The following is a 54,050-nucleotide window of genomic DNA, read 5'->3' on the forward strand; positions in this document are numbered from 1 at the left end:
GCAGCGACCGCGTGCCGAGAACCTCGGAGGAGCCGGCCGCGCAGCGGCTTGCGTGGACGCCGGAGGCCCGTACGCTGCCGAAGGCTTCCAGGCAAAAATGCGCGCAGCGCAAAGCACCGCGCCGGCCGGAGGTCGGCGTCCGCTCGAGTCCGTGAACCGCGACGCTCGTCGCGGCGGCTCTCAGTGGTCTTCGGTGAGGTGGCGGTAGATGGTGCCGCGGGAGACGCCGAAGGTCTCGGCGATCTGCTGGACCGTGTAGGTCTTCTCGTCGTACATCGCGCGCGCCTGCTTCGCCTTCGTGGGCGTCATCTTGAAGCGCCCGCCGCCCTTGCGTCCGCGAGCTCGCGCGGCGGCGAGACCGTCGTGGGTGCGCTCCACGATGAGGTCGTGTTCGAACTCGGCGATCGCGGCGAGCATGTGGAAGAACAGCCGGCCGCCCGGGGTGGTGGTGTCGATGCCCTGGGAGAGAGCCTTCAGTCCGATGCCGCGCTGCTGGAGGCCGTCGGCTACCTCTTTCAGGTTCCGCACGGACCGGCCGAGGCGGTCGAGCTTGGTCACGACGAGGGAGTCGCCCTCGCGGAGGTAGTCGAGAGCGTCCTCGAGCGCGGGACGCTTCGCGAGTACTCCGGAGGCGTGCTCCACGAACACCTTCTCGCAGCCGGCGGCGGTGAGCGCGTCGGTCTGAGCGTCAGGGTTCTGGTCTCTGGTCGAGACGCGCGCGTATCCGATTGAGGCCATGGCCCGACTGTACTAGGAACGCGCCTGACAGGTCATAGCTCTCGGACACGGGTCGTAGAACACGGCGCGCCGATTGAGACGCCGCGCTGCTCGACCGTCTCGTGAACGATCGTTCGCGAACACCTCGGCAGTGGTCGCTCAAATCGATTTCTGTCGATAACATCGGTGCATGCCGATTGATCACGTGCGGGGCTCCTCTGCCGCCGTCTCCCTCTTTCACTCTTTGGCCGACCCGAAGCGTCTCCAGATCGTGCGGCGACTTCAGCATGGTGAGGCTCGGGTCAGTGATCTAGTGGCGGAGCTGGGCGTGGCGCAGTCGACGGCTTCTGAGCACATGAGCTGCCTGCGCGAGTGCGGCCTGGTCGTGGGGCGTGCAGAGGGACGGCAGGTGTTCTACTCGTTGGCCCGTCCGGAGCTGATCGATCTTCTCGAGTCCGCTGAGGCACTTTTGGAGGCGACGGGGTTCCAAGCGGATCTGTGCGGCACGTTCGGGGCGGAAGCACGGAGCGCACGTGACGTGGACGCTGCCGCATCGGAGGTCCGTCGGGGCGTGGAAGTGGCGCCGTGATCGGCACTATCGCGGCGGCAATCGGACTGTTCGCTGCGACGAACATCGATGACATCGTGGTTCTGACGGTGCTGTTCCTCGCGTCCGCCCGTGGCTCGCTGCCGGGCTGGAAGGTTGTGGCGGGGCAGTACCTCGGCTTCGCGACTCTCGTCGCGATCAGCGTCGTTGCCGCCGCCGGGTTGACGATCATCCCGGATGAGTGGGTGGGGCTTTTGGGCCTGATCCCGCTGGCGATCGGTCTGTACGGGCTCATCCGCACCCTGCGCAGCAGGGGCGATGATGACGACGACGATGACGAGAGTTCGATCAGTGCGGTCGGGCTGCTGGGCGTTGCGGGGATCACGATCGCGAACGGCGCGGACAACATCTCCCTCTACACGCCCGTATTCCGCACGAGCCCGATCGCGGACACGGTGGTCACGATCATCGTGTTCTTCCTCCTCGTCGCGGTGTGGTGCCTGATCGCTCGCGTCGTCGGCACGAACAAGACGGTGACCGAGCTGTTGGAGAGGGTCGAGCACTGGCTCGTGCCTGCCGTATTCATCGGCCTGGGTCTGTTCATCCTGATCGAGTCGGGTGTTCTGCCTCGACTCCTCGAGCTGTTCTGATGCCCGCCACGCGCAGGCTCGTCCTCCGAGTGGCTTTCATCGCTGCGCTGATTGCGGCCGCGTTCGGTCTTGATCAGCTCACGAAGAGCTGGGCCCTGACAGCGCTGGAAGACGGACGCACGATCGAGCTCGCTCTCGGAGCGCGGTTCGAGTTGATCTTCAACCCCGGCGTCGCCTTCGGGATGGGCTCCGAGCTGGGACCTGCACTGGCGGTCGGACTGATCGTCATTCTTGTGACCCTCACGGTGTGGGTGTTCGTGCGGACCATCCGCGGGGCTCCGCTGGGTGGACCGGCACTTCTCGCTCTCGCCGCCGGCGGTGGCGCAGGGAACATCTGGGACCGCATCAGCCGAGCCGCGGACACGCCGCTGGGCGGAGAGGTCGTCGACTTCATCGCGGTCGACTGGTTCGCGATCTTCAACGTCGCCGACATCTTCACCACCTGCGGCATCGCCGGCTGGGCCCTCCTGCAGGTCTTCGGCAGAGCGGACGCGCCCCAACCACAGACGAGCGAAACCTGATCGAGGCGCAGCCCTGAGCCTCACCGTTCGCCGGATCACGGCGCCGTCCCCTTGTTTCTGCCGACCACCGGCCTGACAGAAAGCACCACCCGTGAAAACCAGCACCAAGGTCAACCTGATCGCCATCGCCGCGGCTGTCTTCGTCGTCGCGGTCATCGCCGCGATCGCGATCTTCCGGCCCTTCTCCGCCTCCCGCGAAGAGGTCGCCGCCGCGACGCCCGTCCTCGAGCAGAACACCCACATGCTCGATCAGGCGGAGGACGGGAAGGTGACGCTGGTCGAGTTCCTCGACTTCGAGTGCGAGGTCTGCGCGGCCGTCTACCCGACCATCGAGCAGCTGCGTGAGGAGTACGCAGGCCGGGTCACCTTCGCGACCCGCTACTTCCCGATTCCCTCGCATCGCAACTCCGAGAATGCCGCTCTCGCCGTCGAGGCAGCAGCGCGGCAGGACCGGTTCGAGGAGATGTACGACCGGATGTTCCAGACGCAGGCGAGCTGGGGCGAGAGCCAAGACTCCAAGGCCGACGTGTTCCGCGGCTTCGCGGAGGAGATCGGCCTCGACCTGGAGCAGTACGACGCGGATGTGGCCGACCCGTCGACGCTCGAGCGGGTGCGCTTTGATTTCGAGGCGGGCAAGGACCTGGGGGTGCAGGGCACGCCGACGATCTTCGTCAACGACGAGGCGATCCAGCTCGAACGCCTCGAAGACATCCAGGCCGCTCTCGACGCCGCTCTCGCCTCGTGAGCGCCCTCAGCCGCCGCGCCCTGCTGGCCCTTCCCCCGCTCGCGATGATCGGCATCGGGACCAGCGGATGCGCGCGGGACGACCTCGCGGAGCAGTACCGCGGCGGGTCGAACAAGAACTACGTCGCCGGTGACGGCACCGTCATCGAATGGCCTGTCGGCAGTCGCGGCGAGCCGGTCGACTTCGCCGGAACGAGCGAAACGGGCGACGCGATCAGCTCCGAGGATTACCGCGGGCAGGTGCTCGTCGTGAACTTCTGGTACGCCGCCTGCGCCCCCTGCCGCGCCGAAGCACCCGACCTGCAAGCGCTGCACGAGCAGTACGACGGGAACGGAGCGGCGTTTCTCGGTGTCAACGTTCGCGACCAAGCCGACACCGCCACCTCGTTCGCGAACACCTACGGCATCACCTACCCCTCGATCATCGATACCGACGCCGCCGTGGCCCTCGCGTTCTCTGGGAAGTTCGCCGCGAACGCCGTCCCTACCACCCTCGTGCTCGACGTCGACGGCCGACCCGCCGCGCGGATCCTCGGCCGGGTCACCGCCCGCTCCATCCTCGACACCCTCATCGCGGACACCATCGCGGAGGCGGCCTCGTGAACTGGGGAGAGGCTGTGTTCAGCGGCCAACTCCTGCTCGCCGCGCCCATCGCGGTCCTCGCCGGCCTCGTCTCGTTCGCGTCCCCGTGCGTGCTCCCCCTCGTCCCCGGCTACCTCGCCTACATCGGCGGAAACCCCGACCTCGCCACAGGCAGCCGGCGCCGCCTCGTCGCCGGAGTGGGCCTGTTCATCGCCGGTTTCGCCGTCGTCTTCATCGCCTACGGCGCCGCGTTCGGCGCCCTCGGGACATGGCTGCTCGAATGGCAGGACACCGTCACCCGCATCCTCGGAGTGCTCGTGATCCTCATGGGCGTCGTGTTCATCGGGCAGGTCCGGTTCCTGCAACGCACCATCCGCCCCCGCTGGAAACCCGCGACCGGACTCGCCGGAGCACCCCTGCTCGGTGTGGTGTTCGGGCTCGGCTGGACACCCTGCTTCGGGCCCACCCTCGCCGCGATCTCCGCGCTGAGCCTGGACGGCGCCTCCGCCGGCCGCGGCGCGTTCCTCGGCCTGCTGTACTGCCTGGGCCTGGGACTGCCGTTCCTGCTGATCGCCCTCGGATTCTCCTGGGCCGCCACCGCGACCAGCTTCCTCAAACGCCACATCCGCACCATCAACCTCCTCGGCGGAGGGCTACTCATCCTCATCGGCACCGCCATGGTCAGCGGCCTGTGGACCCAGTTGATCTACCGCCTCCAGAACCTGATCAACGGATTCGTCCTCCCCATCTGACCCGTCACCCCCGCCCCGAGAGGACCACCGAATGAGCGCACTCACCCCCGCCGAGACCGAACAGCTGACCCGACGCGGGCTGCGCCTGGCGCAGTTCACCGTCGCCTACAACGTCATCGAGGGCATCGTCGCGATCGCGGCCGGTATCGCCGCGGGACTCGTGTCCGTGATCGGGTTCGGCATCGACTCCGGCATCGAGTCGATCGCCGCCGTGCTGGTAGGGCTGCGCCTGGCGGCGCGGCTGCGGCATGGTGAGGCGGACGAAGCGAAGGAGCGGCGCACGTTGAAGTTCGTCGCCGTGACGTTCTTCCTCCTCGCCGCCTACGTGAGCATCGAGGGCATCCGCAGCCTGATCGCGGGTGACGCTCCCGAGTCCTCCCCGGTCAGCATCGTGCTCCTGATCCTCTCGATCATCGTCATGCCGGTCCTTGCGGCGGTGAAAACGCGTGTCGGGAAGAGGCTCGGAGACCCCCTGATCCTCGCGGACGCAGCGGAGACTCGGATCTGCGTGCTGTTGAGCGTCTCCACCCTCGTCGGGCTCGTCCTCTACGCCCTCACTGGAGCCGCGTGGCTTGACCCGGTTGCAGGGTTCGTCATCGCTCTCTTCGCCATTCACGAGGGACGCGAGGCCTGGGAAGGCGAGCTCGTAGAAGACGACGATGACGATGACTAGAGCGGGCGCCGACAGGCGAGCCACGAGCGGGCTGACGATCGATGTTCCGGGGCAGACACCCTCAACCTCAGAAGTGCTCTCCTCGGGTGCGACGCGCACGGCGGGAGGATGATCGGAGAATGATGATCGAGGTTCTTCACATCGACGACTGCCCGAACTGGAAGGACGTCGGCCCTCGCCTGGACCAGGCGCTGAAGTCCACCGGCCACTCCGACATCCCCGTCACCTACCGGCTTCTGGCGACACCGGAGGACGCCGCCGGCGTCGCTTTCGCGGGTTCCCCGACGATCACCCTCGACGGGGAAGACCTGTTCCCGTCGGGCGGGCGGACCACGGATCTTGCCTGTCGGATCTACTTCACGCCGAGCGGGCTGGCGGGTCTTCCGACGACGGAGCAGCTCGTGGAAGCGATCGCTGCCCGTGAACCCTGATTCCTCCGTCACCTGTTCCTGCTGCGGACGGGCCCGCCGTCGACGTCAGGTTCACGCACTCAACGATGGCGCCGCGTACGTGTGCCGGCGGTGCGGGCTCTGGATAGCGCTGCGCCCGGGCAGCGATCACCCCCGCGCCTCCTCATTGTCTCGGCGCTGACACGCCGGAACTCAACGCCGGTCAGGTCGTTCGGGTTGCTCTCAGCCCGAGCCGGGTGCGGCCGCGAGGCTTGAGGACGGACAGGGCGGTGATAACCACGAGAACGACGGCGCCGCCGGCGGTCGCGACGACCAGTTGCGTGCGGGTTCCCTCGAGCGTGGAGGGGATGAGCCCGTGGCGGGCGGCGAGGGACATCGTCTCGATGAGGCGCGTGTGCAGCAGGAGGACTGCGGTTGCGAAGACACTCAGCCACAGCTTGATCGCCACCCAGTAGTGGCGCACCAGTCCCCAGTGCGTTCCGAGGCCTTGCAGGATTCCGGTGGCGAGGGAGGCGAGGGCGAACGGGATGATGACGAACGTCCCCAGCGGGTCCAACGCCAAGTAGGCGCTTCGGACCGTGAAGGGGTCGCTGCTGGTCGCTCCGACGAGCGCGATCGCGAGGAACGCGCCCACCGCGCCGAACCAGCCCACGGACACCAGGACGTGGACGGTGAGGGCGACTCGGCGAGCTCGCGGGCCGAGCATCATCAGTGATTCATCATCTGCGCCCCGCCGCCGGTGAGCAGGTGCACGACGATGAAGCCGATCGCGAGGACGACGACGACGACCATGAACACCTTCACCCAGCGGGGGCGCTCCGGGACGGGCGACGGCGTGCCAGACGGGTTGGAGTCACTCATGCGCTCAGCCTAGGCACCCGCCCAACCCATCCCGTATCGATGTGGTGCGTTGCCCCTGCCCCGACATCTTCGGTCAAGTCGGGAATCTTCCGCCCGATCACCCCGTTGTCTGATACCCCCGGGGGGTATACCATCGGATCAGGCCGGAAGCGGCCGGAAGGAGTCATGATGGCGCAGCACCACCTGCACGATGACGAGCACGAGAGTGCTCACCGCACCGTCGAAGCACGCGACGTCGACGCGGGAAGGACAGGTCATCACGTGAGTACGGCCCCTGACGGGCACGCCGGGCACCAGATGCGCGGAGCGCCTGATCCTCACGCAGGCCACAACATGACGGCGGGCGCTGCCGGCCACGGCGGCCACGGCGGCCACGGCGGCCACGGCGGCCACGGCGATCATGTCGGCCAGTTCCGGCGGTTGTTCTGGATCATGCTGGTGTTCGCGGTGCCGGTGGTCGTGTTCAGCGGCATGTTCTCGATGATCCTGGGCTACTCCCTCCCCGACGTTGCGGGGGTCGGCTGGATCTCGCCGGTGCTCGGGACGGTGATGTACGTCTGGGGCGGCCGGCCCTTCCTGCAGGGGGCGGTGTCGGAGCTGCGCTCGAGGACGCCGGGGATGATGCTGCTGATCGCTCTGGCGATCACGGTCGCGTTCCTCGCGTCGTGGGGTGCGAGCGCGGGGCTGCTGGATCACGAGCTGGACTTCTGGTGGGAGCTGGCGCTGCTGATCGTGATCATGCTGCTCGGGCACTGGATCGAGATGCGCTCTCTCGCGCAGACGTCCTCGGCGCTGGACTCTCTCGCGGCGCTGCTGCCGGATGAGGCGGAGCGGGTGCGCGAGGGTGAGGTGGAGAAGGTGTCTCCCGCGGACCTGGTGCAGGGGGATGTCGTGGTCGTGCGTCCCGGCGGCCGGGTGCCGGCGGACGGCCGGGTGCTGGAGGGCACCGCGGACGTGGATGAGTCGATGATCACCGGGGAGTCCCGCCCGGTCAGTCGCGGCCCGGGATCGATGGTCGTGGCCGGCACGGTCGCCACGGACACGGCGTTGCGGGTGGAGGTGACGGCCGTCGGCGACGACACCGCTCTCGCCGGCATCCAGCGCCTGGTCACGGAGGCGCAGAACTCGTCCTCCCGGGCGCAGCGCATCGCTGATGTTGCCGCCGGGTGGTTGTTCTGGTTCGCGTTGGGCGCGGGAGTGATCACCGCGATCGTGTGGTCGCTGCTGGGCAGTCCCGACGAGGCGGTGATCCGCACCATCACGGTTCTGGTCATCGCGTGCCCGCACGCGCTGGGACTCGCGATCCCGCTGGTGGTGTCCATCGCGACCGAGCGGGCCGCGAAGGGCGGCGTCCTCGTCAAGGACCGTCTCGCGTTGGAGAGCATGCGCACGGTGACCACGGTCCTGTTCGACAAGACGGGCACCCTGACCAAGGGCGAGCCGACGCTCGCCGCCGTGCACACTGTCGACGGGGTGAACGAGGAGCAGCTGCTCGCGGTCGCTGCGGCGGTCGAGGCGGACAGTGAGCACCCTCTCGCTCGGGCGATCGTGGCAGCCGCGAACAGCCGCGGCGTGCGGGTGCCGGCAGCGACCGGTTTCCAGGCGTCGACCGCTGTCGGCGTCACGGCGCAGGTCGAGGGGCGTGCGGTGAGCGTGGGCGGTCCGTCGATGCTGCGCGCGCACGACGCTGCCGCGCTCGAGCAGACGCGCGCGTGGGAGGCGGAGGGGATGATCATCCTCCACGTCCTCGCCGGCGGTCGGGTCATCGGGGCTCTCGGGCTCGCGGATGAGGTGCGGGAGGAGTCCCGGCAGGCTGTCGACGCGCTGCACGCGATCGGCGTGCAGGTGGTCATGATCACCGGCGACGCGGAAGCGGTCGCCCGCACCGTGGGCGAGGAGCTCGGCATCGACCGGGTGTTCGCCGGCGTGAAGCCGGAGGACAAGGCCGCGAAGGTCATCGAGTTGCAGCGCGAGGGCCGACGGGTCGCGATGGTCGGTGACGGCGTCAACGACGCTCCCGCTCTCGCGCAGGCCGACGTGGGAATCGCGATCGGCGCAGGCACCGATGTCGCGATCGCATCCGCCGGGGTGATCCTGGCCTCCGATGACCCCCGGTCGGTGCTGTCCGTGATCGAGCTGTCCCGGGCCAGCTACCGGAAGATGAAGCAGAACCTGTGGTGGGCGGCCGGCTACAACCTCCTCTCCGTCCCCCTGGCCGCGGGAGTGCTCGCGCCGATCGGGTTCGTGCTGCCGATGTCGGTCGGGGCTCTGCTGATGTCCGCGTCCACGGTCGTCGTCGCCGTGAACGCGCAGCTGCTGCGCCGCCTGGAGCTGTCCCCGCAGGCCAGCACCCGCGCCGCGCGCGAACGCGACACCAGCCCAGTCCGTCACGAGGAGGGCCGCAGTACCGTCCAGGTGCGCCCGTAGTCGCCGGAGGCGACCACTCCGCGCTCGTCGGCGGCAAGGACCCACTGTTCTTCGCCGTCGACGAGCGCGAACGCCTCCGGCTGCCCCTCGAGGGTTCCGTGGCTCTGCCAGGAGCCCTCGAGAGTTCCCGTCCACAACGTCCCGTCGACGTCGACACCGACCAGCTGCCCGCCGGCACTGCCGTCCACGAGGAACAGGGCGGGCGCGCCGGAGACGGGCCGGAACGTGACCGCGGCGTCCTCGCTGACCTGTAAGCCCGTCTCGGTCGTCGCGAACACCCGGTCGGGACGCTCGGGGTCCACGGTCAGATCGCGCAGCGGCAGTTGCGCAGACGGGGTCCATGCGGCGCCGGAGTCGTCGCTGCGGAGGATGACGCCGCGGCTCGCGTCGTACCCGTACACGCGGGTCGCCGCATCGGTGAGAGCGACGGTCGCGAGGTCGTGGAAATCCGTCTCCCCACTCAGGGACACCGGCTCCCAGGTCGCGGCCGCATCGATGCTGCGGATCAGACCCAGGTTGGGTCCTGGCGCGGACCTGTCGGCGGGGTCGGGATGCCCGGAGGCGTAGAACACTCCCTCCGGGGTGATCGTGAACCCCATCGTGTCCTGCGCCCGGCCGGCGACCGGCCCTCCGCCCGCTTCGTCGTCGGTCGGGGTGGGGCTGGCCGGGTAGGTGTCCGGGAGGGTGTCGGTGGGGATCACCCACACTCCCGAGTGCGCAGCCGCGTAGGTGAGCCCGGTCACCGGATCCCAGCCCAGCCCGTGCACGTGCTCCAACCCTGCCGGCGCGGCCACGAGCGCGCCCGTCTCCACGCGGCCTGACGAAACGCAGCCGGTGAGCAGCGCCACCGTCACGGCGGCGCCGACGATGACGGCGAGACGCCGCGTGCGGCGCGAGCGGTGCCCGCAATGCTCAGCCAAGGCCGACACCCAGATCGCTCATGAAGCCTTCCGGGTCCACGGGGCTCCCGTCCACGCGCGTTTCAAAGTGCAGGTGACAGCCGGAGGAGGCGCCGGTGGAGCCCACGAGAGCGATCAGGTCGCCGGCGGCGACCGTGTCACCCACGTCCACGAGCAGGTCGCTGTTGTGCGCGTAGCCCGTCTCGATGCCGTCGCTGCTCGCCAGCAGGATCCAGTTGCCGTAGCTGCCGGCGTAGTCGGCTTCCTCGACGGTCCCACCGGTTGCGGCGACCACGGGTGTTCCGCAGGGGGCGGCGAGGTCGGTGCCCTTGTGGAACGGGCTCACTCCCGAGACCGGAGCATTCGGGCGCGGACCGAAGGTGCTCGAGATGCGGCCCGCGACCGGCACCCGCCAGGCGGCACCCGCGATGCCGCTGTCCTCGAGGGACGCGGCGGAGTCTTCTGATGCGTCGTCCACGAGGGCCGTGGCGACGGCGGCGGTCACCAGCACCTCGGGTTTGGCTTCCGCGCCGAACGCGTCACGGGTGACGGTGAGCTGCACGGCGCCGGCGGCGACGAACGTCTGCGGCTGCACCTCGCTGACGGCCAGGGTCGCGGTCGTGGTCGGGGTGCCTTCCACGGCGAACGCGGGCATGGAGGAGGTCACCGCGATCATCGTGACGAGAGTCATCGCGGACATCCCGGCCAGGCGCGGCCGCATCGTGGCCGTGCCCGGCGGGGTCGGTCGCGGGCGGGCCGCGGCGCGGGCGGCCTGCTGCAACGCGTGAGCGTCTGCGCGCGAGGGCGCCGTGTACGTCACCCGGCGTCCGAGCGTGAGCGCAGCCTGCCGCGGGGAGGCATCGCGGGTGCGGGTTCGGGTGCGGTGCACGTCGCGGCGGCGCGGGTCGCTCGTCGGCGTCGACGCGGCGCTCACCGGGCGACTCCCGAGCGAAGCGGACGGGGGTGAAGAGGAAGGCGGTGCATAGGGGGACGTTTCTGGTTCGAGCGCCCTCAGAGGGCGCGAAGAAGTAGAGGGTGGGGATCGCCAGGTACGGCGACCCCCACCGGGGCGCGGCGGTAGCGCGCACGGGCGCGACGCAGCAGCGCTCCGCCTGCCCAGGAGGGGGAAGGGGCGTCAGAAAGACGGGTCAGCGGGACGCGAGGAGATCCTGCATGGTTGCGATCTCCTCGGTCTGGGTCTGCACGATCGTGTTCGCCATGTCGATGGCGTCCGCGTTCTGGCCCTCGTCGACCTCGGTCTGCGCCATCTCCACGGCGCCCTCGTGGTGCATCATCATCTGCTCGAGGAACAGCGTCTCCGCCTCGGCGCCGGTCGCGCTCTCCAGCGAGGACATGTCCTCGTCGGACATCATCCCGTCCATGCTGTGATCCATGCCCGACATCGAGTCCTCAGCGCCCCACGCGCTGATCCACTCCTCGAGCTGCGCGATCTCCGGACCCTGCGCTTCCTTGATCTGGGTCGCGAGGTCGGTGACGTCGGTGCTGATGCCGTCCTTCGCGAGGATCATGTCGGCCATCTCCACCGCCTGCTCGTGGTGGGGCTTCATCATCTGCGCGAACATCACGTCCTGATCGTTGAAGTCCGCCTCCGCCGCAGCAGTCGAAGACGGCGACGCGGACGCGGACGAGGAGGAGCTGCTGTGGTCCATCCCCTCCATGCCGCCCGTGCCGGAGCTGTCCGAGCAGGCGGCCAGAGTAATTGCGGTCGCCAGAGCGAGAGTCGAGGCGAGAAGAGTGCGCTTGGTGTTCATGAGTGTCGTATCCGTTCAGTCGGTAGCAGGAATCGCCGGAACCGCGCCCTGCGGGCGGGGTGATGAGGTCGCAGCGGACGCTGCGACGACAGGCGAATCAGGTGCGACTGATCGACAACACCGTCAACGACGGCAGATACACATGGAACTTCGCGCGCGGAACGAGCAGCAGAAGACGCGGACCCGCGTCGAGCACGCGCGCGAACAGCGCCGGCACCCGGGCCAGGAGGATCAGGGACGCGAGGAAGAAGACGATGACGCACGTCGCCGCCATCAGAGCGCACCCCATCGCGCAACTGTCATCACACGGCACCATCGGCACGACCGCGCCCTGATCGGCGCCAGCCACGAGAGCCATCCCGCCTGTCGACGCAGCTACCGGGTCGGCGTGAGCATCGGTCTGCGCATGCGTGTGTCCTGCGGACACAGACGCGTCGGAATGGCTGCCCATCATCGAGTGCATCGCGAACACGCCCAGCAGCAGAGCCGCCAACGTCAGCACCACGACCACCGCGCGCATCAGCGGCGCGGACAGCTTAGAAACGACGCTGTCGCTCATGATCCACACCTCCGACACTGCTCGTCACTCGTCCGAGGGCATCAGAAGGGACGCCCATGCATACCCCCCTAGAGTATGCAGAAAGCAGCCGGAGCGGCTGAAAACCCCCTCCGTACCCGTCCGCCCCGCGCAGCAGCGGACGAGCTGCACCAGCACCCGGGGGATGAGGACACCGTGACCGAGCAGACGAGCGAGCAGACCGACATCACCGGCGCCCACGGCTACATCTCCGACAAGGACCAGTACCTCCGCCGCCTTCGCCGCATCGAGGGGCAGGCTCGCGGCCTGCAGAACATGGTTGAAGACGAGCAGTACTGCATCAAGATCCTCACCCAGATCTCCGCGATGACCAGCGCCCTCGAGTCCGTCGCGCTCGGTCTCCTGAACGACCACCTGAACCACTGCGTCCTCGAGGCCGCCGCAGCCGGCGGCGACGAAGCGAAGATCAAGCTGCAAGAAGCCTCCGACGCCATCGCGCGGCTCGTCCGCTCCTGACGTTCAAGTGCGCAACCCGCCCTGAATGACGCCGGCGGTCCTCGACGCAGCGGGATACCGGCGCCCTGGCTAAGCGTTCCCGCTTGTCCTTCGACGGCTTCACGGCAGTTCGATCCGCTGCGATCCGTGGGATGAGGCGAACGAACACGACCGCAGTAGCGCCGCAGCCTGGCGCAGGCGTGCCGAGGTGAGCGATGACATCGGCTATCGGGGCAGCAGTTCGGTTCGTAGGGTCGGACTTATGGAACCGTCTCGACAGCTACCCGCCATCGGCGCCCCGGCCTCCCGCGCGCTCGAGGAAGCGGGCGTGCACGATGCGGACGACCTGCGGCGGGTGGGCCTGGACCACCTCGCGACCCTCCATGGGGTAGGACCTAAGGCTCTCCGACTTCTCCAGCAGACCCTCGACGCCGACGCGCGCAAGCGGTGACAGCCGATCGATCGGGTGCTCTCCATGCACCCCGAGCATGTGTGTTCCTGCGACATGCTCGCGCCTTTGAGCTGTCCGGAGCGGCCCGTCCGGGCTGTTCTGCCGCCAGTGGTGGCGGGGGTCGCTGACATGATGACGGAGTGCTGATCGCGTACCTGGACGAGTCCTACACACAGGACTTCTACTTCATCGGCGCTGCCGTGACGACACAGGAGAAGTGGGAGCAGCTCGAGCACGGCTACGCCGCTCTCCGGGAGCAGATCGCCGCGGATCACGGGGTGCCGGCGGATGTCGAGTTTCACGGGCACGAGCTGATGGGCGGCGCCGGCGAGTGGGCTCCTCTGCGCGGGAAGCATCGTGAGGCGGCGGGCATCTACGCGGCCGCGCTGCGCATCGCGCAGGAGGCAGAAGTCCGCTACCTGTTCCGGGGCGTGGACGTGAAGCGCCTGAACGCCCGGTACCGGTACCCGGAGCAGCCGCACAAGATCGTGCTGCAGCACCTGCTCGAGCGGGTGAACGAGTACCGCCGTGACGTCTTCTCCTTCGATACCGAGGAGGTGATCGTCGTCGCCGACGAGATCGCGACGCAGGAGGAGCACCGGCGGCAGTTCGAGAGCTACCGGTCACTGGGCACGCCGGGCTACCTGACGAGCCGCCTTAACCTGATTTCCTCCCCGATCCAGTTCGCGTCCTCGAGGAACGCCGCCGGGGTGCAGGCGGCCGACCTCGCGATCTACCTGCACCGGCGTCGGCAGACGGTGACGGAGACGCACCCGAAGTCCGCGGCGACGATGACGCGCCTGGGCGCTCTGATCGACGCGTCGACGTCGCACGACCGGATCTGGACGCCTTAAAAACGAAGACCCCGCTAGGCGGGGTCTTCGGCTGGCAACGTTCCGGGAACCGGCCCGTTGTGACGATCACGATACACGCGGATCCTGGACGAGTCACGGCGTCACGGGCGCCGCCGCTCGATGAGGATCGTGTCGCGCCAGCGGCCAGCCTCCGGCCCGTACGTCATCTGCGCGATGCGCTCCCGGATGCCCACACGCCGGAATCCAGCGCGGTCGTGGAGGGCGAGACTGGCGGTGTTCTCGGGGAAGATGCTCGACTGGATCGTCCACAGGTCCGCGTCGTCCGCCGCGGCGATGAGCGCGGCCAGCAGCCTCGATCCGACGCCGCGGCCACGTGCAGCGGCGGCGATGTAGACGGAGTGCTCGACCACGCCCCGGTAGACGGGGCGGGCCGAGACCTTCGACAACGCGGCCCAGCCGAGGATCTGTTCTCCGTCGACGGCGACCAGGCGCCCGACGTCGAGCTTCCCCGCGTCGAACGCCTCCCGCGTGGGCGGTTCGGCCTCGAAGGTGGCGTGCCCGGTCGCGATCCCCTCGCGGTAGATCGTCTCGACCGCCGCCCAGTCTCCGGGGGTCATCGGCCGGATCGCGGTCATGAGCAGCAGCTCCCTCCGGCGGATCCGATGTCGGTGGAGCAGACGCCGGTTTCGGGGAGCACGAGCTGGACGCGCCGGGCGGCGGCGTGATCGCCGGCGAGTTCGTCCGCGATGGAGCGGACCTGCTCGTAGCCGGTGGCGAGCAGGAAGGTCGGCGCACGGCCGTACGACTTCATCCCGGCGATGAAGAAGTTCGGCTCGGGGTGGGCGAGTTCCGCGACGCCGTGGGGGTCGACGGTGCCGCAGGAGTGCAGGTTCGGGTCGATGAGCGAGGCGAGGGCGCGGGGTGCTTCCACGATCTCGTCCAGGGAGACGCGGATCTCGCGCAGCATGTCGAGGTCGGGCCGGAACCCGGTGGCCTGCACCACGACATCGACTTCCACGCTCTCGCGCTCCTTCCGGCGGCGCCCCATCACCGTGACGCCGCCGGAGGGGGTCTTCTCGAGGCGGTCGATTTCGAAGCGGTCCAGGAGGGTGATCGCGCCGTCGCGGACGAGCTGGTGGACGGTGCCGCCGAGCTTGCCGCGCTCCTCGAGCTCGTCGTCGCCGGAGCCGAAGACGCGCACCGGGCTCGTGCCGCGGATCGCCCACGTGATCCTCGTCTCCGGTTCCTCGCGGGCGAGTCGAGCGAGCTTGATCAGGGTGTTCGCGGCGGAGTGGCCGGCGCCGACGACGAGGACGCTTTTCCCGGCGAACCGGGCACGGTCCGCACCGAGCACGTCCGGCAGTGCGTGGCTGAGGTGCTCCGCGACATCAAGGACACCGATTGGGTCAAGGCCCGCGGAGGCGAGCGCGTTGGGCGTGGAGTAGGTGCCGGAGGTGTCGATGACCGCGCGCGCGGTGACGTCGACGGCGCCCTCCGGAGTGTCCAGGCGCAGCAGGAACGGGGTCGCAGCGCGGCCGGTGGAGCGGGTGCGATCCATGCCCTCACGAGAGACGGCGGTGACACGGGAGCGGTAGCGGATGACCGGGGCGAGCTCCGGGGTCGCGGCGAGAGGAGCGAGGTAGTCGCGGACGAACTCGTGCCCGGTGGGCAGCTTCTTCGCTGCGGGGGCCTCCCAGCCGGCGGCGTCGAGCAGGCGCCCGGCGGCCGCGTCGACCAGGAACTCCCACGGGGAGAACAAGCGAGTGTGACCCCACTGCTGCACAGCGGCACCTGCGCTCTCACCCGCCTCGTAGACGATGACGTCGAGGCCGCGCTCGAGCAGCTGCGCGGCGGCGGCGAGACCCACGGGGCCGGCGCCGATGACGGCGACGGGCAGGCCGGTGAGGCGGCGCTCGTCGGTGCGGGGCGGGACGGTCAGCAGCAGGGTCATCAGGTGCACTCCTCAACATCGACGGTCATCGATGGATCGAGTCTGCCCCGGCATATCGATGGCTGTCAATGTGTGGGAGGGTGGAGGCATGGCGACGACCGAGCTGACTCTCACCGCGGCGGCGGCCGCGTGCTGCGCGCCGCTCGCGCGCGAGCCGCTGAGCGCCGAGGGCGCGGAGCTGCTGGCGCGAGCGTTGAAGGCGATGGCGGATCCGGCGAGGCTCCGCCTGGTGTCGATCGTGGCGTCGAGCAGCTCGGGCGAGGTGTGCGTGTGCGACTTCACGGAGCCGGTCGGGCTGAGTCAGCCGACCGTGTCGCACCACTTGAAGATCCTCGTGGACGCCGGGATCCTGGCCCGCGAGAAGCGCGGCACGTGGGCGTACTTCTCCCTCGTCCCCGGCGCGCTCGACTCCCTCGCCGGGATGCTCACCCGCGTCTGATCAGGCGGCCGTGACCCTCGCCGCGAGAGCGTCGACGCGCGCGGCGAGCTCGTCGTAGGCCGCATCGAACGCGGCATCCGTGCCGGCAGGTACCGGGTCGGGGATCGACCAGTGCAGCGCGTCCGAGCCGAGTTCCTCGTGCGCGGCGTCGCAGACGGTGATCACGAGGTCTGTGTCGGCGACGACGTCCGCGAGCTGCTGCGGGGCTCCTTCGGGTAGCGGGAGGCCGTGGCGTTCGGCGGTCGCAATCGCTCCGGCGGCCACCGCGGCGGCCGGGTGGGTGCCGGCGGAGGCGACGGGGATGGGGCTGCGCTGCGCCCAGAGCTGCGCGGCGAGCTTGGAGCGGGCGGAGTTCGCGGTGCACACGAACAGCACTCGCCGCGCTGCGGCGGTGGTCGAGGGCCCGAGCTGGTCGAACGCCCCGGGGATCAGATGGACGTAGCTGCGGCGCCGGTCCGCCTCCGAGCGGCGACGGAGGATCATGCCTTCGCGCTCGAGGACGGCGAGGTGGTGCGCGACGAGGTTCGAGGGCATCCCAAGACGGTCCTGCAGCTCCCGCGGCGCGAGGTCTCCGAGGGTGAGCAGGTCGGTGATCCGCAGGCGCGCGGGGTCGCTGAGGGCGGCGTGCCGGGCGGCGCGCGCTTCGAGTTCGGTTCGCTCGGTGTTCATTGACTCAATCTTGACTGAGTGATCGTGAGCGGTCAAGATGGCCGACGACATGGACACCACTTCCCCTCCTCCGCTCGCTCGTCGGGCCGTGGCCGAGTTCCTCGGCACCGGTCTGCTCGTGGCGATCGTCGTCGGCTCCGGCATCGCCGCTCAGACGCTCTCCCCGGACGACGTCGGTCTGCAACTGCTGGAGAACTCCCTCGCGACCGCGCTGGGGCTGGCGGTGCTGATCCTCACTCTCGGCCCGGTGTCGGGGGCGCACTTCAATCCGCTCGTCTCCGCCGTGGACGCGGTCCTCGGTCGTCGCGACCGCACCGGCCTGCTGGGGCGGGAGCTGGCGGTGTTCGTGGGCGCGCAGCTGCTCGGAGGCATCGGCGGCGCGGTCCTCGCGAATGCGATGTTCGAAATCCCGTCCTCGATCGCGACGACGGAGCGGGTCACTGCCGGGCACCTGCTCGGGGAGGTCGTCGCCACCGCGGGCCTGGTCCTCGTGATCCTCTCCCTCGCCCGTACGCACCGAGGCCCGCTCGCGGCGGCCGCGGTCGGCGCGTACATCGGTGCCGCGTACTGGTTCACGTCCTCGACCTCGTTCGCGAATCCCGCCGTGACTCTCGGCCGCGTCTTCACCGACACCTTCGCCGGCATCGCCCCCGCCTCCGTCCTGCCGTTCGTCGCTGCGCAGCTCGTCGGCGCCGCGATCGGCGTCGGCATCGCCGTGTTCCTCTTCCCGGGCGCCGCCCGGGCCGCCGGGGACCTTGTGGTCCCGGCCACCTCGACCTCTTCACACGTCTGATTCGAAAGGCCCATCTGATGCATCTCGTCGCTATCGGCGGCAGCGACGCGGGGATCTCCGCCGCGCTGCGCGCCCGCGAGCTCGACCCGTCCGTCGACGTGACCGTCGTCGTCGCCGACTCGTACCCGAACTTCTCCATCTGCGGGATCCCGTACTACTTCTCCCGCGAGGTGCAGCCATGGCAGTCGCTTGCGCACCGCAGCCACGCCGATCTCGAAGCCACCGGCATGACCCTGCGCCTGGACACCTTCGCGACGGACATCGACGTCGCCGGGCAGCAGCTCACCGTCCGCACCCCCGACTGCTCGCTCGACCGGATCGGGTACGACGAGCTGATCGTCGGCACCGGCGCCCTCGCCTCCTCCGCCGGCATCGCGGGAGTGGACGCACTGGGGCCGGAGGACGGAGTGCACGTGCTGCACTCGATGGGCGACACCTTCGCGCTCGAGCGGTTCCTCGACAGTCGAGACCCGCAGACCGCGATCATCGTCGGCGCCGGCTACGTCGGCCTCGAGATGGCCGAAGCCCTCACCGTCCGCGGCCTCCGAGTCACCCAGCTCCAGCGCGGCCCGGAAGTGCTCTCCACCCTCGACCCCGAACTCGGCGCCCTCGTCCACACCGAACTGACCGAGCGCGGCGTCGAGGTTCTCACCCGCACCACCGTCGCCTCGATCGAGAAGACCGCCACCGGCCTCGCCGTGCACGCCGACCACGACGGCACACCTCTCACCCGCACCGCTGACGTCGTCCTCCTCGTCGTCGGCGTGAAGCCGAACACCGACCTGCTCGCCCGCGCCGGAGCGTCTCTCGGCGCCGGCCGCGCGGTCGTCGTCGACGAGGCGATGCGCACGGGCCTGCCGCACGTGTTCGCGGCAGGCGACGGAGTGACCACGCACCACCGTCTGCTCGGCAGCACCTACCTGCCGCTGGGCACCACCGCGCACAAGCAGGGTCGGGTCGCGGGCGAGAACGCCCTCGGCGGCGAAGCCCGGTTCGCCGGCTCCGTCGGCACGCAGGTCGTGAAGGTCTTCGACCTCGTCGCCTCCCGCACCGGTCTCCGCGAACACGAGGCCCTCGCCGCGGGCTTCGCGCCGGCGACGACGACCGCGGTGGCGGACGATCACAAGCGCTACTACCCGGGCGCGCAGCCGATCACGATCCGCATCACCGGCGACACCGGCGACGGGCGCCTGCTCGGCGCGCAGCTCGTCGGACGCCTCGGCACCGAGACCGCCAAGCGCGTCGACACCTACGCGACCGCCCTGTTCGCCGGGCTCACCGTCGAGCAGGTCTCCGACCTCGACCTCTCCTACACACCCCCGCTCGGCTCCCCCTGGGACGCCGTGCAGATCGCCACCCAGACCTGGACCCGCACGAACACCGGAAGCAGCCTCCCCGCATGACCGAGAAGCACACCGTCCTCTTCCTCTGCCAGCACAACGCCGGCCGCTCCCAACTCGGCGCCGGCCTGCTCGAAATCCTCGCCGGAGACCGTCACACCGCCACCTCCGCCGGGCTCTCGCCCGCCGACACGGTGAACCCCGCGATCGCCGCGACCGTCGCGGAGCTCGGCCTCGACATCAGCGACCGCACCCCCCGCGCCGTCACGGTCGAGGACCTCGAGAACGCGGACATCGTCGTCGCCATGAAGCCCGGCCTCACGCTCCCCGCGACCCCGTCCGGTCGGTTCCTGGAGTGGAAGTTCCCCGACCCGACTGACTGGAGCGCTGAGAACGTCCGCCCCCTCCGAGAGGCGGTCGCCGCCCGGATCCAAGCCGAGCTCCTTACCTAGGCGCGTCAGGCGGCCGCGAGGGCGATGGCGGGTCCGCTCCTTGATGGCGACTCTGGACCATGCTGCAGAAGCGGGGTGACGGGATCGTTCGGCCGGGTCGGGGTGGGGGTGTAGGTCGTCTGGTCGCGGAAGATCGCCCAGATGACGTTGATGCGGCGCCGAGCGAGAGCGATCAGCGCCTGCTTGTGCGACTTCCCTTCTCCACGTTTCCGCTCGTAGAACGAGCGCGAGACAGGGCAGTTCCTCGACGCGATGAACGCTGCCTGGAAGCAGGCGTTCAACAGCCGCCGGTCGTAGCGCCGTGGCCGGTGGCGGTTGCCGGAGATCTTCCCGGAATCACGCGGCACCGGAGCGAGGCCCGCGAAGCTGGCCAGCCGATCGGGCGTCTCGAACGCGGTGAGGTCAGTGCCGGTCGCGGCGAGGAAATCCGCGGCGAGCCTGCGCCCGAACCCCGGAATCGACACCAGCAGATCCGCGGACCTGCTGTCCTGCAGAACGGCTTCGATCTCCGCATCGAGCTCTGCGACCTCGTCGCGGATGCGGAGCAGATCACGCGCGGATCGGCTCACCAACCGAGCCGCCGCGCCCTCCCCCACGACGACCGATGTCTGCTCGCGAGCAGCGTCGATCGCTGTCTTGGCCACGGCCGCGGACTTCCAGCAGCCCTGCCCCTTCAACCATGACGCCAGCCGGCTCTCGCCCATCCGCCGGATCGCTCCCGGGGTCGCGTATCGGGTGAGCAGTACCAGAGGTCCTCTGGTCGTCGCGTAGTTGAACGCTCCCTCGAGCGACGGGAAGTAGTGGACCAGGATGGCGCTCAGTCGGTTCACGGCGCGGGTGCGGTCGTGCACCAGATCCTCCCGTCGGGCGGAGAGCAGGCGCAGCTCCGCGGTGACCTCGTCGGCCTGGCGCATCAGCGTCATGTCTCGCCGGATCCGGGCCTGGTCGGCGATGATCACCGCGTCCTTAGCGTCGGTCTTCGCCTCGCCCCGGTAGGCACCCGAGGCGTGGTGCACGACTCGGCCCGAGATGTAGAACAGTGGCTGCGCGTGCGAGTTCAGGAGCGTCTGCAGCAGCCCCGTCCCGCCGTGGTTGAGGTCCGTCGCCCAGGCGACGTCGGTGCCGCCCGGCAGGGAGGCGACGTCGCCCATCAGGGTCAGGATCGCCGTTTCTCGGTTCTTGAACCGTTGCGAGAGCAGCTTGGTTCCGTTCGTGTCGATGACGACGCAGTGGTGTTCGGTCTTGCCGGCGTCGATACCGGCCCAGAGTTGTGGCATGCAGGGTCCTTCCGTTGAGGGGTGCGGTGCGCCGTGAACGACCGTGCCGGCATGTCCTTACGGGGCGATCTGGTCGCGTTTCTCAATGAGCGGTCCTGCCGTTGCGGGGTCCCGGGCGGCTAATCACGGCGTGCCATCAGGCGGCTGAAGGCGGTCAGCCATACCCGGGACCCCTGGCGCGTTCCGGAGCCTACAACTGCCCCGAATCCACGGAAATAACGGTAAGGAAGGCGGTTTTCCGCCTTCGCGACTGGAGGGCGTAGTGCAACCCGGAGGGCGGCGGAGTAGAGAGTTTCGGCGCGAGATAAGGGAGCGCAGCGACCGCGTGCCGAAAGTCTCGGAGGAGCCGGTGGCGCAGCCACTTGCGCGGAGAGCTCCGGTCGCAACGAGGGAGCGCAGCGAACGAGCCGCCGGAGGCTTCACGGCAAAGAAACGTGAGCCCACCGGGCGAGCCGGAGCGGCCGGCGCAGGCGGACGGGCCTCTGGGCGGCGTTCCGTCGCCGCTGCGCGAGCACAGCTCGCGGCCCGGAACGGGATACTTGGGAAGGGTGAGAGCCGCCCCTTCACGGGCGGCCCGAAGGCCGGCCCTCGCCCGATCAGCTCGGCGAGGACGTCTCCGTGGCGGCCTCGCGGGCTACATCGAGTTCGGCGGCGGTGTGGTGCCCCTGCACGTCGGAGTTGTTCACCTTGTAGGGGCGAGTGCCGTCGTTCCAGTCGAGCGCGACGGTCACGCTCTTGGGGTTCACGCGGGTGACGACGTGCCAGCCGAACCGGTGCTTGATCATGTCGCCCTTGGCGCTTGTCTCGCGGCTGTGGATCGTGACCTGTCCCGCGGCGGTCTGCGCCTCGCGGACGACCAGCCAGTACGACTTCGAGCCCGACGCTCTGCGCACACTCGCCCCACGAATCGAGCACGGGATGCAAGCCGCGAGCGGGGTCGGTCGGGCTGCTGGCGGTCGTCGGATCACGTCAACCAGTAAGCGCGCTGCGCGTCCCTCCGGGATGCCCCGCTGGGGCACTCCTGACGACCACCCGCCTCCGGCATCGCACCGCTTATCGGATGGATCGCCTCGATGCGTGTTCAAGCGAAACGACTCAGGTTGAAAGCCGTGTTCCCGACGCGTGCGACCCTGTCGAGATGCACGCCCCTCGGAGACATTTCCTGGCGATAGGCACGGCGTTCATCCGGCTCCTACGCCTAGGATTCGCCCGAGGGACGGTGAGTCATGGCGAGTTGGAAGAAGCTCCACGGCACGACTCTCACCGGCCTGGCTACAGCTCTCAGCGCTCGGCTTGAAAGCGAAGGCCATGCGCCCGGTCAGCTCGCCGGGACTCAGCCTCGCGGTCGGAGCGGCGGGCGTGGCCTACTGGCTCGCCAGCCCTTCAACTTTTGACCAGCTCCCCTCCCGTTTAAAGAGAATGCGAGCCTGACAATCTTCCCTTAGGGAATCCGCAGCAAGTCTGGTAAAAACTGCCGTCGGGCGCGTAGCGCCGAACCCTCTACGACGCAACGATCGCTCGAGGTCGACAGCATCGTCGGCTGAATCGCTACTGAGCGACAGTCTCAAATAGCGGTCCGTAGGTGAGCGATGGAGCCTCACCCAATCGCTCGGCCAGAGGTGTCAGGCGCTCTTGCAAGGGGTTACCCGCCAGCACGTGATCCCAGGCCGTCAGCGCTCGCACGAGTAGCGCCGAGGCCACGCGCAACCACATGTCCGCCTGCGGATGGCGGGCCTGATCGAACCAGCCGAAACCGGAAGGGCTGCCTGGATCTGCAGCCGTGTAGAGGTCCACGATTTTCGCGCCGGCGTGACTCACCCCGGATGCCATCCGGAACAGCATGTACAGGCGATCCGTGCCCGTGACGGACCTCGCCCTCTGCTGGAAGTCGTTGTCGGTCGTGTACTCACCGAAGCGGTTGAGCAGCTCTTTCGCGCGAGCCAGCTCCGCCCCGACCAGGTCCGGTTTCAGGTCGGGATTGGCCTGGCGAATGTTGTTGAGCAGCTTGCGCCTCGCCTCCGCACCTTCCCGCGTGAACCCCTTCCAGCCGTCCGGTGCCTTCAGGAGCCAAGCTGCGGTCGTCGCATCCTCCATCAGCGTGCGTATGACGGGAACAGCCGCGAGCGGCTGCTTCGCTTCATACAGCGTTGCGATCGCCCGGCCGCAGTCGACGGCGTGCGCGACGAGCGCTCGAACGGCGATGACGGTCTGCGTGTTCACAGGGGTGGAGTACTTCGTCACGGGATTGGCAGCGTGGTCGTCCCAGAGGACGCAGAGGCGACGCAGCGTATCGGTCGACTTCGTCTCCTCGAGCCACTGCTGGCGCCTCGTGTCAGCGCGCCGCTCCTTGGCGTCGCTTCGACGCCGTTGGTCTCGGGCGCGGCTCACTTCACGCGTCCCGAGGCATCATCAGCGTCGCATCAGCGATCCGAGCGTCCGCCACTGCGGCACGCTGCACCGCGCGGTACACGGTCCACCGCGCCACACAATACTGCTGCGCGAGCTTCGCGATCGAGTGGTTGCAGGACCGGTACTCCGCCACGAGGTGACCTTCGATTCTCGGGCTCAACTTGGGCTTCTTCCGTCGGAGCCGACCCTTCTCCTTCGCAACCTTCATCCCCTCCCGGGTTCGAGCGCGGATCAAGTCGCCCTCGAACTCAGCGATCATCGCCAAGACGTTGAATAGCAGCCGACCGATCGGATCTATCGGGTCATTCACCGTGCCGCCGATTCTCAGCCGCGCTCCCTTGCGTGTCAGCTCATCAGCTATGTCGCGGGCATCACTAATCGATCGGGCCAGGCGGTCGAACTTCGTGACAAGGAGGGTCGATCCGTCATGGCAGGCGGCCAGGGCCGCGGCCAGCGCAGTGCACGCGCGATTGGAGCCCGTGGGGCCCGAGTCGACGTAGAGGCGATCAGCCGGGACGCCGGCGGCCGCGAGCGCGTCGCGCTGCACCTGCGCGTCTTGCTTGTCAGTAGAAACGCGGGCATAGCCAACGAGGTCGGTCATTCTAACATTGTCCCAGTGAGCATCCCCCAACCGGACAATTCACCAGGCGAGTCTAACGGAAAGAAAAGAGAGGCTTCTCGGCGCGGAGGCGTGCAGGCGTGCAGGCGTCCGCAGCGTCCGGTGAACTATCTCTTTGCGGGACCGGCAGGCAGCAGGCTCGACGGGACATCCTCACGCTCCCAGCGAACAGAGAGGGTGTCCCTGCTACGGGCTGGCAGAATGAACACAACAACAGGTCGGACCCGCGGATTCGCAGGTGCCGGCCCAGCAACGGAGACACCCACACTGACGCCGCGCAAGCGATCGTCAATCGGACTAGCCGCGCAAGCGGTGGATCTCACGTTCTGCGAAAGACCTTCCTCACCGAAGATCGTCGAGTCACATGCTCCGCGTCCCGCGACGTCGAGCCGAAACCGCTCAGACGATGCATCCCGGCGCGGAAGTAGCAACGCCCCTAGTAGTCAATCGATCTAGGCGCGACTGCGCGGGCTGTCGCGCCGGCATCGAGACTCTTGTGAGCGACTTCCTCGCCGCGACCGGCACGGTCGTAACCTTCTCCGCCCTTCTGAGCGGACTCGCGACCTTCGGGCCGTGGGTCGTCGGAATCGTCTGCGCTCTTTTCCTGCTGGTCATGCTGGGGTCGCGGACAATCGACCTAGTGGCGCGGGCGATCGATACCGTCGTTGTGCCGCTCGTAGCCCTGTTCGGGAACAAGACCAGGAGCGGTAATGCCCGGGCTGTACTCGAATCGCGCTCCGGCGCCGTTGAGCCTAGGAGGAAGGGACCCTCGTGAGCGGGCGTCTCTAGCTGAGGAGCTGCACGAGGACGTCGGCGGCGACGTCCTCGCCCTCGATAGGGGGGAATCCGCTGACGGTCCCGGTCGCGTCGATGCCGAGCGAGGAGTCCGGGAACCGGGCGACGAGGGAGGCGCCACGATCCGTGACGTGGGTGCCCAGATCACGTCGAGCCGCCGTCGCGCCAGAGCCGATCGCCTGCTCGTGCGACTTCCCCTCGCCGCGTGTCCGGTCGTCGAGAACTCGTGACTCGGTCGTCTGCTGCACGCTGACCATCGCTGCGAGGCAGCAGGCGCGCGGTCCCGAGTACCGCCCGGTGACGATCGGGGACGGCTGCTGGATCGGAGCCGGCGCGATCGCGCTTCCCGGGATCACGGTGGCCGCGGGCTGCGTCAGCGCCGCGGGCGCCGTCGTCCCGTCCGACTCGGAACCGCACGGCCTCTCCGATGGGGCGCCGCGCCTGCGCGATCTCGACGAGTAGCCGGTCGCGGCGTACGGCCGGCTCAGCCGTCCCCTCCGCCCGGGATGTCCCGGACGACGCTTCAGCGCGGGTCCAGCCGGGTCGCCGCACCACCGCCCGAGGAGCGGCTGTGGAACCACGGTGCGTGGGAGTCGGCGTGATTCCCGCCGAGCACGGCGTCGCTCAGGTGCGCCCGCGTCTTCTCGCGCCGGCGCTTCATCGCCGAGGCCCAGGACCGGGTCGCGGAGCAGACCGCCTGACGACGGCGCTCCCTGGCCGCTCGTGCGCACGTCGCCGTGCGCGCGAGCGGCCCCGCGGCGGGATCAGAACAGGCCGCGTGGGGGCTCGATCGAGGCGAGGACGCCGGGGGCGGCGATCACGCTGAGGCGGCCGACCTCCTCCGGGGTCAGCTCGGGCAGGCGCTGCGCGAGGTCGAGGAAGCGCTCGATCTCGGACTCCTCGAGCACGTCGGCGGCGAGCGTGCGGAACTTCGCCACGTACTGCTCGCGGCTGAACGGGTGCGCGCCCAGCGCGTGCGCGTCCGCCACCGCGATCTCGTCGACGATCGTCGTGCCGTCCGTCATCAGGATCTCGACGCGCGCGCCGAACGCCTTCTCGCCCGGATCCGTGGAGTGGTAGCGGCGCGTCCACTCCGCGTCCTCCTGCGTGGTGACCCGGTGCCAGAGCGCGATCGTGTCGGCGCGGGCGGCCCGCTCGGGCGCGTAGCTGTGCACGTGGTGCCAGGCGCCGTCCTGCAGCGCCACCGTGAAGATGTACGGAACGGAGTGGTCCAGCGTCTCGCGGGACGCGGCGGGGTCGTACTTCTGCGGGTCGTTCGCGCCCGAGCCGATCACGAAGTGGGTGTGGTGCGAGGTGTGCAGGACGATCCGCTCGACGCGCTCGGGATCGGCGGCCTCGGGGTGCGTGCGGTGCAGGCGGCGGGCGAGGTCGATCAGCGCCTGGGCCTGGTACTCGGCCGAGTGCTCCTTCGTGTACGTGTCGAGGATCGCGCGCTTGGCCTCGCCGCGGTCGGGCAGCGGGACGTCGTAGCTCGCCTCGGCGCCGTCCAGCATCCACGCGATGACGCCGTCCTCGCCCTCGTAGATCGGCGACGGGCTGGTCTCGCCGCGCATCGCCCGGTCGACCGCCTCGATCGCCATCTTCCCCGCGAAGGCCGGCGCGTACGCCTTCCAGCTCGAGATCTCGCCCTTGCGCGACTGCCGCGTGGCGGTCGTCGTGTGCAGAGCCTGCGCGACGGCCTGCTCGATCGTCGCGACGTCGAGGCCGAGCAGCGTACCGATCCCGGCGGCCGCCGAGGGGCCGAGGTGCGCGACGTGGTCGATCTTGTGCCGGTGCAGGCTGATCGCGCGCACCAGGTCGACCTGGACCTCGTAGCCCGTGACGATGCCGCGGACGAGCTGCGCCCCGCCGATGCCCGCGTGCTGGGCGACGGCGATCAGCGGAGGGATGTTGTCGCCCGGGTGCGAGTACTCGGCCGCCAGGAACGTGTCGTGGTAGTCGAGCTCGCGCACGGCGACCCCGTTGGCCCAGGCCGCCCACTCGGGCGAGACCCGGCGGGCCGGGTCGACGCCGAGGACGACCGAGCCCTGGCCGCCGATGGAGGCGGGGTGCGCGAGAGCCTGCGCGCGGGCGGCGACGACCGGGCGGCGCAGGAGCGACGCCGTGGCGACGGCGGCGTTGTCGATGACGCGGTTGACCACCATCTCGGCGACCTCGTCGTCGATCTCGACCGGATCGGCGGCGACCTCGGCGAGCGCGTGGGCGAGCTGCCCGTGTCGCGGGAGCTCCTCGTCGCTGCGGTGGACGCGGACGTGGTGTTCGTGCACGGGCGGCTCCTTCGTCTCTCCCCCAGGCTATCGCCCGCCTCCGGGCCCGGCGGCGCGGGCAGAATGGGCGGATGTCCTCCCTCACGCGCGTCGCGGCGCTCGACTGCGGCACCAACTCCCTCCGCCTGCTGATCGCCGACGTGGAGGACGGCCGCCTCCGGGACGTCCAGCGCCGCACCGAGCTCGTGCGGCTGGGCCGCGGGGTCGACCGCACCGGCCGCTTCGACCCGGCCGCGCTCGAGCGGACCCTCGCCGTCACCCGCGAGTACGCGGCCGCCGCGCAGGAGGCCGGCGCCGAGCGCCTCCGCTTCGTCGCCACCTCGGCCACCCGCGACGCCGCCGACCGCGAGGACTTCCTCGCCGCCGTCGAGCGGATCCTCGGCGTCACCCCGGAGACGATCTCCGGCGAGGAGGAGGCGCGGCTCTCGTTCCGCGGGGCGGTCTCGGCCGTCGACTCCGCCCGGCCCGTGCTGGTCGTCGACCTCGGCGGCGGCTCGACCGAGCTGGTGCTCGGCGGGGCGGAGCCGGAGCAGGCGCACTCGATGGACGTCGGCAGCGTCCGCCTGACGGAGCGCCACCGCCGGGCCGCCGAGCCGTCCGAGGGCGAGCGCGCGGCGATCCGCGCGGACGTGCGCGCCGCGCTGGCCGCCTCCTCCGTCGACCTGTCGCAGACCCGGAGTGTCGTCGGCGTCGCCGCGACCGTGCTCACGATCACCGCGCACGTCCTCCGCAGCACCGACCGCGCTGCGCTCGAGACGTCCCTCCCCCTCTCCGACGTCCTCGCCGCCTGCGACGAGCTCGCCGCGCTCTCCCCCGAGGCGACCGCGTCCCTCCCCTGGGTGCGCCCGGGGCGCGAGGACGTGCTGGCGGCCGGCGCGCTGGTCTGGGGCGAGGTCCTCCGCGCGGTCCAGGCGGCCTCGCCGGGCGTCGACCGGGTCCGCTCGACCGCGCACGACATCCTCGACGGCATCGCGCTCGGCCTCGCCTGACGCCCGTGCCGGTCACGCGGTGAGGGCGCTCCCGGAGTCGCGGGGGAGCCGGGCGGCGGCGACGAGCGGCACGAGGGTCAGCACTGCGAGGGCGAGGAAGGCGACGCGGTAGGGGACGAGGCCGGGCCCGATCGCGGTGCCGACGGCCAGCGCCACCGCGCCCACCGCGACTCCGAGGCCGGCCGCGATCTGCTGCGTGGTCGCGTTCAGGGTGTTCGCGCCCGACATCCCCTCCTGCGGGACCTCGGCGAAGGTGACGGTGTTGTAGGCGGTGAAACCCGCCGAGCGCGCCACTCCGCTCAGCACCAGCAGCGCGACCACGAAAGCCACCGGAGTCGCCGGCTCGAGGAACGCCATCGCCGCCATGCACGCCGCCCCGACCGCGCTCGCCGCGACCAGCACCCCGCGGAAGCCGAGGCGCCGCAGCAGCGGAGTCGTGGCCGGCTTGATCGCCAGGTTGCCGGCGAAGAGCGCCAGCACCACGGAGCCGGCCTGCACCGGGCTCCAGCCGAACGCGTCCTGGAACAGGAGCGGGAGCAGGAACGGCACCGCGTTCACGGTCGCCCGGTAGAGCGACCCGCTCGCGTTGGCGACCCGGAAGGTGCGGAAGCGGAACGCGTCGAGCCGCACGAGCGGATGCTCGGCGCGGCGCAGGTGCCGCACGGCGAGCGCCGTGACGACGGCACCGGCGATCATCGGCACCAGAGCGCGTCCGTCGAGGTCGGCGCCGGTGAGGAGTCCGGCGGCTCCGACCAGCGCGCCGAGGCCGACCGCGACTAGCACCAGGCCGGTGACGTCGAGCGGAGGCGGTGCGCTCTCGGGGGTGGCCGGCACGATCCGGCGGGCGATCGCGAACGCGATCACCCCGAGCGGCAGGTTGATCAGGAAGATCCAGTGCCAGGAGGCGACGGTGGTGAGCAGGCCGCCGAGGAACGGCGCGATGACCGGAGCGACCAGGCCCGGCCAGACCAGGATCGCGATGGCGTGGATGATCCCCTCCCGCGGGGTCGCCCGCAGCACCGCGAGCCGACCGACCGGCACCATCAGCGCGCCGCCGACGCCCTGCAGGACGCGGGCGCCGACCAGCAGCGGCAGCGTGGGGCTGAGCGCGCAGAGCAGGGAGGCGAGGGTGAAGACGGCGATCGCGGTGATGAAGACGCGGCGCACGCCGAAGCGCTCGCTGAGCCAGCCCGAGGCCGGGATGAGGACGGCGACGGTGAGGAGGAACGCGGTGACGGTGATCGAGACCGCGGCGGAGTCGACGCGCAGGTCGGCGGCGATCGCGGGTGCGGCCGTCGTCACGATCGTGGCGTCGAGGTTCTCCATGAAGAAGCAGCCGGCGACGAGCAGCGCGAGGGAGCGGTGGCGGGGGTCCGTGCTGTCCTCCTCGACGTGGGGCTGTCGGCGGCGAGCGTAGCGCGGCGACGGCGCGGCCGCCGGGCGGGTACCGTCGCAGCATGAGCGCTGCAGCAGAGACCAGGACGATCCAACTCCGTCGCTACGAGCTGATGGACGGGGTGATGGACGACTTCCTCGCCTGGTTCCCCGAGCGGATCGTGCCGGCGCGCGAGGCCCACGGCTTCCGGATCGAGTTCGCCTACGCCGACCGCGAGGTGAACGAGTTCGTCTGGGCGGTCAGCACGGCCGGCGACGCCGACGCGTTCGCCGAGGTCGAGCGGGCGTACCTGGCGTCGCCCGAGCGCGACGCCGCCTTCGCGGGCGAGCCGAAGCGCGTCGCGGTGCAGCACGTGCGGCTGGTCGAGCGGATCGTCTGACCCGGGCGCCGTCGGCTCCTGAGCCCGTCAGCTCTGGGCGCGCCGGACGGCCGCGAGGACGCCTCGGACCACGAGCGTCCCGACCGCGATCGACCCGATCGCTCCGGTCAAGCGCGCCCAGACGTGCTTCGGCCGGTCGATCCCGGCGCGGTCCGCGGGCGAGGGGAGCGAGGCGGGAGCGAGCGTGCGCCCCGCGGCTCCCGCCTCGGCCATGTGCGCGAGCCGGCGCACGGCCTCGCGGTTGCGGATCCAGAGGAACGAGTGCATCAGCGGCTTCGGGATGAGCGTTCCCGGACCCTTCACGGGGGCCTCGTGCATCCGCACCTTCGCGCCGCGCGCGTGCGGCTCGACCTCGACGCGCACCCGGGCCTCGCCGAGCGGCCAGCCGGCGGCCTGGATGACCGTCCGGCGCGGCGGGTCCCACTCGAGCACCGTGGTGCGGTCGTCGATCACGAGCGGCCAGAGCCCGAAGGAGTGGTGCAGCTGCGAGCCCACGTGCGGGAAGTCCGCGTCGACCTTCCGCATCCGGGACGCACCGACGACCCAGCTCGGGAACAGCCAGCCGGAGGCGAGCACCGCGAAGACGGACTCGGGCGGGCAGTGGACGACGCGGGTGGTGCGGGACATCGCGGACTCCTTCGAGTGGTGGTGGGGCGCGTGGCGGCGCCGTCCCTCAGCCTGGCAGGCCGGGGGCGGCGACGGGCGCAGCGCAACGGCGGCGGCTCAGGCCGGGCGCGCCTCCGGCGACAGGTCGGGCGACTCGCGCACCCCGAACTCGTGCCGCAGCGCGCTGCGGGCGGCGTGCCAGCCGGCCATGCCGTGCACGCCCGGCCCGGGCGGGGTGGACGAGGAGCAGAGGTAGAGCCCCGTCGCGGGCGTCCGCCACGGGTCGGTCGTGGGGACCGGGCGCGAGAGCAGCTGCGCGACGCTCGCGGCTCCGGCGGCGATGTCCCCGCCCAGGTAGTTCGGGTTGTAGGCCTGCATGTCGCGGGCGGTCATCGAGGAGGCGCCGATCACGCGGTCGCGGAACCCGGGGGCGAAGCGCTCGATCTGGGCGGTGATCGCCTCCTGCTGGTCGGCGGGCGAGTACCGGGGGACGTGGGTGTACGCCCAGAGGACGTGCTTGCCCTCGGGCGCGCGGGTCGGATCGGCGATCGAGGGCTGCGCCACCAGCACGTAGGGGCTGCGGCTGTGCCGGCCGCGCTTCACGTCGCGCTCGGCGGCCGCGATCTCGGCGCGGCTGCCGCCGACGTGCAGCGTGCCCGCGCCGGCGAGCTCCGGGTTCGTCCACGGCACCGGCCCGTCGAGGGCGAAGTCGACCTTGGCCACGCCGTTGCCGTAGCGGAAGCGCTGGAGGGCCGCGGCGTACGCCGGGGGGAGCCGGTCCCCCGCCATCGCGAGCAGCGCCGTCGGCGTGCTGTCGACGAGCACGGCCCGGGCCGGGGGCAGCTCGGAGAGCGAGGTCACCTCGACGCCGGTCTCGACGGTGCCGCCGTGCGCCCGCAGGTCGTCGGCGAGCGCGTCGACGATCGACTGGCTGCCGCCGATCGGCACCGGCCAGCCGCGCGCGTGGGCGTAGGCGCCGAGCGCCAGGGCGGCCGCGGCCGTCGACGGGCTCGGCATCGGGCGGATCGAGTGCGCGGCGACCCCGGAGAACATCGCCGGGGCGACGTCCTCGCGGAAGCGCAGGTTCCACACCGGCGTGCCCTGCTCGAGCACGCGCAGCCCGAAGCGGATCAGCACGCTCGGGTCGGTCGGGATCCGCAGCAGCGCGTCGTTGGTGAAGCCCGCGACGCGGTCGGCCCGCTCGGCGAGCGGCCCCATCAGCGCGCGCCACGCCGCTCCGTCGCGACCCAGCGCCTCGGCCGTGCGGTCGAGGTCGCGGTAGGCGATGCCGGCGCGGCCCCCGTCGAGCGGATGCGCGTACGAGATCTCGGGGACGACCAGCTCGATGCGCCGGTCGAGCCCGAAGGCGCGGAAGAACCCGGACGCGAGCGCCATCGGGTGCACCGCCGAGCAGACGTCGTGGTGGAAGCCGGGCAGCGTCAGCTCCGCCGTGCGCGCGCCGCCGCCGATCGTCGCGTTGCGCTCGAGCACGGTGACCGAGAGCCCGGCCCGCGCGAGCGTGACCGCGGCGGCGAGGCCGTTGGGCCCCGCCCCGATGACGACGGCGTCGACCACGGTCACTTCCTCCGCAGGGCCGAGACGACGCCCACGGCGCCGGCGGCGAGGGCCGCGGCCGCCCCCGCGTAGCTCAGGGCGCGGTGGCGGATCATCCAGATCTGGGGCGTCATGGTGTGCGCGCGGTCGCTGAAGAGGCCGCGGGCGCCGTGATCGCCGGGGACCGGCTCGTAGACGTTGTTCGGGAGCATCGGCTCCGTCTTGTCGGGGGCCTGCTGCCCGTCGAAGGCGCTGCGGGCGAGGTACCAGTCCATGAAGCGCCCGGCGAAGCGGTCGCCGAGGATGGTGCCGGCGGTCGGCTCGCCGACCCATGTGCGGCGGCGGGGCTTGTCGGCCACGTCGGCGATCGCGATCGCGCCCACCTCGGGCTCGTAGATCGGCGGCACGGGCTGCGGGTGGTGCGGCAGCTGCGACTTCACCCAGTTGAACTGGATGGTGTTGAGCGCCGGCATGTCGACCTCGGACAGGCGCACGCGGCTCTTCGCGTGCAGCAGCTCCGCGGTGACGGCCTCGGTGAAGCCGCGGGCCCCGAACTTGGAGGCGCAGTACGCGGCCTGCAGCGGGATGCCCCGGTGCGCGAGGGCGGAGCCGACCTGGATGACGTGCCCGCGGTCGCGCGGGGTCATCCGGGAGAGGGCGGCGCGGGTTCCGTTGACGAAGCCGAAGAAGTTGACGCCCACGGCGCGCTCGAAGTCGGCGGGCTCGGTCGAGAGGAACTCGCCGAAGACGCCGACCATCGCGTCGTTGACCCACAGGTCGATCGGGCCGAGCTCGGCCTCCACCCGGTCGGCCGCCGACTCGACGGCCTCGCGGTCGGCCACGTCGGTCGGGATGCCCAGCCCGCGCCGGCCCTTCTGCTCGATCTCGGCGACCGTGGCCGCCAGTCCGTCCTCGCCGCGCGCCAGCACGGCGACGTCCCAGCCGCGGGAGGCGAGCTCGCGGACCGTGGCGCGTCCGAGCCCGGCCGTCCCGCCCGTGACGACGGCGACTCCGCGGCTCATGCGCGGGCCTCGCGGGAGGCGGTCTCGAGGCGGGGGTGCTGCGTCATGGTGCGGGCTCCTTCGTGAGGGCGCGGTGTGCGTCGGGAGTCCCACGCTAGGCGGGAGCGGCGGCGCGGCGCGCGGGGTTGCGCCCGATCGGTGGAGAGCTCGGAGGATCCGCGCCCGGGGAGGAGAATCGCTCCCGAGCGCTCCCGGCTCTCCTCCAGAGACCGCCGCCAGACTGACGCCCGCCCGCCCGAGCACCCTCCGACCGGATCGACGCATGACCTCTCTCCTCGACCTGAGCCTCGTCTCCGGCCCCCTCGTCGTCGCCGTCTACGTGGTCGCGGCCGCAGCGCTCCTCCTCCTGCTCGCCGCCCACGTCCGCGCACCGCGCCGCGGACGCTCCCGACGCGGCGGGATCGCCGTCGCCGTCCTCCTCCTGGGCCTGATCGGCGGCGCCGCCCTGGCCGCCCTCGTCGACGGGCCCGACGGCCCGTTCGGCGTCGACTTCACACCGGTCACCCGGGTCGCGATCGGCCTCGGGATCGGCGGGCTGGGCGTCGCCCTGGTCGTCCTCGGCCACGCGATCGCCCGCCGGCGCGTGCGGGGGATGCTCGCGTCGCTCGCGGCCGGAGTGCTCGTCGTCGCAGCGGCCGCGATGACCGTCAACATTGACTTCGGCCAGTACCCGACGGTGCGCAGCGCACTCGGGATCAGCGCGTACTCCGACTCCTCCGTGCCGGTCGCCGCCGCGGACGGACCGCACTCGGACCTCGCGACCTGGACCGCCCCGGCCGGGATGCCCACCGCAGGCTCGGTCTCGACGGTCGCCATCCCCGCCACCGCGTCGGGCTTCCCGGCCCGCGACGCCGTGGTCTACCTCCCGCCCGCCGCCCTCACCGCGACCCCGCCGCTGCTGCCGGTGATGATCATGCTCTCGGGGCAGCCGGGGTCGCCCTCCGATCCGCTCTCGACCGAGAAGTTCCAGCAGACGCTCGACGCCTACGCCGCCGCGCACGCCGGCCTCGCGCCGATCGTCGTCTCGCCCGACCAGCTGGGCGATCCGGACAAGAACCCGATGTGCGTCGACTCGCCGCTCGGGAAGTCGGCCACCTACCTCACCGTCGACGTCCCGAACTGGATCCGTGCGAACCTCCCGGTGCTCGGCGACGCGCAGCACTGGGCGATCGGCGGCCTCTCGCAGGGCGGGACCTGCTCGATCCAGCTCGGCGCCGGCCACCCGTCGCTCTTCGGCAACATCGTCGACGCCTCGGGCGAGCTCGCGCCGACCCTCGGCAGCGAGGCGGCGACGGTCGCGCAGGGCTTCGGCGGCGACCAGGCCGCCTACGAGGCCGCGAAGCCGGTGAACGTCCTCGCGGCGAACGCCCCCTACACCGGCACCGTCGCGATCTTCGGAGTCGGCGCCGAGGACACCTCGTTCCTCCCCGGAGCGAAGACCGTCTACGCCGCGGCCGTCGCCGCCGGCATGAGCGCCACCTACCTCGAGGTGCCGGACAGCGCCCACGACGTCACGGCGTGGTCGGCGACCTTCGACAAGGGCCTCGAGATCCTCGCCGACCGCTGGAAGCTCGTCCCCGCCTCCTGAGCGGCTCCGGGCCTCAGGCGCTCTCGACCAGCCGGACCGCCGCCTCGATCCCGCCGCTCCACGGCGCTCCGTGGCCCGGCACCACCCAGCGCGCCCCGGTGGGCAGGAGCGCGCGGAGCGACGCGAGCGCCTGCTCCGGCTCGTCGGTGAAGGGCGCGGGCTGCGGACCCGTGCGGCCGGTGAGCACGTGGCGGGTGGTCAGCCCGTCGCCGACGAAGACCGCGTCGGCCAGCGGCACGTGCACGGCGATGCTCCCCGGGGAGTGACCCGGGAGCGCGATCACGCGGGGAGCGCCCGGCAGGTCGAGCGTCTGCCCGTCGTGCACTTCGACGACCTCGGTGAGCGGCGGGACCGTCGCGATGCCCTTCCGCAGCGCGTAGGCCGCGAAGCCGAGGAGCGGCAGGACGCGCAGCCGCGGTGTCGCGGTCCTCGGCTTCGCCCCGCCCTTCGCCCGCTCGGCGTCGGCGGCGTGCACGTGGACCGGCACGCCGTGGTCGCGGCGCAGGCGCTCGGCGAAGCCCACGTGGTCGGAGTCGCCGTGGGTCAGCACGACGCCGCGCACGTCGTCGAGGGTGCGGCCCATCGCTCGCAGCTCGGCGAGGAGCTCCGGCCAGAGGCCGGGCAGGCCGGCGTCGATGAGGGTGACGCCCTCGTCGGTGTGCACGAGGTGGACGGCGACGATGTCGGTGCCGATGCGGCGCAGGTGGGGTCCGAGTTCCATGATGGCTACGCTAGTTAGCCATCATGGCTACTGTCAATAGCTATACTCGGCCCATGCCCACTCCCGACCGCACCTCCCTCGAGGCGATCGTGCGCGCCGCCGGCGAGCTCCTCGAGCGCGACGGGCTCGCCGGGGTCACGATGCAGGCCGTCGCGCAGAGCGTCGGAGTCCGCGCCCCCTCCCTCTACAAGCGCGTCGAGGGACGCGAGACGCTGATCCGCCTCGTCGCCGCGGACGCCCTGACCGTGCTCGCCGACCGCCTCGCCGACGCCCCGGACGCCGCCGCGCTCGCCGACCGCCTCCGCGCCTTCGGCCACGAGCGGCCGGCCGCGTTCCTCCTCGTGATGGCTCCCGCTCCCGGCACGCCCGTCGCCGCCCAGGAGTACCGCGACGCGGCGAGCGCCCGCCTGCTGGACCTCACCGCGCAGCTGGCGGGCGAGGAGGACGCCCTCGAGGCGGCGCGCACGCTGACCGCCTGGGCGACGGGGTTCATCGGCATGGAGATCACCGGCGCCTTCACCCTCGGCGGCGACGGGGAGAGCGCCTGGCGCTTCGGGCTGGGGCGGATCGTCTCCGCGCTCGCTCCGGCCGCGTCGCGCTGAGCGCCACCGCTCAGGCCCGGCGGAGCGCCGCATCGTCCTCGAGGAACCGCGGACGGCACGCGACGATCCCGCTGACCAGCAGCACCGCCACTCCGGCGAACAGCAGCGCGTACGCGCCGCTCCAGTCCCCCTGCGCCTCGTAGAGCACGCCGATCAGCAGCGGACCGAGGCAGGCGAGCCCGTAGCCGAGCCCCTGCGTGGCGCCGGAGAGGGTCGAGGAGCCGGTGGTCGTCCGCGTCCGCGCGTTCACGAGCGTCAGCGTCATCGGGAACGTGCTGACGCCGAGCCCGAGGCAGACCACCCACGCCACGGCTCCCTCCAGCGGAGCGACGACGAGGCCGGCGTAGCCGACCGCGAGCAGCGCGCAGCACACCACCACGACCACGACCGGGTTGCGCATCCCCAGCGTCAGCGGCGGCACCACGAAGGCGGCGGCGAGGCCGAACACCGAGAACAGCGCCAGCAGCGCCCCCCCCTGCGCCGGATCCGCGCCCGCGTCGACGAGGATCGTCGGCAGCCAGGTGATGATCCCGTAGGTGTGCAGACCGGTCATCCCGAGCATCAGCACCATCGCCCAGAGCAGAGGCGTGCGCCACGCCCCGTCCACACGGCCGCCGGCGGCCGCCGGAGCCGCACCGCCTCCTCCGCGGGCCGCGAGCGCCGCCCAGAGCAGGCAGGCCGCGGCCGTCATCACGGCCCAGACCCCGATCGCCCAGCGCCAGCCCGCCGTCGAGGCCAGCGGCACCGCGACCAGCGGAGCGACGAACTGGCCCACCTGCAGCAGCGCCAGGTAGAGCGAGCTGACCGTCTTGATCCGCTCGGCGAAGTACCGCTTCACGATCGGCACGATGAGCACGTTCGTGGTGCCCACGCCCGCGAAGGCGACGACGGTCGAGAGCACGAGCGCGACCGGGCTCGGGCTCAGCGCGCGGAGGGCGATGCCCAGCGTGGTCACCAGCGTCGCGATGGCGAGCGTGCGCTCCAGGCCGATCCGGCGCGAGACGGCCGCGGCGACGAAGCCGAAGACGGCGAAGGAGGCGGTGACGATCGTGCCCAGCGCCCCGTAGAGCGAGGGCCCGAAGCCGAGGTCGGCGCCGATCGTGTCGAGCAGCGGGCTGAAGCCGGTGACGGCGGTGCGGAGGTTCAGCGCGGTGATCGCGATGGCGGCGAGGGCCAGGAGGGCGGTGGCGCGGAGCGTCGGTGCTGCGGTCATGGAGTCCCCGAGAGATAGGATGATGGGATGAATCCTGGCGAGTCTAGCCCCGCGGCGCCGTTCCAGCGCGAGAGCGTGATCGACCACGTGACGGCGCTGTTCCACGAGGAGATCCGCTCCGGCCGCTGGGCCGTCGGCGAGCGGATCCCGGTGGAGGCCGAGCTCGCCCGCTGGACCGGCGCCGGCCGCAACTCCGTCCGCGAGGCCGTCCAGGCCCTCGTGCAGGCGGGCCTCGTGCGGCGGGAGCAGGGCCGCGGAACCTTCGTCACCGCGCGCTCGCAGCTCGCCGAGTCGCTGCGCCGCCGCATCCCCAGCGCCGCCCGACGGGAGGGCCTCGAGCTGCGGTTCGCGATCGACGGAGCGACGGCCGCGCTGGCGGCCGAGCGCCGGACCGACGAGGACGTCACCGCCCTCCGCGCCCTGCTGGCCCGGCGCGCGCGATCGTGGGAGGCGCCGGAGCTCGCCGAGCGGATCGCCGCGGACACGGCGCTCCACCGCGCGGTGGTCGTCGCGACCCACAACGACCTGTTCGTCGAGCTCTACGACGGCCTCACCGGCATGTTCGAGTCGGTGCTGGAGGAGGACGTCGTCGGCGAGGAGGACCCGCACGCCCGGCAGCACGCCGAGCTGGTCGAGGCGATCGCCGCGGGCGACGCCGAGGGGGCCCGGCGTCGGATCGAGGAGCTGCTCGCGCCGCTGCTGGCCGAGGCGCAGCACGACGGCGGCTGAGGGGAGTCCTCCGCGGCGGGCGGCAGGTGCTCGGGCCGGTGCCGCGTCGTCAGCCGAGCGGGATCAGCCCCGCGGACGCCGGGTCGACCAGAGCGCCCACGCCACCAGCAGCGGCTGGAACGCGAGGCGCACGGTCCGCTTGCGGTCGGTGTCGAGTCCGAAGGCGCTCGTGCGCGTCACCCACTGCGAGACGTTGCCGGGGAAGATCGCGGTGAAGAAGGCGGCGGCCGCGGCTCCGACCAGCGGCGCCCGGCGGCGCGCGAGCACCAGCGAGGCGCCCAGCCCGATCTCGACCACGCCCGAGGCGAGCACGACCGCGTCCTTGTCCAGCGGCACCCACTCGGGCACCTGCGCCTGGAACTCCTCCCGCTTGCGGGTGAGGTGGCTCACCCCCGCGAAGAGGAGGGGGGGAGCCGAGGAGCACCTTGGCGCCGGTGCGGAGGAGGGACGGGGAGGAGGAGGTCATGCGCTCCATCGTTCCGGATGCGAGCCGCCGCCGCCGGGTGGCGCGGCCACTGCGCACGAACGTGCCGGTGTCGGAGGCGGCGCCTAGTCTGATCGCGTGACTGACCGCATCCTCGTCCTCACCACCGGTGGCACCGTCGACAAGGAGTACTCGCTCGCGGGCGAGCTCGAGATCGGCTCCCCGATGGTGCCGCGCCTGCTCGCCCCGGTGCTCACCACGCTCGAGTTCCGCATCGAGGAGGTCCTCGCCAAGGACAGCCTCGAGCTCGACGACGCCGATCGCGCCCTGATCCGCGAGCGGGTGCTCGCCGCCGAGGAGGACCGGATCGTCCTCACCCACGGCACCGACACGATGACCGCGACGGCCGAGGCCCTCGGCGTCGTCCGCGATCGGGTGGTCGTCCTCACCGGCGCGATGCAGCCCGCTCGCATGCTCGACAGCGACGCCGCCTTCAACCTCGGCACCGCGGTGGCGGCCGTGCAGCTGCTGCCGCCGGGCGTCTACCTCGCCATGAGCGGGCGGGTGATGCCGGCCGGCTCCGTGGTGAAGGACCGGTCGATCGGCGTGTTCCTCCCGGCCTGAGCCGCCCGCGGATCGAGGGGCTCCCTCGGGCGGGCCCCCGCTCCGACCGGCCTCAGGCCTCGGCGAGCTCCGCGGTGCAGGCCGCGCAGAGCCCGAAGACGTCGACGACGTGGTGGGCGTCCGTGAAGCCGTTCTGCGACGCGACCGAGCGCGCCCACTCCTCGACCTCGTCGGCCGCGATCTCGACCGTCAGCCCGCAGCGGCGGCAGATCAGGTGGTGGTGGTGCGTCCCCGGCGTGCAGGCGCGGTAGAGGCTCTCGCCCTCGGGCGACTGCAGCGAATCGGCCTCGCCCTCCACGGCCAGGTCGGAGAGAGCGCGGTACACGGTCGCGAGCCCGATCGGCGAGCCGGAGGCGTGCAGCGCGCTGTGCAGGCCCTGGGCGCTGACGAAGTCCTCGCGGCGCCCGAGGGCCTCGCGCACCGCCTCGCGCTGCCACGTGTTGCGCTTGACCACAGGACCCCCTCCACTCCGCACGACCCGGGCCACGCTACCGCCCCCCGCCGACGGCGAGCCGGGAGCGCCGGACGCCGTTGCGGCCGATGATCCGGCAGACCGCGTAGATCGCGAACGAGATCGTCGTCACGTACGGACTGATGGGGATCGATCCGCCCAGCGCGAGCAGGATGCCGCCCACGAGGGCGCCGACGGCGAAGAGCACGCTCAGCAGCGGCACGACCACCGGTGAGGCGGAGAGGCGCAGCGCCGCGGCCGCCGGCGTCACCAGGATCGCGAGCACGAGCAGCGAGCCGACGATCTGCACCGAGACGGCGACCGCCAGGCCGAGCAGGAGCATGAACGCGATCGACAGCGCCCGGGTGGGGATGCCGCGGGCGGCCGCCACGTCGGCGTCGACGCTCGCGAAGGTGAGGGGGCGCCAGATCAGCGCGAGCCCGACGAGGACGACCACCGAGATGCCGATCAGCCACCCGAGCTGCGGGTCGTCGACCGCGACGATCTGCCCGGTGAGCAGGCCGAACTTGTTCGCGCTGCGCCCCGGGTAGAGGGCCAGGCAGAGGATGCCGATGCCGAGCCCGAACGGCATCAGCACCGCGATGATCGAGTTGCGGTCGCGGGCGCGCGAGCCGAGGACCCCGATGAGGACGGCCGCGATCAGCGAGCCGACGATCGAGCCCTCGACGACCCCGACGCCCAGCAGCAGCCCCGCGGAGGCCCCGGCGAACGAGAGCTCGCTGATCCCGTGGACCGCGAACGCCATGTCGCGCGACATCACGAAGACGCCGATCAGCCCGCCGACCACTCCGAGGACCGCGCCGGCGATCACCGAGTTCATCAGCAGCGCCAGCAGCGCCCCGTAGTCCGAGAAGTCGAAGATCTGCGACCAGACGTCCGTCACGACTGCCCCTCCTCGTGCTCGTGCACGTGCGAGTGGTCGGGGGCGCCGACCACGATGACCCGGCCCCGGGCGCGGATCACGTCGACCGGTGCGTCGTAGAGCTCGCTGAGCACCTCCGACCGCAGGACCTCGTCGGGCGTGCCGATCCGGAACCGGCCGCCGGCGAGGTAGAGCACGCGGTCCACCATGCCGAGCACCGGATTCACGTCGTGCGTGACGAAGAGGACGCCGAGGTTCCGCTCGCGGCGGTGCCGGTCGATCAGCTCACTGACCGCCCGCTGGTGGGCGAGGTCGAGCGCGATCAGGGGCTCGTCGCAGAGCAGGAGCGCCGGGTCGCCCGCGAGCGCCTGGCCGACGCGGACGCGCTGCTGCTCGCCTCCGGACAGGCTGCCGATGGGGGCGTCGGCGAAGGCGGTGGCGCCGACGGCCTCGAGCAGCGCGTCGACGGCGGCCCGCCGGGAGCGGGAGGGCAGGGGCAGGCCGAACCGGTGCCCGTCGATCCCGAGCCCGAGCAGATCGCGGGCGCGCAGCGGCGTGCCCTCGTCGGCGAGCTTCTGCTGCGGGATGTAGCCGATGCGCCGGTTGCCGCGGTGCACGGGCTCGCCGAGGACCTGCAGCTCCCCCGCGCTCAGCTGCTGCTGGCCGAGCACCGCGCGCAGGAGGCTCGTCTTGCCGGAGCCGTTCGCGCCGAGCACCGCGACGAACTCGCCGGCGCGCACGTCGAGGTCGACGCCGCTCCACAGCTCGCGGTCGCCGAAGCGGAGTCCGGCGCCGCGCAGCCGCAGGACGGACGCCGAAGGGCCCGCCTCCGAGGAGGCGGGCCGGGTCGGGGAGTCGGTGCTCACTGGGAGAGGGCTCCCTGGATCGCGTCGAGGTTGGCGGTCATCCAGCCGGTGTAGTCGTCGCCCTCGGGCAGCGTCTCGGTGACGGGGACGGCCGGGATCCCGGCGGCCTTCGCGGCGTCGAGCACCGCGTCCGTCTGCGCTCCCTCGGTCTGCTCGTTGTAGATCAGCGCGTCGACGGCCTCGCCGGAGAACAGCGCCAGCGTCTCCTTCAGCGTTGTCGCGGGGACGTCGGTGCCCTCCTCGACCGCCTCGCTGAAGGCCTCCGGAGTCGCGTCGGTCAGGCCGAGCGCGTCGGTCATGTACAGCGGGACGGGCTCGGTGATCGCGATGGACCGGCCGGAGAGCGTGCCCTTGAGCTCGCTCTCGCGGGCGATCAGGGCGTCGAGCCCCTCGTCGAGCGTGGCGAGGTTGGCGGAGTAGGCGGAGGCGTTGTCGGGGTCGAGCGCGGCGAGCTCGTCGCCGATCCGTTCCGCGACCTCCTTCATCGCCGAGAGGTCGTACCAGACGTGCTCGTTGAACTCCGCGTGCTCGTGCTCGCCCTCCGACTCCTCCTCCGCGTGGTCGTGGACGTCCTCCAGGCCGGCGATCACGGTGGCGGTGATGACGGGGGCCTCGGTGCCGGCCGCGCTGATCATGGTGTCGAGGAAGTGGTCGTAGCCGCCGCCGTTCTCGATCACGAGGGTCGCGCCGGACACCGCGAGCTGGTCGCGGGCGGTGGCCTCGTACTCGTGCGGGTCCTTGTCCGGGCTGTCGATGATGCTGGTCACCTCGACCAGGTCGCCGCCGATGCTCGAGACGAGGTCGCCGTAGACGTTCGTCGACGCGACGACCTTCACGGGCCCGCCCGCGGCGGCGGCGGAGGAGCTGTCGGAGGCGCTGCCCGCTCCGGAGCAGCCGCTCAGGGCGAGCGCGGTGCCGCCGAGGAGGGCGGTGATGGCGAGGAGGCGGGTCTTCACGGTGTGCCGATCTGGGTCAGGGGCCGGGCGGGTGCTCCCACGCTAACCGCTATTGATAACGATTGTCAAAATCGTGCGGAGGCGCCCGCCGGTCATCCGCCGACACACGCGGACACGCGGCGACACGCGCCTCGCTCCGGGCCCCTCGCCCCTGGCACAGTCGCTGCACACCGCCCCCGACGAGACGAGGACACCGTGACCACCACCGCACCGACGACCACCGAGACCGGCGCCGCGACGATCGGCTCCGCCGCCGAGCGCTGGTCGGCCGCCCCCCGGCCCGACTCCCCCGACGCCTGGCTCGCCCGCGCCGAGGAGGTCTCCGCCGTGCTCGCGACCGACGCCCTGGAGCGCGACCGCGCCGGCGCCGCCCCCTTCGCCGAGGTCGCCCTGCTCAAGGCGGCAGGCCTCGTCACGCTGCTCGGGCCCGCCGAGCACGGAGGCGGCGCCCAGGAGTGGACCACCGCCCTCCGCGTCGTCCGCACCGTCGCGCGCGGCGACGGCTCGATCGGCCAGCTCCTCGGCTACCACTACCTCTGGGCCTGGGCGGCGCGCCTCGTGGGGACCCCCGAGCAGATCATCGCGGTCGAGCGGCTCGCGACCGAGGGGGACCTCCTCTACGGAGGTGCGGTGAACCCGCGCGACTCCGACCTCACCGTGCGGGAGGAGGGCGACGAGCTGGTCTTCACCGGCCGGAAGTCGTTCTCGACGGGCGGCGTGGTCAGCGACCTGACCGTGCTCGAGGGGGTGCTCGAGGGGACGGACACCCGCCTCTTCGCGATCGTGCCCACCGATCAGGAGGGGATCGTCTTCGGGCGCGACTGGGACAGCCTCGGCCAGCGGCTCACCGAGTCCGGCTCCGTCGAGATCCGCGGCGTCCGCGTGCCGTGGGCGGCGGCGGCCGGCTTCGTCGACAAGGTCTACCGTCCGCTCGTCTACAACACCCTCAACGTGCCCGTCATCCAGCAGATCTTCGCCGAGTTCTACCTCGGCATCGCGCAGGGAGCGCTCGAGCGCGCGGCGCAGTACACGCGCGAGCGCACCCGGGCCTGGCCGTACGGCGGCGACGACAAGGAGCGCGCCGGGGACGAGTGGTACGTGCTCGAGGGATACGGCGACCTGCAGTCCCGGCTCTGGGCCGACGAGGCGCTGATCGACGCGACGGGGGCCGCGCTCTCGGCCGCGCTGCACGCTCCGCGCGAGGAGCTGACCCCCCGGCGCCGCGGCGAGATCGCCGTGCGGATCGCCGCGGCCAAGGCGCGGATCGTGGAGGACGGCCTCGCGACGGCGACCCGCGTCTTCGAGCTGACCGGCGCCCGCGCCTCCGCGAGCTCGGTCGGACTCGACCTCTACTGGCGGAACCTCCGCACGCACTCCCTGCACGATCCGCTGCCCTACAAGCGCCGCGAGGTCGGCGTCTTCGCTCTGCTCGACACCGTCCCCGAGCCCAGCTGGTACACCTGATCGGCCGCGGGGCGCGTCCCGCTCCGGCGGCGCGCCCCGCCCGCACGCCGCCGCGGCGTCGGTCCGCGACAGGCCGGAGCGGAGCCCCGGGGTAGCGTGAGGGCCGAGCGGAGGGAGGACCGTGGCCGTCACGCTGCACGACGTCGCCCGCGCCGCCGACGTCTCGATCAAGACCGTCTCGAACGTGATCAACGACTACCCGCACGTGCGCCCCGCCACCCGCTCGCGCGTGCAGGCGGCCATCGCCCAGCTGGGCTACCGCCCCAACCTCGCGGCGCGGAGCCTGCGCCGCGGCCGCACCGGCGTGATCGGCCTCGCCCTGCCCGAGCTGAGCCTCCCCTACTTCGCCGAGCTCGCCGACAGCGTGATGCGCGCCGCCGACGAGCGCGGGCTGACGGTGCTGATCGAGCAGACCGGTGGCGACCCCGAGCGCGAGCGCAGCGTGCTGGCGAGCGAGCGCCGGCAGCTCACCGACGGCCTGCTCTTCAGTCCGCTGGGCCTCGGCGACGCGGACGCGCTCTCGGTCGGCTTCCCCCTGGTGCTGCTCGGCGAGCGGATCTTCACCGGGCTGGTCGACCACGTCACCATGCAGAACACCGCCGCGGCGCACGCGGCCACCGCCCACCTGCTCGCCTCCGGCCGGCGCCGGATCCTCGCACTCGGGACCCACCCCGACGCCGCGGTCAGCTCGGCGTCGCTCCGTCTCGAGGGCTACCGCGCCGCCCTCGCCGAGGCCGGCATCGCCTACGACGAGCGGCTGATCGGGGTCTCGGGTCCGTGGCGGCGCTCCGGCGGCGCGGAGGCGATGCGTCGCGTGCTCGCCTCCGGCCTCGACTTCGACGCCGTGTTCGCGCTCAACGACACCCTCGCGCTCGGCGCGGTCCGGGCGCTTCAGGAGGCGGGGGTCCGCGTGCCCGAGGAGGTGGCGGTGATCGGCTTCGACGACATCGACGAGGCGCGCTACTCCTCCCCCAGCCTCTCCAGCGTGGACTCGGGGCGCGACGAGATCGCGCGGACCGCGGTCGAGGTCCTGCAGGCCCGGATCGAGGGCACCCGCACCGGCCCCGGGACCCTGCACGAGGCGGCGTTCACCGTGGTCGCCCGAGAGTCGACCAGAGGCTAGGCGCAGCTCCCGCTGCTGCAGATCTCGCGGCGGATCCACGCCCCCGCGTCCGCGACGGCCAGCTCGCCTCGGCGGAGGAGCCTGCTCCACTCCACGGCCCGCGTCGTCAGCCGGTCGTCGGCCGAGCCGCGGACGTCGCCGCCGATGGTGCGGAGGAACAGGTGCGCGAGCGGGCCGCCGAGGTAGAGCGTGGCGCCCGCGACACCGGCGAAGTGCCGGGCCTGGCCGCGGGTGCCGTCGTCGTAGGGGCCGCGGAAGCCCTTGCCGCGGATCCGGTTGCGGCCGCCGTGCGCCAGGTCGAGGGCGCCGAGCGGGGCGCTGCGGATGCCGGCGACCTCCTTCGCGACGGCCGCGAGGAACGCGCGCGGGCGGGGATGGGCGGCCGCGAGGGCGTCGGCGCGGTCGGCGAGCTCGGAGCAGGCGTCGATGACGGCATCGGAGGAGGGCACCCGCCCAGTCGAGCACAGGTGCGCTGAGCAGTGGCGGGGAGGCGCGACAGGTGAGGAGGTCTTCCGCCCTCGGCAGCGGCGAGCGGCCAGGCCGGCGGGGTCCGTGCCGCTCTTGACAGCAGCGGAGGCGGGGCGGACCATCGTGTACAACGTTAGAAAGACTTGCTCGCCGCCGAGCCCGCTGCGGGAGCCCGAAGCCCGAAAGGCCCTCATGACCGACGCCCCCGCCGCCACCGCGCGCATCAGCCTCGACCCCGCCGCGGTCGTCGCCCCCGTCACTCCGCGCCTCTTCGGCTCGTTCGTCGAGCACCTCGGCCGCTGCGTGTACGACGGCATCTACGAGCCCGGCCACCCCGCCTCGAACGAGGACGGCTTCCGCCTCGACGTGGTCGAGCTGGTCAAGGAGCTCGGCACCACGACGATCCGCTACCCCGGCGGCAACTTCGTCTCGGGCTACCGCTGGGAGGACGGCGTGGGCCCGCGCTCCGAGCGCCCCCGCCGCCGCGACCTGGCCTGGCACTCGCTCGAGACCAACGAGGTCGGGCTCGACGACTTCGCCAAGTGGGCGGAGCTGACCGGCAGCGAGATCATGTACGCCGTCAACCTCGGCACCCGCGGCGTCCTCGAGGCTCTCGACGTCCTCGAGTACGCGAACGGCCCGGCCGGCACCGCTCTCGCCGACCAGCGCATCGCCAACGGCGGGACCGAGCCCTACGACATCCGGATGTGGTGCCTCGGGAACGAGATGGACGGCCCCTGGCAGGTCGGCCACATGAGCGCCGACGACTACGGCAAGCTCGCCTCCCGCACCGCCAAGGCCCTCAAGATCGCGGACCCCTCGCTCGAGCTGGTCGTCTGCGGCTCGTCGAGCTCGTCGATGCCGACCTTCGGCGAGTGGGAGCGCGTGGTCCTCGAGCACGCGTACGACGACGTCGAGTACGTCTCGTGCCACGCCTACTACCAGGAGTACGACGGCGACCTCGGCTCCTTCCTCGCCTCCTCCCTCGACATGGAGTACTTCATCGCCACGGTCGCGGCGACCGTGGACCACGTGAAGTTCAAGCTCAAGAAGACGAAGGACATCAAGCTCTCCTTCGACGAGTGGAACGTCTGGTACCTCGAGGAGTGGCAGGCCAAGGAGAAGGCCGACGCGGAGGGCGACCAGAGCACCCGCGAGTGGGCCTACGCCCCTCGCCTGCTCGAGGACGTCTACTCCGTCGCCGACGCCGTCGTCCTCGGCAACCTGATGATCACGCTGCTGAAGAACTCCGACCGGGTCACCTCCGCCTCCCTCGCGCAGCTCGTCAACGTGATCGCGCCGATCATGACCGAGCCGGGCGGAGCCGCGTGGCGCCAGACCACGTTCTTCCCGTTCTCGACCACGGCGCGCCTGGCCTCCGGTTCGGTGCTGCGCCCCCGGATCGACGCGGGGACCTACTCGACCGCCCGCCACGGCGACGCTCCGCTCATCGATTCCGTCGCCACCGTCGACGAGGGCCGCGCGGCCGTCTTCCTGGTGAACCGCTCGCAGACGGAGCCGATCGAGGTCACCGTCGACGTCAGCGGCCTCGGAGTCTCGAGCGTCGCGGAGGCGGTGGCCCTGTTCGACGAGGACCCCTACGCCAAGAACACCCGCGACGACCAGGACCGCGTGCGCCTGCGCGAGGCCCCGGCGTCGCTCGAGGACGGCGTGCTGACGCTGACCCTCCCGCCCGTCTCGTGGACGGCGGTCGCGCTCACGGCGTAGCGGCGTCCGACCCGCGGGACCGCGCCCGGCTTCCCGGAGCCGCGCGGTCCTGCGGGGCCGGTCGAGAACCGTCCCGGCTCAGCCCGCGGGCCACTGCACGGGCACCGGCAGGCGGCGGCGCTCGGGAGGGGCGTCACGACGGGCGAGGCGCTCGATGAGCAGCTCCGCGGCCGCCCGGCCCAGCTGCTCGCCGTCCACGTCCACCGCCGGCACCCCCACCAGCCCGAGCGCGTCGACGATCGACCGCTCCGAGCTCACCACGAGCCGCTCCGGGAGACCGCCGGAGGCCAGCAGCGCGTACTGCACCCCGAGCCCGAGCGCGGTCGCGTAGGGCACGACCGCCGTCGCTCCGGACTCGCGCACCGCGGCCGCGGCCGAGACGCCGGCCGCGAAGGTGGCCGGGAACGGACCGAGCACCGTGAGCTCCGCTCCTCCGCTCGCCGCCGCCTCGTGCACGGCCGCGGTGCGCTGCCTGTCCTGCCACGAGCCCTCCGGCCCGCCGAGGTAGAGCACGCGCTCGTGCCCGTCGGCGGCGAAGCGCGCCACCAGCGACCCGAACGCGGCGGCCGTGTCGGCGACGACGGAGGCGAGACCGTCGACCTCGCGGTCCACCAGCACGGTCGGCTTGTGCGACCCGGCCGCCAGCAGCAGCTCGTCCCCGCCGCGGGGAGCGACGACGATGAAGCCGTCGACCTGCCTCGAGAGCCGGTCGAACGCGCCGAGCTCGCGCACGGCCTCGAGCGGGTGCACGGCGACGGTCAGCTGCAGGCCGTCCTCGTCGGCGCGGCGCTGCGCCCCTCCGATGATCGGGGTGAAGAAGGCGTTGTCGAGCGTGGGGACGACCAGCGCCACGACGCCGGTGCGGCCGCGGGCGAGCTGGCGCGCGGCGGAGTTCGGGATGAAGCCGAGCTTGGCCGCCGCGGTCAGCACGCGGGCGGCCGTCTCGGGCGAGACGACCTCCGGGCGCGAGAGCGTGCGCGAGGCGGTGGCCTTCGAGACGCCGGCGAGGGCGGCGACGTCGGCGAGCGTGGCCATCCGGCTCCTCCCTGCGGTCCTCCCGCGATCATAGGGGCGCGCCTGCAACCGGTCGCACCGGCGGTGCGAAGCAGTGCCGGATTCCGAAACACGGAATTTACACGGGCGACGCAGACCGGGTACCGCCCCACCCGTAGGGTCGATGCAACCGGTTACATCCGCAGCCGGCCACCGCTCGCCTCGGAAGGAGCCACCCGTGAGGACACGATCCGCTCCCCTCCTGCTCCTGCCGGGACTCGGGTTCCTGCTGCTGTTCTTCGTGGTCCCGTCGCTCGTCATGCTGTTCGCACCGCCCGGCGCCACGGCCGCGGACGTGATCGCGCGAGTCGGCCAGATGCTGACCGACCCGTACGAGCTGCGGATCATCGGCCGCACCGTCGGCATCGGCCTCGTCGTCACGCTGATCTGCGTCGTCCTCGGCTTCCCGATCGCCTACCTGCTGGCCCGCTCCACTTCCCGCTGGGCGGGCGTGCTGCTGGCCCTCGCGATCTTCCCGCTGCTGCTCAGCAACGTGGTGCGCACCTTCGGCTGGCTCGTGGTCCTCGGCTCGAACGGCGCGATCGGGCAGCTCCTCGTCGCCACCGGCCTGGTCGACGAGGCGCCTCAGCTGCTCTACACCGAGCTGGCGATCGTGCTCGGCCTCACGCAGCTGTTCCTCCCGCTCGCGATCATCTCCTGCTACTCCGCCGTCTCGCAGGTGGACGCCGGGCTCGACGACGCCGCCCGCGGCCTCGGGGCGAGCCCGACCCGGACCTTCTGGGACGTCGTGGTGCCGCTCTCGCTCCCCGGCGTCGTCGTCGCGGCGACACTCGTCTTCGCGGGCTCCGTGACCGCTTACACGACCCCGTACCTGCTCGGCGGGTCCTCGCAGCGGATGCTGAGCACCCAGCTGTTCTCGTACTCGAGCGTGACGATCGACTGGGCGGGCGCGTCGGCCACGGCGATCGTGATGACGATCCTGGTCTTCCTCGTCTCCGGGCTCTCCTCGCTCGTCGCCCGCCGGGGGGCCGTCTCGTGAGGACCCGCCGCCCCGTCGCCGCGACCCTGGCCGTCGCCGGCTACGTGATCATGATCGTGCCGATCCTGTTCGTGGTCGCCACGGCGTTCACGGCCGGATCCACGCTGCGCTTCCCGCCGGAGGGCTTCTCGTTCCGCTGGTTCGGCGAGGCGCTCTCGTACGACCCGTTCCTCGAGTCGCTCGCCACCAGCGCTCAGCTCGCCGTCCTCTCGACGGCGATCGCGCTCCTGCTCGGGATCCCGGCCACCCTCGCCGTCTACCGCGGGCGCATCCCGGGAAAGGGGATCGTCGAGGGGCTCTTCCTCTCGCCGCTGATCGTGCCCGAGCTCGTCGTCGGGCTGGCCCTGTTCCAGCAGCTCGTCGTGACGCTCAAGGTCGACAACGCGGCCGTGCTCCTCGTCGGCCACACCGCGCTCCTGCTCCCCTACGCGGTGCGCGTCACCGGCGCCTCGCTCGCCACCAGCGACCCGGCGCTGGAGGAGGCCGCCCGTGGACTCGGCGCCGGACCGCTGCGCACCTTCTTCACGATCACGCTGCCGATCCTGCGCCCCGGCGTCTTCTCGGCCGCCCTGCTCGGCTTCGTGACGTCCTTCAACAACGTCCCCCTGTCGCTCCTGCTGCAGAGCCGCGACGCCAGGACCCTGCCCGTCACGATGCTCGACTACGTGCAGCAGAGCTACGACCCGATGGTCGCGGCCACCTCCACCCTCATCCTCGCGGCGACCGTCGTCATCGCGTTCCTCGCCGAGCGCAGCGTCGGCTTCGCCCAGATCTTCGGAGGCATCAACCGATGAGCGCCGCAGCGGAATTCGTCACCGTCAGCCAGGTCTTCGGGGACTTCACCGCCGTCGACCGCATCGATCTCGCGATCCCCGCGGGGCGGCTGACCACCCTGCTCGGCCCCAGCGGCTGCGGCAAGACCACCTCGCTCCGGATGCTCGCGGGCTACTCGACCCCCAGCTCCGGCCGCATCCTCATCGACGGCCTGGACAGCACGAAGCTGCCCCCGGAGAAGCGCGGGCTCGGCATGGTGTTCCAGTCGTACGCGCTCTTCCCGCACCTCAGCGTCGCCGAGAACGTCGGCTACGGACTGAAGCTGCGCGGAGTCGGGCGGGCGGAGCGGCAGGCCCGGGTCGTGGAGAGCCTCGAGATGGTGGGCCTGGCGCACCTCGCCGCCAGCCGGCCGCGGAAGCTCTCCGGCGGCCAGCAGCAGCGGGTCGCGCTCGCCCGGGCCATCGCGATCCGGCCGCGGCTGCTCCTGCTCGACGAGCCGCTGTCGAACCTCGACGCCCGGCTGCGCGTGCAGATGCGCTCCGAGATCCGCCGCATCCAGGCAGAGACCGGGCTGACCGTGGTGCTCGTCACCCACGACCAGGACGAGGCGCTCGAGATGAGCGACGAGATGGTCCTGATGCGCGCCGGGCGGATCATGCAGCAGGGCGCCCCGAGCGCCGTCTTCGGCTCCCCCGCGAACCGCTTCGTCGCCGACTTCCTCGGCTACGAGAACTTCCTCGTCCTCGCGGACGGGTCGCTCGCGACGGTCCGGCCCGAGCACCTCGCGGTGTCGGCGGCGGCCCCCGCCTCGCCCGGGCTCGCGCTCGACGGCGTGGTCGTCGACGTCGCCTACCGCGGCGTCGACGTGCTGGTCACCGTGGCCGCGTCCGACCCCTCCGGCGCCCCGGTGCGCCTGGTGTCGGACGTCCGGGCCGACGGATCGGCCGCGCTCTCCCCCGGCGACGCCGTCGTGGTCTCGGCGCCGGCCGCGCGGCTGGTGCCGCTCGCCGCCGACGTCCCGGCCTGATCCGCCGCGGTCCTCCCGCCGCTCGCACCTCCCGACCCGCACCTCCCGCCCCGCACCGCCTGCTCCCTCCTGCACCGCACCGCTCTCCTCCTCCACCGCGGCCGCCTCCGCACCGCCCCTCGAAAGGACCCGCCATGTCCCGCACCACCGCCCGGCGCACGCTCGCCCTCACCGCGGGGGCCGTCATCGGCGCCCTCGCCCTGGCCGGCTGCTCCGGCTCCGGCTCCTCCGACGAATCGGACGCGCAGTCTCTCGTGGTCAGCACCTTCCCCTTCGGCGTGGAGGAGTTCCAGGAGGCCGTGATCGACCCGTTCACCGAGGCCACCGGCATCGAGGTCGAGGTCGAGACCGGCTCCAACTCCGACCGCCTCTCGCAGCTCCAGCTGGCCGGCGGGGACGACCCCGGCGTCGACGTGATGCTCCTCAGCGACTACTACGCCGCGCTCGGGCAGAAGGACGACCTGTTCCAGCAGGTCGACGCGGCCTCGGTGCCCGCTCTCGCCGACGTCGCCGCCTTCGCCACCGAGGAGTCCTACCTCGGCCCCGCCTACAGCTACCAGCTCAACGGCACGCTCTACTCGACCGACGCCCTCAGCGCCGACCAGGCGGCGCAGTGGTCGGTCTACTCCGACCCCGCGAACGCCGGGAAGGTCGCGCTGCCCGACATCTCCGTCACCGCGGGTCAGCTGATGGTCAGCGGAGTCGCCGCGACCGAGGGCTCCGGCCCGTACGACATCGACGCGGCCCTCAGCACCCTCGCCGACTGGGCCCCCGGAGTGCTGCAGTTCTACAGCTCCTCCACCGAGGTCACGAACCTGCTCACGCAGGGCGAGATCGTCGCCGCCGACGCCCTCAGCGGCTTCGCCACCGACCTGGTGGCCTCCGGCGAGCCGATCGGGTGGACCCCGCCCGCGACCGGCCGCTACATGGCGACCAACCGCGCGATGATCCCGACCGGAGCCGCGAACGTCGACGCCGCCGAGCAGTTCATCGACTACCTGCTCTCGGTCGAGGCGCAGACCTCCTCCGCCGCGATCGTCGGCGACCTGCCCGTGAACCTCTCCGCCGAGGTGCCCGACACCATCACGGCCGTCGTCGGCGACATCGCGGCCGACCCGACCGCCGCCGGCTACTCCACCCTCGACCCCGCCGAGCTCGTCCCCACCCGCTCGGAGTGGGTCGACCGCTTCGCCCGCGAGGTCACCGCCCAGTAGCGGCCCGCCCCGTGCGCGACGCCCGCGCACGGGGTCCCGACCGTCCGATCCCGCACCTCCGGAGACCGCCATGAGCACCACCCCCACCGCCGCCGTGCCCGACGAGTGGATCCGCCGGATCCCGAAGGCCGACCTGCACTGCCACCTCATCGGCACCGTGCGGCCCGCGACCTTCGCCGAGCTCGCCCGCCGCGAGGGCCTCGCCCTGCCTGCCGAGCCGGAGCGGATCTTCGCCGACATCAACTCGCTGCCCCCGGACCCGGCGCTCTACCGCGACACCGTGATCCCGGTGCCCCAGGGCCGCTCCGCCGACGAGCCCGCGGTGTCGTACTCGCTCTTCCAGGTCTCGAACTGGGTGGTGCAGCTGCTGCGCACCCCCGAGGACCTGACCCGGATCGTGCACGAGGCGTTCGAGGACGCCCACCGCACGAGCGGCACCCGCCACCTCGAGCTGTTCTTCGACGGCGTCCCGGAGCACCTCGCCGGGCTCGGCTACCGCGGCAGCGTCGAGGCGTACGCCGAGGGCATCCGGACGGCCGAGCGCGACTTCGGCATGACGGGGCGGATGATCGCCGGCATCGACCGCAGCCGCAGCGGTGAGGAGGCGCTCGAGCTGGTCCGCGAGGTCGTCCGCCACCCCCACGAGTACGTGGCGGGGATCGGGCTCGACAACCTCGAGACGGCCGGTCCGCCCGAGCGCTTCGCCGACGCCTACCGCCTCGCCGGGGAGGCCGGCCTGGGCCGGACCGCCCACTCCTCCGAGCACGCCCCGACCGCCGCCAACACGACGACCTGCCTCGACCTGCTGGGCTGCGACCGGATCGACCACGGCTACTTCGTCCTCGAGGACCCCGCCGTCGTCGAGCGCGTCCGCGAGCAGGGCGTGGTGTTCACCGTCGCCTCGACGACCTCGCGCCGCTCGTGGCGGCCCTGGCGGCGCGCATCCATCCGGGCGATGCTCGACGCAGGGCTGCGGGTCGTGCCGTGCTCCGACGATCCCGGGATGTTCCCGACCACGCTCGCGGACGAGTACCGTCTCGCCGCCGGCCCGATCGGCGCGACCGCCGCGCAGCTGCGCGCGATGGCGCTCACCGGGGCGGAGGCCTCCTGGCTGCCCGCCGACGAGAAGGAGAGTCTGCGCGCGTCGTTCGCCGCGGAGCTGGACGCGCTGGACGCGGAGTTCGGGCTCTCCTGAGGCCCCGGACGCGACGGGCTCCCCGCCCTGACAGAGTGGACGGATGAGCCCGCTCCCCGATCCCCTGGCCTACGACCTCGAGGCGCTGCGCCGGGAGGTGCTGCCGGACGACGGGGGCGAGATCGACGACAGCATCCCCGCGCTCGCGGACGCCGATCCCCGTCTCTGCGGGATCGCGCTCGTCCTGCCCGACGGCTCCGTCCGCGCGAGCGCCGACGCGGAGGCGGAGTTCAGCATCCAGTCGGCCGTGAAGCCGTTCCTGTTCGCGCTCGCCCTGCTCGACACCGGTGGCGACGCGCTCGATCGCGTCGGCATCGAGCCCACCGGCGAGGCCTTCGACGCCCTCAAGCTCGAGAGCGGCACCGGGCGCCCGCCGAACCCGATGGTGAACGCCGGAGCGCTGCTGACCGCCGCCCTGGTCGACGGGGGCGACGCCGACGGCCGGAGCGAGCGGATCCTCCGCGGCCTCTCCGCCTTCGCCGGCCGCCGGCTCTCCGTCGACGAGAGCGTCGCCGCCGACGAGCACCTGCTCGGCGACCGGAACCACGCCCTCGCGCATCTGATGCGCGCGGAGGGCACCCTGCACCGCGGCGCCGATGACGCCGTCTCCGCGTACGCGCGGGCCTGCGCCGTGCTGGTCGACGTCCGCGACCTGGCCGCGATGGGCGCCACGCTCGCGTTCGGCGGCGTGCACCCGGGGACCGGCGCGCGGGTCGTGCCGGCCTCGGTCGCGCGCGATGTGGTCGCGGTCATGGCGACGTGCGGCGTCTACGACGGCTCGGGCCGCTGGATGCGCGCGGTCGGCGTCCCCGCCAAGTCGAGCGTCTCGGGCGCCCTCGTCCTCTCCGCTCCCGGCCGCCTCGGCGCCGCCGTCGTCAGCCCACCGCTGGACCCCCAGGGCACCAGCGTCCGCGGCGCCCGCGTCGCCGCCCGCCTGAGCGACGCCCTCGCCCTGCACTCCTTCGCCGTCCCCCCGCGCTGACCGGCCGCCCCGCTCGCCCGGCGGCACCCTGCTCGCGACAACCTCAGCTGAGAGCACCCGCCCTCGCTCGACGGCTCAGGGACACCCCTCTCAGCTGACGTCCTGCCCCGTCTCCCGCTCGCCCGCAGGCCCG

General features: G+C 71.8%; 62 protein-coding genes. 32 read left to right on the forward strand and 30 right to left on the reverse strand.

What is annotated here, in order from left to right; translation table 11 throughout:
* Window positions 1-180: 180 nt before the first annotated feature.
* Window positions 181-738 (reverse strand): recombinase family protein, encoded by a 558-nt coding sequence (locus C5D44_RS14365; RefSeq protein WP_104282062.1) that lies wholly within the window; start codon window positions 736-738, stop codon window positions 181-183.
* 169 nt (window positions 739-907) lie between these two features.
* Here C5D44_RS14365 and C5D44_RS14370 point away from each other — a divergent pair, with 169 nt between their 5' ends.
* The 8 genes from C5D44_RS14370 to C5D44_RS14405 all read left to right on the forward strand — a co-directional run bounded on the left by C5D44_RS14370 (window position 908) and on the right by C5D44_RS14405 (window position 5,617).
* Complete coding sequence (locus tag C5D44_RS14370; RefSeq protein WP_104282063.1) at window positions 908-1,306, forward strand: helix-turn-helix transcriptional regulator; 399 nt, start codon at window positions 908-910, stop codon at window positions 1,304-1,306.
* Window positions 1,303-1,914, forward strand: coding sequence for a cadmium resistance transporter (locus C5D44_RS14375; protein ID WP_055794455.1), 612 nt, complete (start codon window positions 1,303-1,305; stop codon window positions 1,912-1,914). Before C5D44_RS14370 ends, C5D44_RS14375 begins: the two co-directional genes overlap by 4 nt.
* A 29-nt stretch (window positions 1,915-1,943) precedes the next feature.
* Entirely contained in the window at window positions 1,944-2,435 is a 492-nt protein-coding gene (locus tag C5D44_RS14380) for a signal peptidase II (RefSeq protein ID WP_162238049.1), read from the forward strand.
* Window positions 2,436-2,526: 91 nt separating this feature from the next.
* Window positions 2,527-3,180: a thioredoxin domain-containing protein gene (locus C5D44_RS14385; protein ID WP_082481720.1), complete on the forward strand. Its 654-nt coding sequence runs from the start codon at window positions 2,527-2,529 to the stop codon at window positions 3,178-3,180.
* Entirely contained in the window at window positions 3,177-3,782 is a 606-nt protein-coding gene (locus C5D44_RS14390) for a TlpA disulfide reductase family protein (RefSeq protein ID WP_104233615.1), read from the forward strand. Before C5D44_RS14385 ends, C5D44_RS14390 begins: the two co-directional genes overlap by 4 nt.
* Before the next feature lie 14 nt (window positions 3,783-3,796).
* Window positions 3,797-4,513 carry a cytochrome c biogenesis CcdA family protein gene (locus tag C5D44_RS14395; protein ID WP_374952936.1) on the forward strand — a complete coding sequence of 239 codons (717 nt, stop codon included), beginning with the start codon at window positions 3,797-3,799 and terminating at the stop codon, window positions 4,511-4,513.
* Between the two features lie 31 nt (window positions 4,514-4,544).
* On the forward strand, window positions 4,545-5,186 hold the full coding sequence (locus C5D44_RS14400) for a cation diffusion facilitator family transporter (RefSeq protein ID WP_055794460.1): 642 nt from the start codon (window positions 4,545-4,547) through the stop codon (window positions 5,184-5,186).
* A gap of 119 nt (window positions 5,187-5,305) precedes the next feature.
* Window positions 5,306-5,617, forward strand: a complete 312-nt coding sequence (locus C5D44_RS14405; protein ID WP_055794463.1) for a hypothetical protein — start codon at window positions 5,306-5,308, stop codon at window positions 5,615-5,617.
* A 181-nt stretch (window positions 5,618-5,798) separates the two neighbouring features.
* Here the strand turns inward: C5D44_RS14405 and C5D44_RS14410 are convergent, their stop codons facing one another.
* Together C5D44_RS14410 and C5D44_RS18150 are read right to left on the reverse strand one after the other, a co-directional pair.
* A complete protein-coding gene (locus tag C5D44_RS14410; RefSeq protein WP_219812359.1) occupies window positions 5,799-6,305 on the reverse strand; it encodes a DUF2269 domain-containing protein in 507 nt (168 codons plus the stop codon).
* A complete protein-coding gene (locus C5D44_RS18150; RefSeq protein ID WP_157603228.1) occupies window positions 6,305-6,457 on the reverse strand; it encodes a hypothetical protein in 153 nt (50 codons plus the stop codon). Before C5D44_RS18150 ends, C5D44_RS14410 begins: the two co-directional genes overlap by 1 nt.
* A 333-nt stretch (window positions 6,458-6,790) precedes the next feature.
* Here C5D44_RS18150 and C5D44_RS14415 point away from each other — a divergent pair, with 333 nt between their 5' ends.
* Window positions 6,791-8,884, forward strand: a complete 2,094-nt coding sequence (locus C5D44_RS14415; RefSeq protein ID WP_374954080.1) for a heavy metal translocating P-type ATPase — start codon at window positions 6,791-6,793, stop codon at window positions 8,882-8,884.
* Here C5D44_RS14415 and C5D44_RS14420 read toward each other — a convergent pair.
* The 4 genes from C5D44_RS14420 to C5D44_RS14435 all read right to left on the reverse strand — a co-directional run bounded on the left by C5D44_RS14420 (window position 8,845) and on the right by C5D44_RS14435 (window position 12,114).
* Entirely contained in the window at window positions 8,845-9,804 is a 960-nt protein-coding gene (locus tag C5D44_RS14420) for a F510_1955 family glycosylhydrolase (protein WP_146078441.1), read from the reverse strand. The two genes, C5D44_RS14415 and C5D44_RS14420, sit on opposite strands and share 40 nt — an antisense overlap.
* Entirely contained in the window at window positions 9,797-10,474 is a 678-nt protein-coding gene (locus C5D44_RS14425) for a M23 family metallopeptidase (protein WP_181118521.1), read from the reverse strand. Before C5D44_RS14425 ends, C5D44_RS14420 begins: the two co-directional genes overlap by 8 nt.
* Before the next feature lie 457 nt (window positions 10,475-10,931).
* Window positions 10,932-11,555 carry a DUF305 domain-containing protein gene (locus tag C5D44_RS14430; protein ID WP_055794475.1) on the reverse strand — a complete coding sequence of 208 codons (624 nt, stop codon included), beginning with the start codon at window positions 11,553-11,555 and terminating at the stop codon, window positions 10,932-10,934.
* A 97-nt stretch (window positions 11,556-11,652) separates the two neighbouring features.
* Complete coding sequence (locus tag C5D44_RS14435; protein WP_146078443.1) at window positions 11,653-12,114, reverse strand: hypothetical protein; 462 nt, start codon at window positions 12,112-12,114, stop codon at window positions 11,653-11,655.
* Between the two features lie 174 nt (window positions 12,115-12,288).
* Between C5D44_RS14435 and C5D44_RS14440 the strand changes: the two genes are divergently transcribed.
* Both C5D44_RS14440 and C5D44_RS14450 read left to right on the forward strand, forming a co-directional pair.
* Complete coding sequence (locus tag C5D44_RS14440) at window positions 12,289-12,609, forward strand: metal-sensitive transcriptional regulator (RefSeq protein ID WP_055794478.1); 321 nt, start codon at window positions 12,289-12,291, stop codon at window positions 12,607-12,609.
* A 570-nt stretch (window positions 12,610-13,179) separates the two neighbouring features.
* Window positions 13,180-13,893 (forward strand): DUF3800 domain-containing protein, encoded by a 714-nt coding sequence (locus C5D44_RS14450; protein ID WP_055794482.1) that lies wholly within the window; start codon window positions 13,180-13,182, stop codon window positions 13,891-13,893.
* A gap of 101 nt (window positions 13,894-13,994) precedes the next feature.
* Here the strand turns inward: C5D44_RS14450 and C5D44_RS14455 are convergent, their stop codons facing one another.
* Both C5D44_RS14455 and C5D44_RS14460 read right to left on the reverse strand, forming a co-directional pair.
* Window positions 13,995-14,489, reverse strand: coding sequence for a GNAT family N-acetyltransferase (locus tag C5D44_RS14455; RefSeq protein ID WP_055794483.1), 495 nt, complete (start codon window positions 14,487-14,489; stop codon window positions 13,995-13,997).
* A complete protein-coding gene (locus tag C5D44_RS14460; protein WP_055794485.1) occupies window positions 14,486-15,805 on the reverse strand; it encodes an FAD-dependent oxidoreductase in 1,320 nt (439 codons plus the stop codon). The genes C5D44_RS14455 and C5D44_RS14460 overlap by 4 nt, the downstream gene beginning before the upstream one ends.
* A gap of 88 nt (window positions 15,806-15,893) precedes the next feature.
* Between C5D44_RS14460 and C5D44_RS14465 the strand changes: the two genes are divergently transcribed.
* On the forward strand, window positions 15,894-16,244 hold the full coding sequence (locus C5D44_RS14465; protein ID WP_055794488.1) for a helix-turn-helix transcriptional regulator: 351 nt from the start codon (window positions 15,894-15,896) through the stop codon (window positions 16,242-16,244).
* On the opposite strand, the gene C5D44_RS14470 is transcribed toward C5D44_RS14465, so the two are convergent.
* Window positions 16,245-16,913: a helix-turn-helix domain-containing protein gene (locus tag C5D44_RS14470; RefSeq protein ID WP_104282065.1), complete on the reverse strand. Its 669-nt coding sequence runs from the start codon at window positions 16,911-16,913 to the stop codon at window positions 16,245-16,247.
* A 49-nt stretch (window positions 16,914-16,962) separates the two neighbouring features.
* On the opposite strand from C5D44_RS14470, the gene C5D44_RS14475 reads away from it, so the two are divergent.
* The 3 genes from C5D44_RS14475 to C5D44_RS14485 are packed head-to-tail and all read left to right on the forward strand — an operon-like array spanning window position 16,963 to window position 19,498.
* Window positions 16,963-17,706 (forward strand): MIP/aquaporin family protein, encoded by a 744-nt coding sequence (locus C5D44_RS14475; protein ID WP_181028834.1) that lies wholly within the window; start codon window positions 16,963-16,965, stop codon window positions 17,704-17,706.
* 17 nt (window positions 17,707-17,723) lie between these two features.
* Entirely contained in the window at window positions 17,724-19,109 is a 1,386-nt protein-coding gene (locus C5D44_RS14480; protein ID WP_104282066.1) for an FAD-dependent oxidoreductase, read from the forward strand.
* Window positions 19,106-19,498 carry a low molecular weight phosphatase family protein gene (locus C5D44_RS14485; RefSeq protein ID WP_104282067.1) on the forward strand — a complete coding sequence of 131 codons (393 nt, stop codon included), beginning with the start codon at window positions 19,106-19,108 and terminating at the stop codon, window positions 19,496-19,498. Before C5D44_RS14480 ends, C5D44_RS14485 begins: the two co-directional genes overlap by 4 nt.
* A gap of 5 nt (window positions 19,499-19,503) precedes the next feature.
* On the opposite strand, the gene C5D44_RS14490 is transcribed toward C5D44_RS14485, so the two are convergent.
* From C5D44_RS14490 to C5D44_RS14505, 4 genes are all read right to left on the reverse strand, one after another.
* Entirely contained in the window at window positions 19,504-20,775 is a 1,272-nt protein-coding gene (locus C5D44_RS14490) for an IS110 family transposase (protein WP_258068002.1), read from the reverse strand.
* Between the two features lie 596 nt (window positions 20,776-21,371).
* Window positions 21,372-21,668, reverse strand: coding sequence for a hypothetical protein (locus C5D44_RS14495; protein ID WP_104277816.1), 297 nt, complete (start codon window positions 21,666-21,668; stop codon window positions 21,372-21,374).
* 655 nt (window positions 21,669-22,323) lie between these two features.
* A complete protein-coding gene (locus C5D44_RS14500) occupies window positions 22,324-22,995 on the reverse strand; it encodes a DUF5677 domain-containing protein (RefSeq protein WP_146088063.1) in 672 nt (223 codons plus the stop codon).
* Window positions 22,996-23,164: 169 nt separating this feature from the next.
* Window positions 23,165-23,785 (reverse strand): recombinase family protein, encoded by a 621-nt coding sequence (locus C5D44_RS14505; RefSeq protein ID WP_104277818.1) that lies wholly within the window; start codon window positions 23,783-23,785, stop codon window positions 23,165-23,167.
* A gap of 514 nt (window positions 23,786-24,299) precedes the next feature.
* Here C5D44_RS14505 and C5D44_RS14510 point away from each other — a divergent pair.
* Window positions 24,300-24,578: a hypothetical protein gene (locus C5D44_RS14510; protein ID WP_104256101.1), complete on the forward strand. Its 279-nt coding sequence runs from the start codon at window positions 24,300-24,302 to the stop codon at window positions 24,576-24,578.
* A 10-nt stretch (window positions 24,579-24,588) separates the two neighbouring features.
* On the opposite strand, the gene C5D44_RS18350 is transcribed toward C5D44_RS14510, so the two are convergent.
* Window positions 24,589-24,846, reverse strand: a complete 258-nt coding sequence (locus tag C5D44_RS18350; protein WP_219815359.1) for a hypothetical protein — start codon at window positions 24,844-24,846, stop codon at window positions 24,589-24,591.
* 49 nt (window positions 24,847-24,895) lie between these two features.
* On the opposite strand from C5D44_RS18350, the gene C5D44_RS18545 reads away from it, so the two are divergent.
* A complete protein-coding gene (locus C5D44_RS18545) occupies window positions 24,896-25,060 on the forward strand; it encodes a hypothetical protein (protein ID WP_258061468.1) in 165 nt (54 codons plus the stop codon).
* A 61-nt stretch (window positions 25,061-25,121) separates the two neighbouring features.
* On the opposite strand, the gene C5D44_RS18155 is transcribed toward C5D44_RS18545, so the two are convergent.
* Window positions 25,122-25,259 (reverse strand): hypothetical protein, encoded by a 138-nt coding sequence (locus C5D44_RS18155; RefSeq protein ID WP_181028835.1) that lies wholly within the window; start codon window positions 25,257-25,259, stop codon window positions 25,122-25,124.
* A gap of 103 nt (window positions 25,260-25,362) precedes the next feature.
* The gene (locus tag C5D44_RS14520; protein WP_104282070.1) at window positions 25,363-26,886 is read right to left on the reverse strand and encodes an MmgE/PrpD family protein; all 1,524 of its coding nucleotides are present in this window, start codon (window positions 26,884-26,886) and stop codon (window positions 25,363-25,365) included.
* 71 nt (window positions 26,887-26,957) lie between these two features.
* Here C5D44_RS14520 and C5D44_RS14525 point away from each other — a divergent pair, with 71 nt between their 5' ends.
* Complete coding sequence (locus C5D44_RS14525) at window positions 26,958-27,875, forward strand: exopolyphosphatase (RefSeq protein ID WP_104277821.1); 918 nt, start codon at window positions 26,958-26,960, stop codon at window positions 27,873-27,875.
* A gap of 12 nt (window positions 27,876-27,887) precedes the next feature.
* Here C5D44_RS14525 and C5D44_RS14530 read toward each other — a convergent pair whose 3' ends face one another.
* A complete protein-coding gene (locus C5D44_RS14530) occupies window positions 27,888-29,225 on the reverse strand; it encodes an MFS transporter (protein ID WP_258068005.1) in 1,338 nt (445 codons plus the stop codon).
* Between the two features lie 107 nt (window positions 29,226-29,332).
* Between C5D44_RS14530 and C5D44_RS14535 the strand changes: the two genes are divergently transcribed.
* A complete protein-coding gene (locus C5D44_RS14535; RefSeq protein ID WP_104224531.1) occupies window positions 29,333-29,650 on the forward strand; it encodes an NIPSNAP family protein in 318 nt (105 codons plus the stop codon).
* A gap of 27 nt (window positions 29,651-29,677) precedes the next feature.
* Here C5D44_RS14535 and C5D44_RS14540 read toward each other — a convergent pair whose 3' ends face one another.
* The 3 genes from C5D44_RS14540 to C5D44_RS14550 all read right to left on the reverse strand — a co-directional run bounded on the left by C5D44_RS14540 (window position 29,678) and on the right by C5D44_RS14550 (window position 32,832).
* Window positions 29,678-30,277 (reverse strand): SRPBCC domain-containing protein, encoded by a 600-nt coding sequence (locus C5D44_RS14540; RefSeq protein WP_104282072.1) that lies wholly within the window; start codon window positions 30,275-30,277, stop codon window positions 29,678-29,680.
* Between the two features lie 96 nt (window positions 30,278-30,373).
* Window positions 30,374-31,831, reverse strand: coding sequence for a phytoene desaturase family protein (locus C5D44_RS14545; RefSeq protein WP_374954081.1), 1,458 nt, complete (start codon window positions 31,829-31,831; stop codon window positions 30,374-30,376).
* A 2-nt stretch (window positions 31,832-31,833) separates the two neighbouring features.
* Window positions 31,834-32,832, reverse strand: coding sequence for an SDR family oxidoreductase (locus tag C5D44_RS14550; RefSeq protein WP_104277825.1), 999 nt, complete (start codon window positions 32,830-32,832; stop codon window positions 31,834-31,836).
* Between the two features lie 262 nt (window positions 32,833-33,094).
* Between C5D44_RS14550 and C5D44_RS14555 the strand changes: the two genes are divergently transcribed.
* Window positions 33,095-34,420, forward strand: a complete 1,326-nt coding sequence (locus tag C5D44_RS14555; RefSeq protein WP_104282074.1) for an esterase family protein — start codon at window positions 33,095-33,097, stop codon at window positions 34,418-34,420.
* A 13-nt stretch (window positions 34,421-34,433) separates the two neighbouring features.
* On the opposite strand, the gene C5D44_RS14560 is transcribed toward C5D44_RS14555, so the two are convergent.
* On the reverse strand, window positions 34,434-35,141 hold the full coding sequence (locus C5D44_RS14560; RefSeq protein WP_104251043.1) for an MBL fold metallo-hydrolase: 708 nt from the start codon (window positions 35,139-35,141) through the stop codon (window positions 34,434-34,436).
* Window positions 35,142-35,194: 53 nt separating this feature from the next.
* Here C5D44_RS14560 and C5D44_RS14565 point away from each other — a divergent pair, with 53 nt between their 5' ends.
* Window positions 35,195-35,743 (forward strand): TetR/AcrR family transcriptional regulator, encoded by a 549-nt coding sequence (locus tag C5D44_RS14565; RefSeq protein ID WP_104282075.1) that lies wholly within the window; start codon window positions 35,195-35,197, stop codon window positions 35,741-35,743.
* A 10-nt stretch (window positions 35,744-35,753) separates the two neighbouring features.
* On the opposite strand, the gene C5D44_RS14570 is transcribed toward C5D44_RS14565, so the two are convergent.
* Window positions 35,754-36,956 carry an MFS transporter gene (locus tag C5D44_RS14570; RefSeq protein WP_104282076.1) on the reverse strand — a complete coding sequence of 401 codons (1,203 nt, stop codon included), beginning with the start codon at window positions 36,954-36,956 and terminating at the stop codon, window positions 35,754-35,756.
* Between the two features lie 27 nt (window positions 36,957-36,983).
* On the opposite strand from C5D44_RS14570, the gene C5D44_RS14575 reads away from it, so the two are divergent.
* A complete protein-coding gene (locus C5D44_RS14575) occupies window positions 36,984-37,685 on the forward strand; it encodes a FadR/GntR family transcriptional regulator (protein WP_104282077.1) in 702 nt (233 codons plus the stop codon).
* A 63-nt stretch (window positions 37,686-37,748) separates the two neighbouring features.
* On the opposite strand, the gene C5D44_RS14580 is transcribed toward C5D44_RS14575, so the two are convergent.
* Window positions 37,749-38,075: a hypothetical protein gene (locus tag C5D44_RS14580; RefSeq protein WP_104282078.1), complete on the reverse strand. Its 327-nt coding sequence runs from the start codon at window positions 38,073-38,075 to the stop codon at window positions 37,749-37,751.
* A gap of 172 nt (window positions 38,076-38,247) precedes the next feature.
* Here C5D44_RS14580 and C5D44_RS14585 point away from each other — a divergent pair, with 172 nt between their 5' ends.
* Window positions 38,248-38,733 (forward strand): asparaginase domain-containing protein, encoded by a 486-nt coding sequence (locus tag C5D44_RS14585; RefSeq protein WP_104282079.1) that lies wholly within the window; start codon window positions 38,248-38,250, stop codon window positions 38,731-38,733.
* A 52-nt stretch (window positions 38,734-38,785) separates the two neighbouring features.
* Here C5D44_RS14585 and C5D44_RS14590 read toward each other — a convergent pair whose 3' ends face one another.
* The 4 genes from C5D44_RS14590 to C5D44_RS14605 are packed head-to-tail and all read right to left on the reverse strand — an operon-like array spanning window position 38,786 to window position 41,889.
* Entirely contained in the window at window positions 38,786-39,187 is a 402-nt protein-coding gene (locus C5D44_RS14590; protein ID WP_104238381.1) for a Fur family transcriptional regulator, read from the reverse strand.
* Between the two features lie 34 nt (window positions 39,188-39,221).
* Window positions 39,222-40,025, reverse strand: coding sequence for a metal ABC transporter permease (locus C5D44_RS14595; protein WP_104277838.1), 804 nt, complete (start codon window positions 40,023-40,025; stop codon window positions 39,222-39,224).
* 59 nt (window positions 40,026-40,084) lie between these two features.
* Window positions 40,085-40,933: a metal ABC transporter ATP-binding protein gene (locus C5D44_RS14600; RefSeq protein WP_104277831.1), complete on the reverse strand. Its 849-nt coding sequence runs from the start codon at window positions 40,931-40,933 to the stop codon at window positions 40,085-40,087.
* A complete protein-coding gene (locus C5D44_RS14605; RefSeq protein WP_104282080.1) occupies window positions 40,930-41,889 on the reverse strand; it encodes a metal ABC transporter solute-binding protein, Zn/Mn family in 960 nt (319 codons plus the stop codon). The genes C5D44_RS14600 and C5D44_RS14605 overlap by 4 nt, the downstream gene beginning before the upstream one ends.
* 195 nt (window positions 41,890-42,084) lie before the next feature.
* Between C5D44_RS14605 and C5D44_RS14610 the strand changes: the two genes are divergently transcribed.
* Entirely contained in the window at window positions 42,085-43,353 is a 1,269-nt protein-coding gene (locus tag C5D44_RS14610; protein WP_219815357.1) for an acyl-CoA dehydrogenase family protein, read from the forward strand.
* Window positions 43,354-43,474: 121 nt separating this feature from the next.
* Window positions 43,475-44,476, forward strand: a complete 1,002-nt coding sequence (locus C5D44_RS14615; RefSeq protein WP_104282081.1) for a LacI family DNA-binding transcriptional regulator — start codon at window positions 43,475-43,477, stop codon at window positions 44,474-44,476.
* On the opposite strand, the gene C5D44_RS14620 is transcribed toward C5D44_RS14615, so the two are convergent.
* On the reverse strand, window positions 44,473-44,925 hold the full coding sequence (locus tag C5D44_RS14620) for a hypothetical protein (RefSeq protein WP_104282082.1): 453 nt from the start codon (window positions 44,923-44,925) through the stop codon (window positions 44,473-44,475). The two genes, C5D44_RS14615 and C5D44_RS14620, sit on opposite strands and share 4 nt — an antisense overlap.
* A 211-nt stretch (window positions 44,926-45,136) precedes the next feature.
* Here C5D44_RS14620 and C5D44_RS14625 point away from each other — a divergent pair, with 211 nt between their 5' ends.
* Window positions 45,137-46,672, forward strand: coding sequence for an alpha-N-arabinofuranosidase (locus C5D44_RS14625; RefSeq protein ID WP_104282083.1), 1,536 nt, complete (start codon window positions 45,137-45,139; stop codon window positions 46,670-46,672).
* A gap of 78 nt (window positions 46,673-46,750) precedes the next feature.
* Here C5D44_RS14625 and C5D44_RS14630 read toward each other — a convergent pair whose 3' ends face one another.
* Window positions 46,751-47,707 carry a LacI family DNA-binding transcriptional regulator gene (locus C5D44_RS14630; protein ID WP_104282084.1) on the reverse strand — a complete coding sequence of 319 codons (957 nt, stop codon included), beginning with the start codon at window positions 47,705-47,707 and terminating at the stop codon, window positions 46,751-46,753.
* Window positions 47,708-47,903: 196 nt separating this feature from the next.
* On the opposite strand from C5D44_RS14630, the gene C5D44_RS14635 reads away from it, so the two are divergent.
* From C5D44_RS14635 to glsA, 6 genes are all read left to right on the forward strand, one after another.
* A complete protein-coding gene (locus tag C5D44_RS14635) occupies window positions 47,904-48,725 on the forward strand; it encodes an ABC transporter permease (protein WP_104283063.1) in 822 nt (273 codons plus the stop codon).
* On the forward strand, window positions 48,722-49,519 hold the full coding sequence (locus tag C5D44_RS14640; protein WP_104282086.1) for an ABC transporter permease: 798 nt from the start codon (window positions 48,722-48,724) through the stop codon (window positions 49,517-49,519). Before C5D44_RS14635 ends, C5D44_RS14640 begins: the two co-directional genes overlap by 4 nt.
* Window positions 49,516-50,526 carry an ABC transporter ATP-binding protein gene (locus C5D44_RS14645; RefSeq protein WP_104282087.1) on the forward strand — a complete coding sequence of 337 codons (1,011 nt, stop codon included), beginning with the start codon at window positions 49,516-49,518 and terminating at the stop codon, window positions 50,524-50,526. The genes C5D44_RS14640 and C5D44_RS14645 overlap by 4 nt, the downstream gene beginning before the upstream one ends.
* 134 nt (window positions 50,527-50,660) lie before the next feature.
* Window positions 50,661-51,740, forward strand: a complete 1,080-nt coding sequence (locus C5D44_RS14650) for an extracellular solute-binding protein (protein ID WP_104282088.1) — start codon at window positions 50,661-50,663, stop codon at window positions 51,738-51,740.
* 70 nt (window positions 51,741-51,810) lie between these two features.
* A complete protein-coding gene (locus tag C5D44_RS14655) occupies window positions 51,811-52,935 on the forward strand; it encodes a hypothetical protein (protein WP_258068003.1) in 1,125 nt (374 codons plus the stop codon).
* Between the two features lie 43 nt (window positions 52,936-52,978).
* Window positions 52,979-53,917, forward strand: a complete 939-nt coding sequence (glsA, locus tag C5D44_RS14660) for a glutaminase A (protein WP_104282089.1) — start codon at window positions 52,979-52,981, stop codon at window positions 53,915-53,917.
* The last annotated feature ends 133 nt before the right edge of the window (window positions 53,918-54,050 follow it).

This window comes from Rathayibacter sp. AY1B5, from assembly GCF_002932795.1.
Taxonomy (GTDB): domain Bacteria; phylum Actinomycetota; class Actinomycetes; order Actinomycetales; family Microbacteriaceae; genus Rathayibacter.

What these genes read in the sequence shown, in the direction of transcription:
- C5D44_RS18155 (WP_181028835.1), bottom strand. Translation starts at nt 25,259, where the DNA reads ATGAAGCGCCGGCGCGAGAAGACGCGGGCGCACCTGAGCGACGCCGTG.
- C5D44_RS14490 (WP_258068002.1), bottom strand. Translation starts at nt 20,775, where the DNA reads ATGCCACAACTCTGGGCCGGTATCGACGCCGGCAAGACCGAACACCAC.
- C5D44_RS14575 (WP_104282077.1), top strand. Translation starts at nt 36,984, where the DNA reads ATGAATCCTGGCGAGTCTAGCCCCGCGGCGCCGTTCCAGCGCGAGAGC.
- C5D44_RS14630 (WP_104282084.1), bottom strand. Translation starts at nt 47,707, where the DNA reads ATGGCCACGCTCGCCGACGTCGCCGCCCTCGCCGGCGTCTCGAAGGCC.
- C5D44_RS14595 (WP_104277838.1), bottom strand. Translation starts at nt 40,025, where the DNA reads ATGAACTCGGTGATCGCCGGCGCGGTCCTCGGAGTGGTCGGCGGGCTG.
- C5D44_RS14565 (WP_104282075.1), top strand. Translation starts at nt 35,195, where the DNA reads ATGCCCACTCCCGACCGCACCTCCCTCGAGGCGATCGTGCGCGCCGCC.
- C5D44_RS14410 (WP_219812359.1), bottom strand. Translation starts at nt 6,305, where the DNA reads ATGATGCTCGGCCCGCGAGCTCGCCGAGTCGCCCTCACCGTCCACGTC.
- C5D44_RS14485 (WP_104282067.1), top strand. Translation starts at nt 19,106, where the DNA reads ATGACCGAGAAGCACACCGTCCTCTTCCTCTGCCAGCACAACGCCGGC.
- C5D44_RS14460 (WP_055794485.1), bottom strand. Translation starts at nt 15,805, where the DNA reads ATGACCCTGCTGCTGACCGTCCCGCCCCGCACCGACGAGCGCCGCCTC.
- C5D44_RS14540 (WP_104282072.1), bottom strand. Translation starts at nt 30,277, where the DNA reads ATGTCCCGCACCACCCGCGTCGTCCACTGCCCGCCCGAGTCCGTCTTC.
- C5D44_RS14465 (WP_055794488.1), top strand. Translation starts at nt 15,894, where the DNA reads ATGGCGACGACCGAGCTGACTCTCACCGCGGCGGCGGCCGCGTGCTGC.
- C5D44_RS14570 (WP_104282076.1), bottom strand. Translation starts at nt 36,956, where the DNA reads ATGACCGCAGCACCGACGCTCCGCGCCACCGCCCTCCTGGCCCTCGCC.
- C5D44_RS14425 (WP_181118521.1), bottom strand. Translation starts at nt 10,474, where the DNA reads ATGACTCTCGTCACGATGATCGCGGTGACCTCCTCCATGCCCGCGTTC.
- C5D44_RS14625 (WP_104282083.1), top strand. Translation starts at nt 45,137, where the DNA reads ATGACCGACGCCCCCGCCGCCACCGCGCGCATCAGCCTCGACCCCGCC.
- C5D44_RS14525 (WP_104277821.1), top strand. Translation starts at nt 26,958, where the DNA reads ATGTCCTCCCTCACGCGCGTCGCGGCGCTCGACTGCGGCACCAACTCC.
- C5D44_RS14370 (WP_104282063.1), top strand. Translation starts at nt 908, where the DNA reads ATGCCGATTGATCACGTGCGGGGCTCCTCTGCCGCCGTCTCCCTCTTT.
- C5D44_RS14555 (WP_104282074.1), top strand. Translation starts at nt 33,095, where the DNA reads ATGACCTCTCTCCTCGACCTGAGCCTCGTCTCCGGCCCCCTCGTCGTC.
- C5D44_RS14400 (WP_055794460.1), top strand. Translation starts at nt 4,545, where the DNA reads ATGAGCGCACTCACCCCCGCCGAGACCGAACAGCTGACCCGACGCGGG.
- C5D44_RS14475 (WP_181028834.1), top strand. Translation starts at nt 16,963, where the DNA reads ATGGACACCACTTCCCCTCCTCCGCTCGCTCGTCGGGCCGTGGCCGAG.
- C5D44_RS14480 (WP_104282066.1), top strand. Translation starts at nt 17,724, where the DNA reads ATGCATCTCGTCGCTATCGGCGGCAGCGACGCGGGGATCTCCGCCGCG.
- C5D44_RS14535 (WP_104224531.1), top strand. Translation starts at nt 29,333, where the DNA reads ATGAGCGCTGCAGCAGAGACCAGGACGATCCAACTCCGTCGCTACGAG.
- C5D44_RS14455 (WP_055794483.1), bottom strand. Translation starts at nt 14,489, where the DNA reads ATGACCGCGATCCGGCCGATGACCCCCGGAGACTGGGCGGCGGTCGAG.
- C5D44_RS14505 (WP_104277818.1), bottom strand. Translation starts at nt 23,785, where the DNA reads ATGACCGACCTCGTTGGCTATGCCCGCGTTTCTACTGACAAGCAAGAC.
- C5D44_RS14470 (WP_104282065.1), bottom strand. Translation starts at nt 16,913, where the DNA reads ATGAACACCGAGCGAACCGAACTCGAAGCGCGCGCCGCCCGGCACGCC.
- C5D44_RS14645 (WP_104282087.1), top strand. Translation starts at nt 49,516, where the DNA reads ATGAGCGCCGCAGCGGAATTCGTCACCGTCAGCCAGGTCTTCGGGGAC.
- C5D44_RS18150 (WP_157603228.1), bottom strand. Translation starts at nt 6,457, where the DNA reads ATGAGTGACTCCAACCCGTCTGGCACGCCGTCGCCCGTCCCGGAGCGC.
- C5D44_RS14415 (WP_374954080.1), top strand. Translation starts at nt 6,791, where the DNA reads ATGACGGCGGGCGCTGCCGGCCACGGCGGCCACGGCGGCCACGGCGGC.
- C5D44_RS14365 (WP_104282062.1), bottom strand. Translation starts at nt 738, where the DNA reads ATGGCCTCAATCGGATACGCGCGCGTCTCGACCAGAGACCAGAACCCT.
- C5D44_RS14655 (WP_258068003.1), top strand. Translation starts at nt 51,811, where the DNA reads ATGAGCACCACCCCCACCGCCGCCGTGCCCGACGAGTGGATCCGCCGG.
- C5D44_RS14560 (WP_104251043.1), bottom strand. Translation starts at nt 35,141, where the DNA reads ATGGAACTCGGACCCCACCTGCGCCGCATCGGCACCGACATCGTCGCC.
- C5D44_RS14435 (WP_146078443.1), bottom strand. Translation starts at nt 12,114, where the DNA reads ATGAGCGACAGCGTCGTTTCTAAGCTGTCCGCGCCGCTGATGCGCGCG.
- C5D44_RS14430 (WP_055794475.1), bottom strand. Translation starts at nt 11,555, where the DNA reads ATGAACACCAAGCGCACTCTTCTCGCCTCGACTCTCGCTCTGGCGACC.
- C5D44_RS14650 (WP_104282088.1), top strand. Translation starts at nt 50,661, where the DNA reads ATGTCCCGCACCACCGCCCGGCGCACGCTCGCCCTCACCGCGGGGGCC.
- C5D44_RS14405 (WP_055794463.1), top strand. Translation starts at nt 5,306, where the DNA reads ATGATGATCGAGGTTCTTCACATCGACGACTGCCCGAACTGGAAGGAC.
- C5D44_RS14550 (WP_104277825.1), bottom strand. Translation starts at nt 32,832, where the DNA reads ATGAGCCGCGGAGTCGCCGTCGTCACGGGCGGGACGGCCGGGCTCGGA.
- glsA (WP_104282089.1), top strand. Translation starts at nt 52,979, where the DNA reads ATGAGCCCGCTCCCCGATCCCCTGGCCTACGACCTCGAGGCGCTGCGC.